This is a genomic window from Enterobacter cloacae complex sp. I2 (assembly GCF_014896205.1).
GTDB classification, from domain to species: domain Bacteria; phylum Pseudomonadota; class Gammaproteobacteria; order Enterobacterales; family Enterobacteriaceae; genus Enterobacter; species Enterobacter quasihormaechei.
The window spans coordinates 57,672-114,652 of sequence record NZ_JADBRA010000018.1 but is presented as its reverse complement, the minus strand read 5'-3'; the positions used below and the strand labels follow the sequence as shown (position 1 = coordinate 114,652).

The window sequence follows — 56,981 nt, the reverse complement described above, 5'->3', positions numbered from 1 at the left end:
TGCAGGAAGCGCGGGATCTGATTACGCTGGCTGAAGAAAAACAGCTGCTGCTTTCTGTCTTCCATAACCGCCGCTGGGACAGCGATTTTCTCGGCATTAAGCAGGTGATTGCGCAAGGCAGCATCGGCAAGGTAAAACACCTTGAGTCACATATCGATCGTTTCCGCCCGGAAGTTCGCGTGCGCTGGAGAGAGCAAAACGTTCCCGGCAGCGGCCTGTGGTTTGACTTAGGCCCGCACATGATTGACCAGACGCTACAGCTTTTTGGACTGCCACAGTCGGTGCAGGGCAACATCGCCACGCTGCGTGACGGCGCAGAGATTAACGACTGGGCGCACGTGGTGCTGAATTATCCTGAACACAAAGTGATCCTCCATTGCAGCATGCTGGTGGCGGGCGGCGTTTCACGCTTTACGGTCCACGGCGACAAAGCGAGCGTGGTGAAAGCGCGCATCGACCAGCAGGAAGCCCAGCTGCTGGCGGGCGTCATTCCAGGCAGCGAAAGCTGGGGTGAAGACAGCGACGATATGGTGCTGTTTAATGCTCAGGGTGAAGCCAGCGCTATCCCTGCGCCAAAAGGCGATCAGCGACAATACTATATCAACGTGCGCGATGCCCTGAACGGCAAGATTGATAATCCGGTCCATCCGGTGGAAGCGCTGGCGGTGATGGCGGTGCTGGAAGCGGCGGTAAAATCGTCGGAAACGGGTTCAACCCAGACGCTGGAGTTAACGACGCAGGAGCGCGCGCAGCTGCAATAAACAGCGAAAAAAATGCCCTGCGGACTGGCAGGGCATTATCGTTTACTGACGCTTTTTCGGCATCATGCGCAGCAGCGTGTTGTCCTTCCAGAAGTAGTGATGCATTAGCGCGGCAAAGGCGTGCAAACCAATGACGAAATAGCCCAGATTCGCCAGGGTCACGTGCCACTCTTTTAGGCTGTCCACCAGGTCAAAATTCCCCTCCGCCGCATGCGGCATCGTCAGGCCAAAGGCAAACCAGTCATTTCCCCGGTTATACATCATCACGATGCCGATCAGCGGCAGCGCAATGAACAGCAGGTAGATAACCAGATGCCCCAGATGAGACAGCCCGGTGATCATTGCTTTTGGCTTCGGTTGAATAGGCGGAGCCGGGAATTTAAGGCGAATAAGCAGGCGCGCCACCATCAGCACCAGGATGCTGATCCCGCAGGAAACGTGGATCATATTAATGAGCGGACGATCGCTTCGCGGGAACCATCCCCTGAACTCCATGGCGCAATAGGCCATAATAACTAACAGAAAAACCAGCCAGTGAATGCTGATTTGCAGACCCGTATATTTTGTGCGCATGTCGTTTCCCGATAAATAACAACCAACGCGCCAACATAACCACCTTTCCTGAAAATGTGAACCCCCTCGCACGGAGGGGGCTCTTAATTACGACTGCAAATAGACCACCTGCGTCTGCAAATACTCATTCAGACCGTGTTTACCGTCCGCCCCGCCGATACCGGATTTCCGCCAGCCCGCATGGAAGCCCTGCATCGCTTCAAAGTTTTCGCGGTTAATGTAGGTCTCACCGAACTTAAGCCCTTTAATGGCTTTCATGGCGACGTTCAGATCCTGCGTATAAACAGACGAGGTTAAACCGTAGTCACTGTCGTTGGCCATTTTCAGGGCCTCTTCCAGCGTGTCGAAAACCACCACGGGCAGCACCGGGCCAAAGGTCTCTTCGTGCATGATGGTCATGTCCTGACGCACGTCCAGCAGCAGCGTTGGGGGATAGAAATACCCTTTGCCTTCTGCTGCCTTACCGCCAAGGACAACTTTTGCCCCTTCCTGCACCGCGCGCGCCACCTTCTGCTCGACGCGCTCCAGCGCGGCGGCGTTGATCAGCGGCCCCATGGCAATGTCGGTTCGTTCCGCCGGATTACCGAACTGGACGGCTTTCATGGCCTCGCCCAGACGATTGACAAAGCGGTCGTAGATCCCTTTCTGGACGTAAACACGTTCAGCGCAGTTACAGACCTGTCCGGTGTTGATAACGCGTGAATCGACAATGGCCTTCACGGCCAGCTCGAGGTCGGCATCGTCCATCACGATAGCCGGTGCTTTACCGCCCAGCTCCAGCCCCACTTTGGTGATGTTTTTCGCAGCCGCTGCCATGATCTTCTCGCCCGCCCCGACGCTGCCGGTCATGCTTACCATCGCCACCTTCGGATTCCCGGCCAGCTCCTGTCCAACGGTTTCACCGCGGCCCAGCACCAGGTTAAAGACGCCTTTCGGCAGGCCAATCTCGTCGACGATTTTGGCGAACGCAATGGCGTTGTTTGGGGTAAATTCGCTCGGCTTGATAACGATGGTGTTGCCGGTGATCAGCGCGGGGGCTAGCTTACGGGCGATCAGGAAGAAGGGAAAGTTCCACGGCAGGATACCGGTGGTCACGCCGAGGGCGCGTTTAAACACCAGAATATTCTCGCCCGGACGGTCGCTCTGAATGATTTCCCCTTCATAACGACGCGCCCACTCGGCCATATAGTCGATATAGTCAGCGGTAAAGTTCACTTCCACTTCCGCCAGCTGCTGGATCTTGCCGCCTTCGGCCACAATCAGCGCGCTGATTTCGCTGACGCGCTCGCGGATCCCGGCGGAAATTTTGCGCAGCCAGCCTGCGCGTTCAATGGCAGGCAGCGCCTCCCAGCCAGCCTGCGCGCGCTCTGCCGCATCAATGGCTTTGCGGGCATCCTCGGCGCCGCCGTCGGGAATACGGGAAATGACCTCTTCCGTGGCCGGATTGATCACGTCAATCCATGCATCACCCTGCCAGGCAACAAACTGTCCATCGATATACATAGGATGTTGTACGGGTACTGTCATAACCTGCTCCTGTAATTACACTGTTTTCAACAAGTAAACTTATTGTTAAAAACTATAATTACCGGGGCAAATGCCTACTGTATGAGCCTGTTTTTGTGAGATATCTCATAAAAGAAACGGGTCAGCACGCTTCAGGAATTACAAATTGGCAACATGAGATGCCCGTTTGCGTAAAAGATGGCGCAAACGGGCAGATCGCTACAGCAGAGAACGGCTCACCAGCGCGTCGGTGAGAATGACGTCGTTTCGTAAGGTCTGCCACGCCGACTCCACCTCGGCGGGGATGTCGACGTGGGCAATAAAGTCACGCCCCGCCGGACCGTAGCCGTTAATGTCGTCCCTTAATCGTGGAAGTTCACCCAGCACCAGCGACAGGTAGCGCTCTACCGGCCATAACCCCTCAACCGGGCCGCTAAAGACCAGACCGTCGTCGCTGTTTTGCAGCACCGGGGTCAGGCCGGGGTGACTCACCCAGGCGGGCGATATGCTGTCGTCGCGGCATACGCGGGCAAACGTAGCCATTGTGCGACGCTGCATCGTCGGGTCCTGCACCACCAGCACCCGTGCGGCGTTCAGGCCGGATTGTTTCATTAACGCCCAGCTGAAGCGGGCGTTTTCCCCGCAGTTGGTGGACTGATCCTCAACGTGAAGTTTTTCAGCCGGAATATTCCAGAACTCGCGGGCGATGTCGGCCAGGATAGCCGCCTCGGCCCGCCCGGTGGTGGGTATCCTGTTGTAGCGGGGGTGTTTCGCAATCGCGGCGTAAAGGAAGGTCGTCGAGTGACCGATCCCGCCGCTGATGATCAGAGGAACACTCTGTTCAGCCGCGATTTTACAGGCAGCATCAATCGCGGGAATAACCGCGTTACCTGCCAGAATCACCAGATCAACGGGCTGGTTGTCCTGATAGTCATCCTGAGCAAGCCACGTCCCGACGGTATTCACGGCGTCGAGGGTTGTGCCAGGCAGACAGGGGAAAAGTGCCATTGTCATCGTTACCTCCTTACAGCATTCATCTTTAGAGTACTTCACGCAACGGGGGTGAAAAGGAGATCACTCTGAAAGCGGAGGTGCTCATTACGCGGCATATTTGTCATTTTGATGAAATAACCAGAAACATCCAAAAACAATTGGGTTGCACCCTGGGTTTGTGCTTTTGATTATCTGCCCTTCAATACATCCTGCCAAAACAGCGTGCTGAAAAAGCACCTGTTGCTGCTTAATCCATCGTGATCTGACCCGTTTTAGTTCTGGCTGACTTGCCAAACGTAACATCCAACCCTAAGTTTCTTAACAATTTCACAACCATTACACACCGACAGGTTGCACCTGAAGCGCGCCAGGTAACACCTCTATTATCATCCACGTGGCGGAGTTTTGAGTCATGACACAACATGAGAGCACGACAACGGTATTGCGGAAAAACAAAAAGGTATTAATTGCCAGTCTTACGGGAAGTTCTATTGAATGGTTTGATTATTTTCTCTATGGCACCGCTGCCGCCCTGGTGTTTAACAAGATTTTCTTTCCGATGGTCGACCCGGTAATCGGGCTGATCCTCTCGTATCTCTCCTTCTCGTTGACCTTCTTTATTCGCCCCATTGGCGGCGTTCTCTTTGCACATATCGGGGATCGTATCGGTCGCAAAAAAACGCTTGTCCTAACCCTTTCATTGATGGGAGGTGCAACCGTGATGATTGGCCTGCTGCCCACCTACGACATGATCGGGATGTGGGCGCCCGCGTTGCTGATCCTGATGCGTATTATTCAGGGGATGGGTATCGGCGGTGAATGGGGTGGCGCGCTGCTGCTGGCTTACGAGTATGCGCCAGAAAAACGCAAAGGCTTCTTCGGCAGTATTCCGCAGGCGGGCGTTACCATCGGCATGTTGATGGCAACATTTATCGTCTCGCTAATGACGCTGTTCAGCGAAGAGGATTTTCTCTCCTGGGGCTGGCGCATTCCGTTCCTGCTCAGTTCCGTGCTGGTATTATTGGGGCTGTGGATCCGGAAAGATATTGACGAAACGCCTGATTTCCAGAAAGTGAAAAACTCCGGTCAGGTTGCGAAAGCTCCGCTGCGCGACACCCTAAAACACCACTGGCGTGAAGTGCTAATTGCCGCCGGGCTTAAGGTTGTTGAGACAGCACCGTTCTATATTTTCTCCACGTTTGTGGTGAGCTACGCCACTACCACCCTTACCTATCAGAAATCCCAGGCGCTGGAGGCAGTCACTCTTGGCGCACTGGTCGCCACTATCATGATCCCGCTGATGGGGCTGCTCTCCGACAGGGTTGGCCGCCAGCGAATGTACTCCGTCAGTGTCTTCATGCTCGGCCTGTTTATCGTGCCCTGGTTTATGCTGCTGAATACCGGTACCACCTGGGGAATTGTGCTCGCGACCGTTATCGCTTTTGGCGTACTGTGGGCACCGGTGACGGCAGTTCTCGGGACGCTCTGCTCTGAAATTTTCAGTGCCAACGTTCGCTACACCGGTATCACGCTGGGTTATCAACTTGGGGCCGCGCTGGCAGGCGGAACGGCACCGCTAATAGCTACCGGACTGCTGGCGAAATACGACGGCGACTGGGTACCCGTGGCCTGGTATCTGGGCGTGACGGTCGCTATCTCCCTCGTTGCAATTTTTTGTGCCAGCCGCATCAACCGTGAACGCCACCTTCAGGCGCAGCCGGAACAGCGATAATATTATTGCGGCTCCGTTCGCGAGCCGCACTTTTTCTTCATTATTCCCTCTACATTTGATTAACATACAATAATCGTATTCACTTGAATTATGATTTGCGGCAACCGTAGAATCATTAGCCCGCTCACAATTCAACTTTTTGAAAGGTAAACCCCGTTATGCGCCTGCCCCAACGCGATCCTTATGCTCCTCGCGAGTGGCAGCCACACGAGAAACCCGCCCTGCTGGGTTCCCCTTCCACCCCGGAACATCCCACCCCAAAACGGATCGCCTATGGCGTGGTCGGCCTGTTGGTGTGTTTGACCGGGGCGCTGGGTAACGCGGTCGTCACCGCCAATCTGCAAAATCTGCAAGGCACCTTCGGCGCCTGGTCGACCGAAATCGCCTGGCTGCCCGCGGTGTATGTTATGACCAACGTCTCCATAAATCTGCTGCTGGTGAAGTTTCGCCAGCAGTACGGTTTACGCGCGTTTACGGAAGGCTTCCTGGTGCTGTATGTGCTGGTCACCTTTTTCCACCTGTTTGTGAACGATCTCAGTTCGGCGCTGATGGTGCGTGCGGCGCACGGGATGGTCGCCGCCGCGCTCAGCTCGCTCGGCATTTATTACCAGATACAGGCCTGGCCCGCGAAGCATCGACTGAAGGCGCTGACCATCGGCATTACCGGGTCGTCGCTGGCGATCCCGCTGGCGCGGCTGTTCTCCACCGAGCTGTTACAGCTTGACGAGTGGCGCGGACTGTACTTCTTCGAACTGGGGCTGGCCCTGATATCGCTGGCCTGCGTGATGGTGCTAAAGCTGCCCCCGGGCGATCGGCGCAAAGTTTTCGAGAAGAAAGATTTCATCACCTTCTTTTTGCTGGCACCCGGCATGGCGCTGCTGTGCGCGGTTCTGTCGTTAGGGCGTCTGGACTGGTGGTTTGAAGCGCCGTGGATCGGCTGGGCGCTGGCCCTCTCGCTGGTGCTGATTGTCTCTGCGATTGTGTTTGAGCATAACCGCAGCAACCCGCTGCTCAATACGCGTTGGCTCTCCAGCGGCAGCATCGTACGTCTGGGGCTGATTATGCTGCTGATCCGCATCGTGCTGGCGGAGCAGAACACCGGCGTCATCGGCTGGCTGCAATATGTAGGCCTACAGAATGAACAGATGACCCATCTGGCATGGGCTATTTTCGCCGGGATTGTCTGCGGTATCGTCACCAGTTGCCTGACGATAAAACCCACTAAACTGGCCTGGCCGATTATCACCTCGCTGGCGCTGATGATTATCGCCTCGCTGCTGGACAGCCAGTCCAACAACCTGACCCGACCGGATCAGCTGATGTTCAGCCAGTTCCTGCTGGGCTTCGGCAGCGCTTTCTTCCTCGCGCCTGCGATGCTGGCCGCCATTGGCGGGGTGATCGCCGACCCGCGCAACCTGGTCAGCTTTTCCGTAATGTTTGGCATGAGTCAGAACCTTGGAGGCCTGCTGGGTTCCGCGATCCTCGGCACCTTCCAGACCTGGCGCGAGAAGTACCATTCCAGCCTGCTGGCCGACCAGCTCACCACCCTGAACCCGCTGGTGAACGAACGTATTCAGCTTTACACCCAGATGTATAAAAGCCTGATTGGCGACAGTTCCCTGCTGGGCACTCAGGCCATTACCCAGCTCCAGACGGTGACGGCGCTTGAGGCAAATATTCTGGCTTACAACGATACTTATTTACTGACGGCGAGCATTGCCACTGCCACGCTGGTCTGGATTTTATGGCGCTTGCTGCGCCTGCGCATTACCGCCCGTATGGCCCTTAAGAACGCCACTGGCAATAAGTCATGATTATTTTTCAGGAGAGGTTATGAGTCAGCAGGATGCCGCCAAAGAGCAGGCCAACACCCGTAAAAACGTGCGCGTCGTGTCCATTTTCACCGCCGCGGCTATCGGTATTGTCGGGGTGCTGGTGATCCTTTATGCCTGGCAGTTGCCTCCGTTCACGCGTCACGCGCAGTTCACCGATAACGCCTACGTGCGCGGCCAGACAACGTTCATCAGTCCACAGGTAAACGGCTACATTACCGAGGTTCACGTTCAGGATTTCGTGCAGGTTAAAAAAGGCGATCTGCTGTTGCAGATTGACGACCGGATCTATCGCCAGCGCGTCCATCAGGCCGAGGCGCAGCTGGCAATGAAAATCGCTGCCCTGAACAACAACCTGCAACAACGCAAAAGTGCGGAAGCGGTGATTGCCAGAAACGAGGCGGCGCTGAAAAACGCCCGTGCCCAAAGCCTGAAAACCCAGGCGGATCTGAGGCGCGTGAAGGATCTGACCGCAGACGGCTCCCTGTCCATCCGCGAGCGCGATGCAGCGCTGGCGAGTGCCGCGCAGGGTAGCGCCGATATCGATCAGGCAAAAGCGACGCTTGAGATGTCGCGCCAGGATTTACAAACGGTCATCGTTAATCGCGGTTCGCTGGAAGCGGACGTTGAAAATGCCAAAGCCGCCCTTGAACTGGCGCAGATCGATCTGCAAAACACCCGAATTGTCGCCCCGCGCGACGGCCAGCTCGGGCAGGTTGCGGTGCGTCTGGGGGCGTACGTGACTGCCGGAACGCACTTGACCACGCTGGTTCCGCCGCAGCACTGGGTGATCGCCAACATCAAAGAGACGCAGCTGGCGAATATACGCGTCGGCCAGCCGGTGAAATTCACCGTCGATGCGTTGAACGATAAAGCCTATCAGGGGCGCGTAGAGAGCATTTCCCCGGCCACTGGCGTGGAGTTCAGCGCTATCACCCCGGATAACGCCACAGGCAACTTTGTCAAAATCGCCCAGCGCATCCCGGTGCGCATTGAGGTTCTCGGTGAGGCGGAGGACTACCGGCTGCTGCGCCCTGGCATGTCGGTGCAGGTCACCATCGACACGCGGGAGGCGAAACAATGACGCTTCGCCCGATCGCTGGCCTGCTGATGATGGCTATCCTGGCGGGTTGCCAGTCGGTAGACGTTGAGCCCGCCACATCGTCACTGCACATTCCGGCCCAGTGGCGCGCCACGTCGGGGCCGTCCAGCCCGGCAGAGCAGCTCTGGTGGCGCAATTTTCACGACAGCCATCTGAACCGCTATGTGGATCAGGCGCTGAAGAACAACAGCGACGTGCTGATTGCCCGCGAACGGATTAATGAGTATCAGGCCCGGGTGTACGCCGCCGACGGCAGCCTGTTTCCGTCGCTAGATGCGGGCGTGACGGGAACGCGCGGACGCTCGCAGTCCGCCGCCACCGGGCTTCCGGTATACGGTACGCTGTATAAAGGCAGCCTGACCGCCAGCTACGACGTGGATATCTGGGGTGTAAACCGCGGCACCACCCGTGCCGCTGAAGCATCGCTGGAGGCACAAAAAGCGGCTGCTGCGGCGGCAGATCTTACCGTCGCGTCGTCAGTGGCCTCCGGGTACGTCACCCTGCTGTCGCTGGATGAACAGCTTCGCGTGACCCGTTCCACGCTGAAGTCGCGTGAAGAGGCGTTTAACCTTGCTAAACGGCAGTTTGAGACGGGATACAGCTCTCGCCTTGAGCTGATGCAATCGGATTCTGAGCTGCGCGCCACCCGCGCGCAGGTTCCACTTCTTCAGCACCAGATTGCGCAACAGGAGAATGCGCTTAGCCTGCTGCTTGGCGGCAATCCGGGTGACGTTCCGCGCGGTGAAAGCTTCGACGCCCTGACGCCGCTGAAACTGCCTTCACAACTGCCGTCGACGTTACTTAACCGACGTCCGGATATCGTCCAGGCGGAACGTCAGCTCGTTGCGGCGGACGCGACGCTGGCGTCATCGCGCGCCAGCCTGCTGCCGTCGATCAACCTCACGGCCACGGGATCGGTGCAGGATCGCACGCTGTCGGGATTGCTGGATAACCCCCTACAGCTCTGGAGCGTGGGCGGCAGTATTCTTGCGCCGCTGCTGAACCGCCAGACGCTGAATGCACAGGTAGATATCTCTCAGTCCCAGCGCAATCAGGCGCTGTACAGCTACGAAAAAACCGTACGTAACGCGTTTGTCGAGGTGAATGACAGCCTTGATGCCATCACCCGCTATCAGGAACAGCTTACCGAGCTGCTGGCACAGCAGCAGGTCGCGCAGGAGACGCTGCGGATTGCGCAAAACCGCTACCGCAACGGGTACTCTTCCTATCTGGATGTGCTTGACGCGCAGCGCACCTTATTCTCGGTGCAGACAAACTTGGTACAGGTGAAAAATAACCTGCTGCTGGCGCAAATTGATTTGTATAAAGCGCTGGGCGGCGGTTGGGCCAGTGCGTGAAAACATGCCGGGTGGCGGCTACGCCTTACCCGGCCTACACGTCTGGTGATGGTGGAACGCGGCCACGCCTCACGAGGCATACATATGCTTCCGTAGGCCCGGTAAGCGCAGCGCCACCGGGCAAAGGTTTTAGCCGGAGATCTGCTCCATCGCCTGCAAGATACGCTTGTCCGAAATCGGGTACGGGGTGCCAAGCTGCTGAGCGAAAAAGCTCACGCGCAACTCCTCGATCATCCAGCGGATCTCCTGCACGTCGTCATCCTCCCGACGCGCCGGCGGCAGTTTGTTCAGCCACTGCTGCCATGCCTGCTGCACGTTTTCGACTTTCAGCATCTGCACCCGGTCGCGATGCGGATCGATCGCCATTTTCTCCAGACGTTTTTCAATCGCCTGCAAATAACGCAGCGTATCGCCCAGCCGCTTAAAGCCGTTGCCGGTCACAAAACCGCGATAGACCAGCCCGGCCATCTGCGCCTTCACGTCCGACAGCCCCAGCGCCATGGTCATATCCACCCGCCCTTTCAGGCGCTTGTTGATAGTGAACACGGCGGTGAGGATCTGCTCGACCTGTTTCGCAATCTCTACCACGGTATCGTTCAGCTCCGCGCGCACCTTTTCATGAAGCTGAGCAAAGCCCTCTTCCGTCCAGACCGGACCGCCCGCCTCGTGGATCAGCTTGTCCACGCCGCAGGAGATGCAGTCGTCAATCAGATCCAGCACTTTGCCGTACGGGTTAAAGTACAGCCCCAGCTTGGCTTTGTTCGGCAGCTTCTCGTGCAGATACTTAATCGGCGACGGAATGTTGAGCAGAAGCAGTCGACGCAGCCCGCGCCACATCATCTGCTGCTGTTCCTGCGGATTGTCAAAGAGCTTAATCGCCACGCTGTCGCGCTCATCCACCAGCGCAGGCCAGGCTTTCACCTTGTAGTTCCCGCGCTTCTGCTCGTAGCTTTCCGGAAGTTGACCAAAGCTCCAGATATGCAGCCCGCTCTGCTCGATACCGTCGTCCGCCACGGCAGACAGGGTCTCCTGCACTTTGCCCTTCAGGGCGTCCTTCAGTTCCGAAAGCGAGCGGCCTTCCAGCAGTTTTTTATTTTTATCGTCCACCACGCGGAAGGTGATTTTCAGGTGATCGGGCACCTGATCCCAGTTCCAGTCCTCGCGGTCAATGGTGGTCCCGGTCATGCGGCGGAACTCGCGCTCAAGCGCGTCCAGCAGCGGCAGCTCCAGCGGCGTGACGCGGCCTAAAAAGGCTTCGGCGTAGTTCGGTGCTGGCACAAAATTGCGCCGTACCGGCTTTGGCAGCGACTTGATCAGCGCAATCACCAGCTCGCGGCGCAGGCCGGGAATTTGCCACTCAAACCCGCTCTCTTCCACCTGGTTTAACAGCGGCAGCGGAATGTGCACCGTCACGCCATCGGCATCCGCGCCCGGCTCAAACTGATAGGTCAGCCGCAGCTTGAGGTTCCCCTGATGCCAGAAGTTCGGGTAGTCGAGCTTGCTGACCGACTCCGCGCCCTCTTTGATCAGCATGCTCTTTTCGAAGTTGAGCAGGTCCGGGGTCTCTTTGCTGGCTTTCTTCCACCAGCTGTCGAAATGGCGCGCCGAGATCACATCGTGGCTGATGCGCTGGTCGTAAAACTCAAACAGCGTCTCGTCGTCCACCAGAATGTCGCGGCGGCGGGACTTGTGCTCAAGCTCTTCCACCTCGGCGCGCAGCTTCAGGTTTTCGCGGAAGAACGCGTGGCGCGTCTGCCAGTCGCCCTCCACCAGCGCATGGCGGATAAACAGCTCGCGACTTAACGCCGGATCGATCTGGCTGTAGTTAACCTTCCGCGCAGCGACCACCGGCAGGCCATAGACGGTGACTTTTTCGGTTGCCATCACCGCGCCCTGCCCGCGCTCCCAGTGCGGCTCGCTGTACGAGCGTTTCAGCAGGTGCTGCGCCACCGGTTCAACCCATTCAGGGTCGATGCGCGCGGCAATGCGCCCCCACAGACGGCTGGTTTCCACCAGCTCGGCAACCATGGTCCACTTCGGCGGCTTTTTGAACAAGCCCGAGCCCGGGAAGATGGAGAATCGTGCGTTACGTGCCCCGGTATACTCCTGCTTATCGGCATCCTTCATCCCGATATGGGACAGCAGGCCGGTCAGCAGCGCGATATGAATTTCGCGGTACTCCGCCGGTTCACTGTTCACCGGGATGCCCAGCTCTTTTACCACCTGGCGCAGCTGGGTATAGATATCCTGCCACTCGCGCACGCGCAGGTAGTTGAGGAAATCCACCCGGCACTGACGACGGAACTGGTTCGAGGAGAGCGCTTTTTGCTGCTCGCCGAGGTAGTTCCACAGGTTCACAAAGGCGAGGAAATCAGACTCTTTATCGTGGAAGCGACGGTGTTTTTCATCCGACGCCTGCTGTTTGTCCATCGGGCGCTCGCGCGGATCCTGAATGGAGAGCGCCGAGGTGATGATCATCGCCTCGCGCACGCAGCCATGCTTTTGCGCTTCCAGCACCATGCGCGCCAGACGCGGATCAACCGGAAGCTGGCTAAGCTGACGGCCTAATGGCGTTAGCCTGTAGGCCGTCGCCTGCTCGTCGGTGGTGATGGCGCCCAGCTCTTCCAGCAGGCGCACCCCGTCCTGAATATTGCGCTTGTCCGGCGCTTCCACAAACGGGAAGGCGGCGATATCGCCCAGCCCCAGCGCGGTCATTTGCAGAATAACGGACGCCAGGTTGGTGCGCAGGATCTCGGGGTCGGTAAACGCCGGGCGCGACAGGAAATCGTCTTCCGAATAGAGACGAATACAGATCCCTTCCGACACGCGGCCACAGCGCCCCTTACGCTGATTCGCCGACGCCTGCGATACCGGCTCGATCGGCAGGCGCTGGACCTTGGTACGGTAGCTGTAGCGGCTGATGCGCGCCGTGCCAGGGTCGATCACGTATTTGATGCCCGGCACGGTGAGCGAAGTTTCGGCCACGTTGGTCGCCAGCACGATGCGGCGCCCGCCGTGCGGCTGGAACACGCGGTTCTGCTCGCTGTTCGACAGGCGCGCGTACAGCGGCAGGATCTCAGTATGGCGCAGGTCGCGCTTGCTGAGCGCATCGGCGGTGTCGCGAATTTCGCGCTCGCCGCTCATAAAGATCAGAATGTCGCCCGAACTCTCGTTGCCCAGCTCGTCGACGGCATCAAAGATGGCCTGAAGCTGGTCGCGCTCGGTATCGTCCGCCTCTTCAACAATCGGGCGATAGCGCACTTCCACCGGATAGGTGCGGCCCGACACTTCAATAATCGGCGCGTTGTTGAAATGTTTTGAGAAGCGCTCCGGGTCGATGGTCGCGGAGGTGATGATGATTTTCAGATCCGGACGGCGCGGCAGCAGCTCTTTCAGGTAGCCGAGCAGGAAGTCGATGTTCAGGCTGCGCTCGTGCGCTTCATCGATGATGATGGTGTCGTATTGCATCAGCAGACGATCCTGCTGGATTTCCGCCAGCAGAATACCGTCGGTCATCAACTTAACCATGGTGTTGTCGCTGACGCGATCGCTGAATCGCACCTTGTAGCCGATGCAGCCGCCCGGCTCCGTTTGCAGCTCTTCGGCAATACGGTTCGCCACGGTGCGCGCCGCCAGACGACGCGGCTGGGTATGGCCAATCAGCCCCTTCACCCCGCGGCCCAGCTCCATGCAGATTTTCGGCAACTGGGTGGTTTTACCTGAACCGGTTTCGCCCGCGACAATCACCACCTGGTGGTCGCGCACGGCCTCAAGAATGTCCTGTTTTTTCTGGCTGACGGGCAGGTTTTCCGGGTAGGTAATCTCCGGGCGTGCGGCTTCGCGCAGCACAACCTTCCCTGCCGCCTGTTCAATCTCTTTGGCCATCTCCTGGTAAATGGCCTGTTGTGCATCAGGATTTTTAACCTTCTTAACCCCGTGCAGGCGGCGCGCAAACCGCTGTTTGTCGCGCAGCATCAGCGAATTAAGCTGCTGCATCAGCATCGGGAAGGTCAATTTTTGTTGTTCTGTCATAGCGTTAACGGGCAGTGCACTGCCGGATAAAATCTCTTTTTAATGATTGCTATAGAGTACCACATCAGCGCTTTTCGCGCCTTATTCAAAAAATTCGAACATAGACTTCGATATATTGCGCTATCCCTGTGGCAGGATTGTGAATAAAGTGTCAACAAGCAACGGGGCAACCCCCTTCAATCAAATACAAAACAGGAATTTCCCATGAGCAAAGTATTAGTGTTGAAATCCAGTATTCTGGCAGGGTACTCACAGTCTGGTCAGTTATCCGACTATTTCGTTGAGCAGTGGCGCGAACAGCATACTGCGGATGAAATCACCGTTCGCGACCTGGCGGCAAACCCGATTCCTGTGCTGGACGGCGAGCTGGTTGGCGCGCTGCGTCCGAGCGATGCGCCTTTATCCCCACGTCAGCAGGAAGCCCTGGCGCTCTCCGACGAGCTGATTGCTGAATTGCAGGCGCACGACGTTATCGTGATCAACGCCCCAATGTACAACTTCAACATTCCTACCCAGCTGAAGAACTACTTCGACCTGGTGGCGCGCGCTGGCGTAACCTTCCGTTACACCGAGAACGGCCCGGAAGGTCTGGTAAAAGGTAAACGCGCTATCGTCCTGACCAGCCGCGGCGGTATTCACAAAGATACCCCAACCGACCTGGTGGCGCCGTACATGACCCTGTTCCTCGGCTTCATCGGCATTACCGACGTGAACTTTGTGTTCGCTGAAGGTATCGCTTACGGCCCGGAAGTGGCTACCAAAGCGCAGTCCGACGCGAAAGCCGCTATCGACAGCCTGGTCGCTGCCTAAGATCTCCCCCTCTCACCGCCCGGTGGGAGGGTTTTTCTTTTCCTGCATATTTCGTTATCATCCGCACCCACTCTCCAGCCGGGCGGCCTGATGTCTGTCATTATCGATACTTTTATTGCACCCCCCTGTCACGACGACATTGAGATCTTATGGCAGGACGAACATCTGCTGCTTATCAACAAACCTTCCGGCCTGCTTAGCCTCTCGGGAAAAAATCCGCAAAACCGCGATTCCGTTCACCACCGTCTGGTGCAAACCTTTCCTGGCTGCACGCTGGTGCATCGCCTTGATTTTGGCACCTCGGGCCTGATGGTCATTGCGCGTAACAAGGTGATTAACGCCGCTCTTTGTCACCAGTTCAGCCAGCGCGCCGTCAGCAAGGTTTACACCGCCCTGCTGTGCGGACATGTGGAAGAGGATGAAGGGACCGTGGATGCGCCGATTGCCAAAGATCCGGCGCTGTTTCCGCTGATGACGATCTGTTCACTCACCGGTAAACCCGCCCGCTCCCGCTACCGGGTGGTGGAACGTGTATACCAGGATACGAAAATGCCGTTGACGCGGGTGGAACTTATCCCGGAGACCGGGCGCACCCACCAGTTGCGCATTCACTGCCAGCAGTTAGGTCACCCTATTTTGGGGTGCGATCTGTATGGTGGACTGGAATGGCCGGGCGCTGAAGAAACGCCCCGGCTGATGCTGCATGCAAGCGTTCTGAGTTTTATGCATCCGCTGAGCGGCGAGACCATGAATGCCCGTCACGCCGCGCCATTTTGAAACAGGTTTACCACATTAAATCGTCAGGGATTTTGAAGTCTGCGTACGGATCGTCTTCGTCCTGCTCTTCCTGACTCAGCGCGCTGTTTAGCACAATGCTGTCTGCATCGCGCTGGGCAATTTTATCCGCTACCACCGCCGGAATAATCGCATATTCACAGTCGCCATTCGCGTTAATCACCAGACGGGCAATGGCCAGACGACCGTTAATCAGCTGGGTTTGTGTCTGCTTATCGACATCGATTTTTTTGATCAGGTTGCCGTCGGTAAAGTTAAAGGTGATGTTGCCCCTCGCCACGGTGATGCGGTTCATCTCAATCAGCTGCTTCACCTGCGCCTTAAACTCTTTCGCCAGCACCGCCTGTTTTTGCTGTTCGCTCAGCTGCTTGTCACGCTCAAGCTGCGCTTTCTTATTCTCTTCAACGGCTTCTCTCGCCTCGCGAGCCTGGACGCGGGATTTTTTTGCCGTGCGCTGGACCTTCGCCATCTTTTTGCTGCTGACTAAGCCCGCTTTCAGCATCTGCTCTTGTAGGGTGAGTTTTGTCATGATCGTTTAAACCGGTTGGAAATGTCGGGGGATTATACCTGAATTGCGCAGTTCATGAAGAACCCTCATGACGCAGTGAAATTAAGTCACTTCCCCTGCGCCAGTGGCTCAGGCATAAATTATGCATTGATAACGTCCCGGCAACATGAACTTAGGATGCATAACGAAAATGAGTCAGGCTTTCACATTTACCCTTAAGCGCAGTTGCTTTGATGAAAACTATAACCCGTCAGAAAACACGCGCACGACCACCAACTTCGCCAACCTCGCCCGTGGGGAGAAGCGTCAGGAAAACCTGCGCAATACGCTGGTGATGATCAACAATCGCTTTAACGCGCTGGCGAGCTGGGATAACCCCAAGGCGGACCGCTACGCCGTTGAGCTGGAGATTGTATCGGTCGATATGAATATTGGCGGGGAATTTACCTTCCCGGCCATCGAAATTCTGCAAACGACGATTGTGGATAAAAAGACCGACGAGCGCATTGAAGGCATCGTCGGGAATAACTTCTCATCCTATGTCCGTGACTATGATTTCAGCGTCCTGCTGCTGGAGCACAATAAAGATCAATCCCGTTTTACTCTCCCCGAGAATTTCGGTGAGCTGCACGGCAATATTTTTAAGTGTTTTGTGCATTCTGCGGAATATCGGGAGAACTTCAAAAAAGCGCCGGTGATCTGCCTGAGCGTCTCCAGCAAAGACACCTACCGCCGCACCGGTAACCACCATCCGGTGCTGGGCCTGGAGTACCAGCCGGACGGCGAGTCGCTGACGGAGCAGTATTTCGCCAAAATGGGCCTTAAGGTTCGCTACTTCATGCCTGAGAACAGCGTCGCGCCTTTTGCCTTCTTCTTCACCGGCGATTTACTGCGTGATTACACCAATCTGGAGCTGATCGGCACCATCAGCACGATGGAGACGTTCCAGAAGATTTATCGCCCGGAAATTTATAATGCTAATTCCGCCGCGGGGCAGTGCTATCAGCCCGACCTGAATCAGCAGGATCACTCATTAACCAAAATCGTTTATGACCGTGAAGAGCGCAGCCGTCTGGCCATTGAGCAGGGGAAATATACCGAAGAGCGGTTTATCAAACCCTATAAAACCCTTCTTGAGCAGTGGTCTCATCACTTCACGCTTTAATTTAATACGGATAAAAGGTTTCTACTTATGAAAACATTGCTCCCGACATCGACGGCTGGCAGCCTGCCGAAACCCACCTGGCTTGCGCAGCCGGAAACGCTCTGGTCACCGTGGAAATTACAGGACGACGAATTACTGGCAGGGAAACAGGATGCGCTGCGTTTGTCTCTGGACGAGCAACTCCGCGCGGGGATTGATATCGTCAGCGATGGCGAACAAACCCGCCAGCATTTCGTTACCACCTTTATTGAACACCTGAGCGGAGTGGATTTTGAGAACCGCCAGACGGTGCGCATCCGTAATCGCTATGATGCGAGCGTGCCGACCGTGGTGGATGCGGTAGCGCGCCAGAAACCGGTGTTCGTCGACGACGCGAAGTACCTGCGCCAGCTTACGGACAAGCCGATCAAGTGGGCGCTGCCCGGCCCCATGACCATGATCGACACGCTTTACGATGCCCACTATAAAAGCCGCGAAAAGCTGGCCTGGGAGTTCGCTAAAATCCTCAATCAGGAAGCGCGCGAGCTGGAAGCGGCAGGCGTTGACATCATTCAGTTCGATGAACCGGCCTTTAACGTCTTTTTCGACGAGGTGAACGACTGGGGTATCGCCGCGCTGGAGCGCGCCATTGAAGGGCTGAAATGCGAAACCGCAGTGCATATCTGCTACGGTTACGGCATCAAAGCCAATACGGACTGGAAAAAGACGCTCGGTTCCGAGTGGCGCCAGTATGAAGAGGCGTTTCCTAAATTGCAGACCTCGAAGATCGATATCATCTCGCTGGAGTGCCACAACTCGCGCGTGCCGATGGATCTGCTGGAGCTGATTCGCGGTAAAAAAGTGATGGTCGGGGCGATTGACGTCGCCACCCAAACCATCGAAACGCCGGAAGAGGTCGCCGATACGCTGCGCAAGGCGTTGCAGTTTGTGGATGCAGACAAGCTTTATCCGTCGACCAACTGCGGCATGGCTCCCCTTTCCCGCCAGGTTGCCAACGGTAAGCTCAAGGCGCTAAGCGCCGGAGCAGAGATCCTCCGCCGCGAGCTTGCCCGTTAATCCTCAGGTTTGCCAGTACAGCGGCGTACCGAACCGTTCAATATAGTAATCAATCACCGCCCTGACGTTCAGGGGCGGATGACGCGCGTTCGGGTAAATCGCCGCAATCGTCAGCGGCTCCGTATTGATTGAACACTCCCTCTCCGGCAGCAATGCCACCAGCTCACCGCTTTTCAGCCGTTCGCTCACCATCCAGTCGGGGAAAAGCACAATGCCCATGCCGCCCAGCGCCGAAATCAGGAGCGTTTCCGCGTTATTGGAGGTCATCAACGGTACGACGGGATAGTGAACCCACGCCTCGCCCGGCGACCGGATCAGCCAGCGGTTAGGCCCGGACGATCCGCGGTACACCAGACAGCGGTGACGGCTAAGATCGTCCGGCCCCTCAGGCGCGCCATGTTTGCGCAGATAGTCCGGCGAGGCCGCCAGATGGTAGAACTGCTGCCCAAACACCCGCGCGTGAAACGAGGAGTCCGTCAGCGCGCCGATGCGAAAGATAACGTCCGCGGCGTCGCGGTGGGGATCGATAAAATCGTCGGTGAGGGTAAGTTCAACGGAGAGACGGGGATAACGCGCCAGAAGCCCAGGCAGGCCCGGCGCGATGTGCCGTTGTCCGAAAAAGACCGGGCCATTGATGCGCAGCGTGCCCGACGGCTCGCGGGCGCGTTCATCCAGCTCGCGTCGCGCATCTTCCAGGTTACCGGCCATCGCCCGCGCATAGCGAACAAAAAGATGTCCGCTCTCTGTGGGCATAATCGCCCGCGTGTTGCGGTAGAACAGCTGTTGCCCGAGGGCGTCCTCAAGCTGGTGGATCACGCGTGAAACCTGCGACGCGGAGATCCCTTCCCGCCGCGCGACCACGGAAAAATTTTGCGTTTCGTATACGTCGATGAAGATCAGCAGCGCGCGAATGCTGATATGTCCGGCATCCATCATTAATGCATTTCCTGCACAGGTGTTTCCTGCATTATGGCATTTTTCTCAATGATGTTCAGACGTAATCTTCTCCGCCTGGAAAAAGGAGAAAAAGCGTTATGCACATTATTTTAATTTTACTGGTGATTGCCGGCGGCATGGGGCTGTCCGTGGAAGCCGGGCTGCTGGGGCCGCTGGGCGCGGAGGTAGGCGATCTGTGGGCTGCGTTCAGCATATTCAGCGTGGGGACGGGGCTGACGTTTCTGCTGATGCTGTTTTTCAGCCCGCGCAACAGCCCCTCATTTTTTGCGCAACCGTCATGGCACCTGCTGGGCGGCGTGCTCGGTCCGGTTTACGTCATCATTCTCACCATTGCCACCCCGGCGATCGGCATCGCGATGACGATGATTGGCATTCTGGCCGGTCAGGTATTTAAAAGCCTGATTATTGACCACTATGGCCTGCTGGGTACGCCGCACCGCAGGATCGATACAAAACGCATTATTGCGCTGGGGTTTATCATTGCGGCGCTCATTCTCGTGGCTCAGGGGTAACGTTATGACAGTAATTATGATTATTCTGGCCGTGATTGGCGGCGCGACGCTGAGCATTCAGGCTGCCATTAACGGGCAATTAGGCAGCAGCGTGGGGGTTTTCAAAAGCGCGTTTCTGACGTTTTCCATCGGCGCGCTGGTGACCGCCCTGCTCATCTTCTTCTTTGAGCCGAAACAGGCGGTCAGTCTGATGGATGTGCCCAAATGGCAGCTTCTGGGCGCCCTGTGCGGCGTGCCTTATATCGTGATTATGGTGCTCGCGGTGCAGCGCATCGGCACCGCCGTTGCCACGGTAGCGGTGATCCTGGGCCAGCTGGCCATGAGCATGCTGATTGATAACTTTGGCTGGCTGAACAATGAAGCCATTCCGTTTTCAATGAGCCGTCTGGGGGCCGTGGTCTGCCTGATTATTGCGCTCTTCTTCATCTACTCAAGCAGTAAACCTCAGCCCGAAGAGGGTTAACCGCCCTCTTTGCGGGTAAAGAACAGCGTCACCGTGGCGACGGTGACGCCAAATTTCTTCATCTCGGTTTTATTGAACAGACGGGTGCCGTCCTGCAAATACATCCAGTCATCGAAGTGCAACAGCCAGGTTTTGCCGTCCGCCTTCACGTTCATGCTGTAGCGCCAGTTAAGGGCGTTGCCCGCCGCCTGGCCTGACGCCACACCCTCAATATCGCCCGCCGTGCCCTCGTAGCGATTCTCACCAACGCGGCGGATGTGCCACACGCGCTGCTGCTTCTCGCCGTCGTCGTAGACAAAATGCTCATTCAGGGTCAGCGTGTCGCCGATAACATCACCGGCGATCTCGACGTGGAAACGGCGGATCTGCTTACCGCTGCGATCCTGAACCATCCCCCACGCCTCGGTTTTCCCCTGGAAATAGGTGAAAATATCAAGCGTCGGCTGCTGCTGACGATACTCTGTCACCTCGGTGCTGCATCCGGCCACCAGCATCGTCAGGGCAAGCGCCATTAACAGGAAACGTTTCATTTTGGTCCTCCGATTAACTGCTGACGCAGTTCAGGATACTCGGTGCGGGGATCGAGCCAGATCGCCAGAAAGCGCGAGCTAAACGCTGCCGACTGGCGTGGCCCGAGTGGCGTAAAGTTTTTCTGCGACGCTGTAGGGCGATACCAGAATTGCCCCTGTCCGTCCTTCAGCACAAACGCAAGCTGCGCGCCGGGCGTGACGTCGGGCCAGAGCGTGGACAGCATGCGTAGCCAGGCTTCACTCTGCGGCTCCTGCTGCAAAATGCCCTGCGCCTGCCACTGGTCGCGGGTCGCCTCGACCAGGTCGTCGGCAGCAATGTCGCGGGCGTAGGTAATAATCAGCGCGTTATCGCTGTCTATCCCCGCGTAGCGCCCGTCGGGCGTGAGAAGCTGAGAGGTATAGACGGTAAGCGGCCCCCAGGTGAGCGTGGCGTCGCCCACCTTGCGCCAGCTCAGCCAGTCTGCCGCCTGCACGCTACAGGTGAATAGGGTCAGCGCGAGCATGAATAACAGATTTCTCATTGTTGTCTCCCCATCAGCAGGTGGAAAAACAGCATCAGCACCAGCCAGCCCGGGATCATCCAGCTGACGACGATAAAGGTCGGTTCCAGAAACGTTATGGCCCCCAGACGCTCGCCGATCAGGTAGGCCACCGGCCCGCCCACGGTCGCCAGCGCCGTCAGCAGCCAGCCCGGCAGCGTTGTCGTGCGGGTTAGCTGCGTCCAGACGCAGGCAAACATCAGCCACAGCGCGACCATCCATAGCGGCATTAACGACGCACCGGTAAAGGCAATCAGCCCGGTCAGCGCCCAGAGGGCGTCAAGCAGCGCGCCCGACGCAGCCAGCACAATGGCGTATAGCCGGTGCGATGGCGGTAACAGCAGCCAGGCAAGCACCGCCAGCGCGATCCAGATGACCAGACCCTGCTCGCGAAACAGCACCACCAGCGTCCAGTAGAGATCGAACCCGATGGCCAGCAGAAACACCTGCCCGTAGCGCTTCATACGCGTTCCGCAGTGAGCTGCACCACGCTGATGGTGCGGGCGTTAAACCCGGCTTCACAATAGCCGAAGTAGTACAGCCACATCCGGCGGAAACGTTCATCAAACCCGAGCTTTTCTATCTCCTGCCAGGCGTGAATGAAGCGCTGCCGCCAGTGGGCGAGCGTGCGGGCGTAATCCGGCCCCATGTCAAAGAGGTTACGCACCACAAAATCCGTGTGGCGCGTCATCAGGTCATTCATGGCGGTGATGCTGGGCAAAAAGCCGCCGGGGAAGATGTAGCGCTGTATAAAATCGACGCTTTTGCTGTAGTCGCGGTAGCGCTGATCCTGAATGGTGATGGCCTGAATCGCCATCCGCCCGCCTGGACGCAGACGCGCCTGACAGGTGCGGAAAAACGTTGGCAGGTAGCGTTGGCCGACGGCTTCGATCATCTCAACCGACACCAGCTTATCGTACACCCCGGTCAGATCGCGGTAGTCGCAGAGCAGCACCTCAACGCGATCCTGCAAGCCTGCCCGCGCGATCCGCGCGGTGGCCCAGTGGTACTGCTCCTGCGACAGCGTGGTGGTGGTCACCCGACAGCCGTGGTGACGGGCGGCGTACTCCGCCATCGCTCCCCAGCCGGTGCCAATTTCCAGCAGATGATCGTTTGCGGTGAGCGCCAGCTGGTCGCACAGCCTCGCCATTTTTGCCTGCTGAGCCGCCGCCAGATCCTGCTCTTCCCCGGTAAACAGCGCGCTGGAGTACAGGAGTTGCTCATCAAGGAAATGGGCGTAAAAGGTGTTGCCGAGATCGTAATGGGCGGCAATATTTTCACGCGCCTGAGCGCGAGAGTTGCGCCGCGCCCAGTGCCGTAGCCGCTCCACCGGCTTCGCGAGCAGGCGAAACCCTTTTTCCAGCTGCCCGAGGATCTGGCTGTTGCGCGCAATCAGCTCCAGCAGCGGCGTCAGGTGGGCCGTCTCCCAGTCGCCATCCATCCACGCTTCCGCCGCGGCAAGGCTGCCTCCCGTTAAAATGCGCCAGTAGACGCCCGGAGATCGCACCTGCACTTCGGCGTGAAGCGCGGCGGACGCGTCGCCGAAATGGAACGTCTGGGGCCCTTCACGGAGCGTCAGCGAGCCTCCGCGCAGGCCGTTCAGCAGGCGAAAAAGCAACCAGCGCGCGACGCGAGCGTTGCGCGGGATATCGGGTTCAAGCGCAAAGACGGGATCGGTCATGATCGTTCACTCCTGCTGAGGGGATGGTTATGCAGCGGCACGCGCTTGAGCCACAGCCTGAGCGCCTGCCAGTAAATGGCAGAAACGGTTTTAAGGGTCATCAACGGGATCCGCACCAGCATCGCCCGCAGCGCCCCACGCGTCAGCGGCGCCCGGCGTAGCGTCAGCGTGGCATCAAACACCTTCGTTTCCTGATGATTTTCAATATGCATGCGCAGCGTGCTGTCCGGGCTGTTGAAGCGCCAGTGGTAAACCATGTCCATCGGATTGAAGGGCGAAACATGAAATGCTTTCTCCGTCGGCGGAGCGTCCTGCCCCGCCACGGCGTAGTAATGCCGTTCATTCCACGGCGTGTTACGCACTTCGGCGAGAACCCAGCGCAGAGTGTCTTCGCCGTCATAGCAGTAGTAAAAATTGACCGGGTTAAAATGAAAGCCGAAATATCGCAGCTGCGTCAGGAGCATGATCCGCCCCGCCGGACGCTGGCCGGTCAGCTTTTCCAGACGCTCAAGGACGCGCTCTTTGAGCGGCGTGCCCAGCGGGTAATCCGCATCATAAAATGCCGCAGGCGCAAAGCGGTTTCGCCGCACGCCGACGGAGGGCAGTCTGTCCAGCTCATCGAGATCGAGCCACGCCATAAACACGCTATAGGTAAAATGGTGTGCTTTCGGCGTAAGACGGCGATGGCGCAATGCGCCGTGGTAAAGGCAACTGTTCATCTCAGTTGCCCTCCCCGGCCGCGAGAGCATTCACCACGTCCAGCGCGCTGCGCACACCATCTTCGTGAAAGCCGTTGTACCAGTACGCGCCGCAGAACCAGCTCCGCTGGCGACCGTTTATCTCGCCGCGCCGGGCCTGGGCATGCCAGCTCTTCGGGTTAAAAAGCGGATGCTCATAGACAAAGCGGCGCAGCACAAAGCGCTCATCCACCGGCGTTTCAGGGTTGAGGGTGACGCAAAACAGCGGACTGCCGGCGGGCAGCCCCTGTAAAATATTCATGTTGTAGGTAACGCAGGCGCTGGCATCATCCTGCTCGCTGAGGCGATAGTTCCAGCTGGCCCAGGCGCGCTTGCGCACCGGCAGCCAGCGCGGATCGCTGTGAAGTACCACCTCGTTACGCTGCCAGCCGATATCCCCCAGCACCTCGCGTTCAGCCTGCGTCGGGCTGGCGAGCATCGCCAGCGCCTGTGCCGAGTGGCAGGCAAATATCACCTGATCGAAGGTATGCGTAACGCCTTCCCGCTCAATGTCGACGCCGCGATCGTGGCGAACAACCTTCTGAACCGGCGCGTTGAGTTGCAGCGTCAGGCGATCGCCAAGCTTGTCCATCAGCGCGCGGATGTACTCCCGGGAGCCGCCCGGCACCACGTACCACTGCGGACGATGGGTGATGTCCAGCAAACCGTGGTTGTCGAAAAAGCGTAAAAAGAGCGGCAGCGGGAACCGTTTCATCTCCTGTAGCGACGATGACCAGATCGCCGCCCCCATCGGCAGGATGTAGTGACGGGCAAAAAAAGGCGTGAAGCGGTGCTGGCGCAGGAACGTCTCCAGCGTGGCGGACTCGCTAACGTCGCCCTCAAGCGTCTGTTTCGCCAGCCGGTTAAAGCGCACGATCTCCTTCAGCAGCGTCCAGAAGCCGGGGTTCAGCAGGTTACGACGCTGGGCGAACAGCGACGTCAGGGTATGCCCGTTGTACTCCAGCCCGCTCTGCGGGTTGTGCACCGAAAAGCTCATCTGCGTTTTTTGCCCGCTGATGCCCAGCTCGCTGAGCAGCCCCATAAAGCGCGGATAGGTGCGGTCGTTATAGACGATAAAACCGGTGTCGATGGCATACGTTCCCTGCGGGGTGTCAACATCTACCGTTGCGGTATGGCCGCCCGGCGTAGCCTGCGCTTCAAACAGCGTGACCTGATGATGTCCGGCGAGCCGCCAGCCACAGGTTAATCCGGCGATGCCGCTGCCGATAATTGCAATCTTCATGGCCGCACCATCCTGCGCAGCAGTGCGCGCTGAAGTACGTTGGGCAGGCCGGAAAGCAGGCGCAGCGCCAGGCTGAACCCGGCGGGAAACGCGATAGTATCTTTCCCTTTTGCCAGACCGCGACGAATAGCGCTGACGGCCTGCTCCACGCTAACCCGGCCCGGCATCGGAAAATCGTTTTTGCGGGTCAGCGGCGTGTCGACAAAACCGGGTGAAACGACCGTGACAGCAATCCCTTTCGGCTCCCAGTCGAGGCGTAGCGTGTCGGCAAACCAGGTTAACGCCGCCTTGGAGGCGCCATACGCTTCGGCCCGGGGGAAGTGAAGCCAGTGCGCCATCGAGCTGACCAGCACCACGCGGTTGCCGGATACCAGCTGCGGCTGCAACGCGGCAAGGCAGTTTACCGGGCCCATGAAGTTTGTGGTCATCACCCGCTCTACCAGCGCGGCATCCACCTCGCCGCGATCGAGATACTCGCAGGTTCCGGCGCAGAGGATCACCGTATCGGCAGCACAGTCCGCCAGCGCCTGGCGACAGGCGTCCCTGTCCGTCATATCGAACAGGCGCACCGTAATATTGGGGCTGTGCTGATGCAGGTCCGCCAGGCGTTGCGCATCGCGCCCGCAGGCAATCACCCGGTAGCCGTCGTCAGCGAAAGATGTCGCCAGCCCTGCCCCTATCCCCGAGCTTGCGCCGGTAATCAGAACCGTTTTCATGATTTCACTCTCCGCTTAACGCCGCGTACGGCCCAGCCGAGCACCGGAAGGTGTTCATAAATCATCTCTCCGGCATCGTAGTAATCGCGCTGGCGAACAATGCGATCGTCGCACATGTCTACCACGGAGCAGCCCGGCAGTTGCCGCATTGTCCCCCGGGCGATACGCGGGTGCGACCAGTGCATAATCCAGGTGACAACAAAGCGCTCGCCCTGCTGCAACGGTGCATCGACGGTAAAGCGACAGTGCTGAACGTTAGCCAGCAGATGGGTGAAATAGCGCTGAAGCGCGAACAGCCCGCTGTGTTCGCCAAAGGGATCGATAAGCGTGGCATCGGCGCGATAAATCTCCGCCAGCGCCGAGGGTGGCTGGGTATCCAGCGTGGTGTAGTAATCAACGAACCGACTGATGACGGACGGCAACGTGCTCATGGGTCACATCCTGGCTGTAAACAACGTAGCGAAATCGCATAATTAAAACTTACACAATTAACGTTATTTGTCCAAGTTCAGGAGAATATATTTTTTATTGTCGCTTATTATCAACAGGTTAAATGCAGCCCGCGCAGCGCCATTTTTTGATAAAAGTTAGACACCCTCACCGAAGCCCGCTTTTTTAGGGATAACCTTAAGGCAAAAGTGCCATTTATCCTCCAGACTTATCCTTTTAATTCATAAGGATGTCACGCGATGAAAAATTTACTGATGGCGCTCTTTTCCAGCCCGGAATCTTTGTTGCAGGTCATGAGTCACCAGGAAATTATCGAAGCCGTAGAGGATGGCGACCGCATCATTATCGACCAGGATGGAAACGCCTCGGTTAACTACAAAAGCAACGAGGTACGGCAGGACTTTCTGCGCCATGTCAACGCGCTAAAGAGGGCCTGAGATGGGAACGGCAATATTTATGGTATTGATGGTATGCGGGTACTGGTACACCAGCCGCGACCTGTCAACGCGATTCAAAATTAAGCGTTCATTTGGCTGGGACGTCTATTTTCTCGTGGCGCTGTATGGCTGTATTTTCGTCCTTCAGGGGGTAATCGCCACCGGCCTGCTGTGGCTGCTGTTGTTCGCCCTCTCCGCCGCTGATAACACTTTCCATTTCACGTCTGCGAAATATGCCGACTGGCAAATTGATTTTATGAACTGGAGCTTCCTGGGTATTCAGGCCCCGGTAGTGGTAATGCTGGCCTTTGCGATCCTGTTCTGTCTCTACCGCTCGAACTGGGCCGGCAGCGCGCGGCTCGACGGCGAAGGCCGGAAAAAATTGTACAAGCGGCTGGCGCAGTCGAGCGGTATCGAACAGCTGCTCTATCAGTGCATGGAAGAAGGCGAGCTGGCGCACGTCACGCTGAAATCGCGGCGGATTTATATTGGCATGATCCATACCGCCACGCTGGAGTATGAAAAAACCGCCAATATTGTGCTTATTCCGATGCTGAGCGGCTATCGTGACGGGAAAAACATGCAGCTGTGCATTGAACACAACTACAGCAAATGGTACGCCGAGCATGAGGTTACGCTCGACTCAGAGCCAAAAAGCGCCATGGATTTCCGTAAGGTGATCATGCTGGACCAGATTGAGAGTATTTCGCTATTCGATCCCGCAAGCGCGAGCGCGCTGGCGATGCGTGAATAAAAAAATGGCGCCTTATTTCTAAGGCGCCAGGATTATGAGGATGAAACCTAAACTTACGGCGTTACGATATTGAACCAGAAGTCAAACGTATCCATGTAGCTCAGCATCTCTTCCAGCTTCGCCCCGTCTCCGCTCACCTTCACGTCACCCTTGTCCACTGCCTGCTTCAGCGTCTCTTTCTTCAGGATGATGTCGTTCAGCGTGGTACGGTCAAGCGCGATGGTCGCGTCGGCATCCTTCGCCTGCGCGTTGGCGGTATGGTTCAGCACGCCGTTTTCCAGCTCCAGCTTGTATTTGCCGCCATCCTTACCGAGATCGACGTTAAACACCGCTTTGGCGTTACCGGCACGCACCCCGTTGATGTGCACGCCCAGGTAATCGAAGAACATTTCTGGCGTCATCGCACGCACGGTATCCGGGCTGGCGGTGTTCGGCGTCGGCAGCTTTTTCACGCCATTTCGCAGCTCCTGCGCGCCGGTCAGATAGAAGTTACGCCAGGTGCCCGCTTCCGCCTGATAACCTAACTGCTCCAGCGCATCGGCCTCCAGGTTACGTGCCGCCTGGTTGTTAGGATCGGCAAAGACCACTTTGCTCACCACCTGGGCAACCCAGCGGTAATTGCCCTGCTGATAATCCGCTTTGGCTTTCTGCATAATGGCATCAGCGCCGCCCATGTACTGCACGAACTTCTTCGCTGCCTGTTCAGGCGGCAGCTCGTCGAGGGTTGCCGGGTTGCCGTCGAACCAGCCGAGATAAAACACGTAGGTGGCTTTGACGTCGTGGCTAACGGAGCCGTAGTAACCACGGCTCGCCCACTGCTTCTCCAGCGATTCCGGCAGCTTAAATTCTGCGGCAATTTCATCGCGGGTCAGGCCCTTGTTGGCCATACGCAGGGTCTGGTCGTTGATGTAGCGGTACATATCGCGCTGGCCTTTCATCAGCTTGACGATATTCTCGTTACCCCAGGTCGGCCAGTGGTGCTGTGCAATAATCACTTCCGCGTCCGCGCCCCAGCGCTCAATGGCGGCGTTGATGTACTTAGACCAGGCCAGCGGATCGCGAATTTTCGCGCCGCGCAGGGAGTAGGTGTTGTGCAGCGTGTGGGTCACGTCCTCTGCGGCCTCGATCATTTTCTTCTCTTTGACGTACCACAGCATCTCCGACGGGGCTTCTGAACCCGGCGCCATCATAAAGTCGTAGGTCAAACCGTCGATCACTTCTTCCTGACCGGTATGGGTGATGTAGTTGGTCGGCGGGATGAGGGTGACGGTACCCGCAGAGGTGGTGGTGCCAAGGCCCGCACCCACCTGGCCTTTTGCGTCAGGCTTCAGCAGGTTGCCGTACATATAGCTGGCACGGCGGCTCATCGCGTTCCCAGCCATAATGTTTTCGGAAACCGCCTCTTTCATAAAGCCATCCGGCGCGTAGATTTTTACTTTGCCAGACTTCACGTCGGCTTCGTCAACCACGCCGCGCAGGCCGCCGTAGTGGTCAACGTGGCTATGGGTGATCACCACCGCCACCACCGGCTTCTTGCCGCGGTTTGCATAGTAGAGATCCAGCGCTTCTTTCGCCGGTTCAGCGCTTAGTAGCGGGTCGATAACGGTAATGCCCTTCTCGCCCTCAATGATGGTCATGTTGGAGAGATCGAGATTACGGATCTGATACACGCCGTCGGTGACCTTAAACAGTCCGCCAATGTTGATCAGCTGTGACTGGCGCCACAGGCTCGGGTTCACCGTATCCGGGGCTTTTTCACCCTCTTTCACGAAGTCATACTTCGCCGGGTTCCAGATAACGTTTCCTTGCTCGCCTTTGATCATGTTCTGCGGCAACGGAGCGATAAAGCCCTTATGGGCGTTCTCAAAGTCGGTTTTATCGGCAAAGGGCAGTTTATTATACAGGGCGTTATTAGCCTGCTGGGTTGTGGGTGTGGCATCCTGCGGCTGCACTTCAGCCCATGCAGAAAGCGAAAGCGATGTTAACACACCGGCCAGCGCCAGTTGCTTAGCGATTATCGTTAATTTCATTAAATGGCCTCATAGATTAATTGCGCCGCCCGGATATTTACTGCTGGCGGATAATTTAATGCGAACTCATTGAGGACCATTCTAAACAGAATACTTTCCCATCATAGTCCCATATGGGACTGGTATGGGGTTGTCTCGTCATCAGGACGCGACTCCTGCTATACTCGATGCGACGACAGACGTTGCGGGACGAGGCCTAGCGTGAATTTTCAGGACATCCATACCTATTATCAGCAGCTCAATATTGGGCGCTTTTTTCCACAAATCCTGTCTTCAGGAGAAGCGCTAACCGTTGCCGCAAATAAAAAGTTAGCCGTCGAGCCCGGCTATATTTATTTCTGTACCGAAGGTTCTCTGACGATATTAATGCCTGAAGATGGGTTGAATATTGGCAATACCATTGAATATATGCCCATCGGTCTAATGGAACGCTATTGCCCGCTAGCGAAATTTGAATATCGCAGCAGTGCGAAGGTTAAACTGGTAAAAATTCCCTACGCCGATTTCGACCAGCTATTTTTGCACGGCGGGCCAGAACGCGTGCAGGCGCTGACCACTATTCTGACCTTCATGTCGATTTTTACTATCGATCTGCACAACGAGCGCGGACAGGTCACGAGCTACCAGACCATCAAACACATGCTGTACCGCTATCTCTATCGGCAGGAAACCCACACGGGCGAAAATGAAGGCCTGGCGCTGTTTATCATCAAACGCACCAACCTGTCGCGAACGCATGTTTTTCGCGTGCTGGCAGATCTGAAAGCCGGGGGGTATATCACCGTGAAGCGCGGAAAGCTGGTGTCGATTGACCGGCCGTTGCCGGAAGCGTATTAAGCTCGGCCTCACGGATTTAAAAGACGCGCACAACCGGCGATTAATTATCCCGACCAGCCGATTTTGGCCGCAAATTCTCATCGAAAACCAGCCGCTTGCGTCCGGGCTCTTCTTCGCGTAATGGCTCCACCTGATGCAGCGTCTGCTTACAGCGGTCCACCAGCACCTGATACTCCCGCGTGCCCTGCATTTTCCACTCGATTTCCTGCGCGCTCAGCTGACGAATCGCTTTTGCCGGACTGCCAAGGATCAAATGATTCGCCGGCATCTCCGCTTTCGCCTTCACAAACGCCGCCGCCCCGACGATGCTGTTTTCGCCGATCGTCGCCCCGTCCATCACCACCGCATTCATCCCCACCAGCGCATTACGGCGGATGACGCAGCCATGAAGGATTGCGCTGTGGCCGATATGCCCGTCCTCTTCCACCACGGTGTCCTGCTCCGGAAAACCGTGCATCACGCAGTTATCCTGAATGTTCGCGCCGTCTTTCACTACGATTCGGCCAAAATCACCGCGCAGGCTGGCGTTGGGACCCACGTAAACGCCTTTTCCGAGGATGACGTCACCAATCAGCACCGCCGTCGGGTGAACATAGCTCTCTTCAGGCACGACCGGCGTCAGACCATCAATTTGATAAACAGGCATACCCTCTCCTTATGTGATATTCAGACCACCAAAGCGCCGATGATAAAGGGTGCCGGGTGCGGGCAGCTCGCCCACGGAGGTCTCACCCTTCTCGCTGACAAACGCCAGGGCGCCCGCCGCCACGCGCTGGTAGATGTTAATGCACAGCTGCCGCGCGCTCTGTCCCGCCCAGTGCGCAGGGAGTAACTCCTCCGGCAACAGCGGATCTTTCAGCACCACGCGACGATAAAAATGAATGAGTAACAGCTGGATCTGGAAGCAGCGCTCCGGGGTTAACTCCTCCGGCGACGCCTCCTTCAGAAGCGGCAGCAGCGGACGAAACGAATGGATAAACGTTTCGTACATCGTGTTTTGTTCAGTCAGCTGCCAGCACTCTTCCACGCGGGCTCGTAACGCCGCGCGTGATAAGGCCAGCGGTGAATGGGCCTCAAAGAAGATGACGTTTTCCGCCACGCCCGCGTCATGCAGCAGAGACTGCACATCCGCCAGGTTCTGCGACGGCGAGGCCATCAGGCTTGGCGCCAGCGTGCCAAACCCTTGCCAGATAAGCTGTTTTTTTACATCCGCGAGCGTGGTTTTATCCAGCCCCTCGGAGAGCAGCAGCAGCCATTTACCGTCCCAGGCCGGCAATTCCGCACGGTAGATTTTATTTTCCGCGCGACGGGTCAAACGCAGCCCCTTGTCGCTGAGACGGTAAAAGCTGCGGCGCCCAATACGGGACACGTCCAGCCAGCCCTCTTTGTTGAGGCGAAACAGCGCGGTGCGCACAAAGCGCTCGCCAAATCCCATTCCTTCCAGCAGGGCCGCCAGGCTGCCGAGCCAGATCTCTCCGCCGCGATGGGAAAGCGCGTCGCCATACAGCGAGGAGATAAGTGACGTTCCGCTCACCGGAACCGAGCTGACCGCGTGCTGGATAAAAGCGTCAAGTTTATTCATGTGATTCATTCTGTTGTTATTTTTTTCCTGGATGAATCATAGCACAGGAATTTGGGTTTCCCCCCTCACCCCAGCCCTCTCCCTCAAGGGAGAGGGGGCCGTCATGTTATGAGGTTCCTTCACCCGTTAGCCGCGACCTTACGCAGATCAAACACCCGGCAGGCTTTGCCTTCGGAGCGCGGAATGCTGCCGCAGTTCACGATCGTCACGTCCGTTGAGATCCCCACCATCGATTTAATACGGTGCCGCAGCTGGTGGCAGACCTGACAGCGCTGTTCATGCGTCAGCGTTAAGCTGCTCTGTTTTAGTTCAACCTTCACCGAAAGTGAATCAAGATGTCCGCGGCGGTTGACCTCCAGCTGATAGTGCGGCGAAAGGTGTTCGAACTTAACGATCTCCTCTTCCAGCTGTGACGGGAAGACGTTCACGCCGCGAATGATCAGCATGTCGTCGCTGCGCCCGCTGATGCGATCCATCCGGCGCATGGTGCGCGCGGTGCCCGGCAGCAGGCGCGTCAGGTCGCGGGTGCGGTAGCGGATCACCGGCAGCGCCTCTTTGGTCAGGGTGGTGAACAGCAGTTCGCCCTGCTCCCCGTCGGCCAGCGGCGTGCCGTCATTGGGGTTAACGATTTCCGGGAAGAAATGATCTTCCCAGATGGTCGGGCCGTCCGCGGTTTCCAGACACTCCATCGCCACGCCCGGTCCCATCACTTCCGAAAGACCATAGATATCCAGCGCAGTAATGCCCAGCCGTTTTTCGATTTCACAGCGCATCGCCTGCGTCCACGGCTCGGCGCCGAAAACGCCCACGCGCAGGGAACAGGCGCTGGCGTCACCGCCCATCTGACGCTCCAGCTCTTCGATAAGGTTCAGACAGTAAGAGGGCGTCACCATGATCATATCCGGCTGAAAATCGCGGATCAGCTGCGCCTGCTTCTCCGTCTGGCCGCCGGACATCGGGATCACCGTCGCCCCCAGACGCTCGGCACCGTAGTGCGCGCCCAGCCCGCCGGTGAACAGCCCGTAGCCGTAGGCCACGTGAATTTTATCCTTTGCGCTGCCCCCGGCGGCGCGCAGGGAGCGGGCGACGATATTGGCCCAGTTGTCGATATCATTTTGGGTATATCCTACCACGGTCGGCTTCCCGGTGGTGCCCGACGAGGCGTGGATACGCACCACCTGCTCCATCGGCACCGCAAAGGTATCGAACGGGTAGTTGTCGCGCAGATCCTGCTTGGTGGTGCACGGGAATTTTTGCAGGTCCGCCAGCTCGCTAAAATCGTCAGGGTGAACGCCCGCGGCATCAAACTTGCGTTTGTACATCGGAACGTTGTGGTAGGCGTGGTTCAGCGTCCACTTCAGGCGCGCGGTCTGCAACGCCTGTAATTCATCAACGGACGCGGTTTCGATCGGATCAAGCTTTGTTGTATTTATCATCGCAGGGTACTCACATTATTGTTCGCTCAAACACGCTCAAGGATCATGGCAATGCCCTGACCCACACCGATGCACATCGTACACAGCGCGTAGCGCCCGCCGCGTCGGTGCAATTCATTGCTTGCCGCCAGCGCCAGTCTGGCACCGCTCATGCCCAGCGGATGACCTAGCGCGATCGCCCCGCCGTTCGGGTTAACGTGCCCGGCGTCATCCGGCAAACCCAGCTGGCGCAGCACGCCCAGCGCCTGGGCGGCGAAGGCTTCGTTCAGCTCAATGACGTCCATATCGGTGATGCTCAGCCCGGCACGTTCCAGCACCTTGCGGGTGGCGGGCACCGGGCCTAGCCCCATCAGACGCGGCTCGACGCCCGCGGTCGCCATTGCCACAATGCGGGTGCGCGGCGTTAACCCCTGGGCAAGCGCCATCGGCTCGCTGGCGATAATCAGCGCCGCCGCGCCGTCGTTCACGCCGGAGGCGTTCCCCGCCGTCACCACCCCGTTCTTACGGAACGGGGTTTTCAGCGCGGCAAGCTGTTCAAGAGTGGTTTCGGCGCGGGGATGTTCATCCACGCTCACTTCCGTCACCGCCCCTTTTTTCCCCGCCACCTGTACCGGAATAATCTCCTGCGCCAGAACGCCGTTCTGCTGCGCCCGCGCGGTGCGCTGCTGGCTGCGCAGGGCAAACGCGTCCTGATCGGCACGGCTGATATTTAACAATTCCGCTACATTCTCTGCCGTTTCGGGCATGCTGTCAGTTCCGTATTGCTGATGCATGAGCGGATTCACAAATCGCCAGCCGATGGTGGTATCGAAGATCTCCGCCTGACGCTGAAACGCAGCAGTGGCTTTGCCCATCACGAACGGTGCGCGGGACATGGACTCCACGCCGCCCGCGATCAGCAGATCGCCGTCGCCCGCCTTAATGGCGCGTGCGGCAAAGCCAATCGCGTCCAGCCCCGACCCGCACAGGCGGTTAATGGTGGTGGCGGACACCGTCTGCGGCAGCCCGGCCAGCAGCGCCGACATTCTTGCCACGTTGCGGTTATCCTCCCCGGCCTGATTTGCGCAGCCGAAGATCACGTCATCAATGCGCTCCAGATCGAGCTGCGGATAACGCGCCAGCAGCGCGCGCAGCGGCACGGCCCCTAAGTCATCGGCGCGCACGCTGGACAACCCTCCGCCGTAACGGCCGACCGGGGTACGCACCCCCTCACAAATAAATGCGTCACGCATCAGGCTTCTCCTGTCACACTGCCGCCGGTGCGGTGGGATTTCCCGCGAAAAAGCGCGACGGTTTTCTGGTGTTGGTTCTGAATTTCAATGTCGTATACGCCGGTCAGCTTGCCCTGATGCTTCACCCGCGCGGTGGCGGTCAGCTTGTCTCCGGCAAAGCCCGGTCGCAGAAAGTCGATGGCGCAGCCTGAGGCTACCGCCGCCAGACCCTGACTGTTGCAGGCGTAGGCAAAGGCAGTATCGGCCAGCGAGAACAGCTGTCCGCCGTGGCAGGTTTTATGCCCGTTAAGCATTTGCGGGGTGATGGTCATGGTCACCACCGCATAGCCCTCGTCCATGTCGATAATGTCCATCCCCATCGCCTGCGCGCAGGCGTCTTGTTCGTACATCGCGCGGGCGTTATGCCAGGCGTTATGACTCATAGCTACTCTCCAGAAGCGCACGCTGGCGCAGCAGGGAACAGGGGCGATAGCGTTCCTCGCCGTAGTGACGTTGCAGGTTCTCCAGCAGGGTTAACAGACGCTGCCAGCCAAGGCGCTCGCCCCAGGCGATGGGGCCGCAGGGATAGTTGACCCCTAAGCGCATGGCGGTATCGATGTCTTGCTCGCTGGCGACCCCTTTTTGCAGGGCGTCCAGCGCTTCGTTGGCAATCATCGCCACCGTGCGCCAGACCAGCAGGCCGGGGTAATCCGCAATCTGTAACACCCGCTTCTCCTGATGCTGCAACCAGTAAATGGCCTTCTGCGTGGCGGAGCGCGGGTTGCCGGGCGCGGCGGCAATCACGGCCACATCCCGCTCGATACGGTCGACTACCACCACCGGGCAGCCGTGGCGCAGCGCCAGCGCCTGCGCGGTTTCACCCTGCGTTTCAATCAGCAGCAGTTCGTCAATTTCCGTGACACCGTCACTTCTACGCTGTACGCGCATCGGGCTGAAGCTGTCGCTGACCGGGTCGAGCCAGCTGACGGCGGGTTTTTCCTCCTGCCAGCGGTAAACGCCCTGCCCGCTTTTTTTGCCCAGACGCCCCGCCAGCACCAGCTCTTGCTGCATCAGCGACGGCAGAAAACGGCGCTCCTGCCAGAAGGCGTTAAACACGGAGCAGGTCACGGCAAAGTTGACGTCCTGACCGATCAGGTCCGTCAGCTCAAGCGGCCCCATCGGGAAGCCGACGCCGTCTCGCAGGGCGGCGTCGATCGCCTCGGGCGTTGCCACCTGCTCTTCCAGCGCGCGCCAGGCTTCCGAGTAAAACGGACGCGCCACGCGGTTGACGATAAACCCCGGCGTGGACTGACAGCGTACCGGCTGCTTTCCCCAGCTCAGCGCCAGCTCGCACAGCGCATCGGCCACTTCGGACGAGGTGGCCAGCCCGCTGACCACCTCCACCAGCTTCATCACCGGCGCGGGGTTAAAGAAGTGCAGCCCGGCGACGCGTTCAGGGTGGCTAATCTCCGCCGCAATCGCGGTAACGGAAATGGACGAGGTGTTGCTGGCGAGCAGCGTCTGCGGCGGACAGACCTCTGCCAGCTGGCTAAACAGGGCTTTTTTCACCTCAAGCCGTTCGGAGGCCGCCTCGATCACCAGATCGGCTTTCGCCAGGGCATTGATAGTCGTCACCGGCGTCAGGCGGGACAGGATCTGCTCCGCGGCGTCGGCAGAAAGTTTTCCGCGCGAAACGCGAGAGGTCAGGCGCTGGTGAATGCCGTCAACGGCGCGGGAAATCGCCGCTGCGTCAATGTCGTACACCAGCACCGGATGACCGTGGCTGGCCGCTACTTCGGCAATGCCGGCACCCATGGTGCCGCTGCCGATCACGGCGATCGTATGAAGGTTGGTCGCCATCTTATTTCCCCGTAAAGTTCGGCGTACGTTTTGCCAGAAACGCGCTGACGCCTTCCCGGTAGTCGTCGCTGCGTCCGGCCAGACGTTGGTAGTCGCGCTCCAGATCGAGCTGGGCATCAAGGGTGTTGGTTTCGGCGGCGTTAATCGCCTGCTTGATCAGGCCCAGGCCAAAGGTAGGCTGAGAGGCAAAATGCAGCGCCATCTGCCGGGCGGTGTCAGAGAGCTGTTCATCGTCCACCACCTGCCAGATCATCCCCCACGCCTGCGCCTGTTCGGCGCTGAGCTTAACGCCCAGCAGCGCCAGCCCCATGGCGCGGGCACGTCCGGCCACGCGCGGTAGCAGCCAGGTGCCGCCGCAGTCCGGCACCAGTCCGAGCTTGCTGAAGGCCATCACAAAATTGGCAGAACGGGCGGCAATTACCATGTCGCAGCCGAGGGCCAGCGTGGCACCCGCTCCTGCCGCCACGCCGTTAACCGCGCAGATCACCGGCTTCGGCAGCTTCGCCAGGCGGCGCACCAGCGGGTTGTAAAAGGTCTCAACGGACATGCCCAGATCCGGCGCGGGACCGTTGGGATCCACATTACGATCGTTAAGGTCCTGCCCGGCGCAGAAACCGCGCCCTGCCCCGGTGATCAGCAGACAGCGGATGGCGTCATCGCGCTCGGCCTGCTTCAGGCATTCGGAAAGCTGCTGGTGCATGACATCGTTAAAGCTGTTCAGGCGATCCGGGCGGTTCAGCGTAATGGTCATTACGCCCTGCTCAACATGGCTCAGAATACATTCCACAATTAGCGTCCTTTGAAGTCTGGGGTGCGTTTTTGTAAGAAGGCGTCGATACCTTCCCGGCGATCGTCGGTGGCTGCGAGCAGCGTAAACAGCTGACGCTCCTGCGCCAGCCCGGCCTGGAGCGGGACTTCCTGCGACTGGCGTAGCGCCTGCTTCGCCGCCTGTAGCGCCAGCGGCGAGTGGCTCGCCATCCGTGCCGCCAGCTTCAGGGCGTACTCCAGCGTCAGCGAGGCCGGGAAGACGTCGCTGACCAGCCCGGCTCTGTGCGCCTGAACCGCCGTGAGGCTTTCACCCGTCAGCACCATTTTGCAGGCCAGGGATTTGCCCACGCTGCGGATCAGCCGCTGGGTGCCGCCTGCGCCCGGCATGATCCCGAGGGTGATTTCCGGGAGGCCAAAACGGGCGTTATCGCCGGCAATCACCACGTCGCAGAGCAGCGCCAGCTCGCAGCCGGCGCCCAATGCGTAGCCGTTCACGGCGGCGATCAGCGGTTTATTGAAGGCGTCTATCCGTGCCCACAGCCGGGGGCGAATATCATTCAGGGTGGCGGACAGATCTTTCTCCGCCATTTCGTTCAGATCGGCCCCGGCGGCAAAGCAGCGTTCATTGCCAGAAATCACGCAGACGGCGATTTCAGCATCCGCTGCGGCGGCCTCAAGCTGCTCGGCAAGCTGCATCAGCAGCGTATTGTTGAGCGCGTTGCGCGCCGCCGGACGGTTTAGCGTTAGCTGCAACACGCGGCCATGACGGGTGACAATCAGTTCGCTCATGCCATCCCCTTCGCGTCAAAATCGACGATGACGTCGGCGGTTAACGGCAGCGCCTGACAGCTCAACACATAGCCCGCAGCCAGCTCGTCCGACTCCAGGCTGTAGTTGGTCGCCATATCGACTTTTCCGCGCAGTACTTTGCATTTGCAGGTGGCGCATACGCCGCCCTTGCAGGCATACGGCAGATCCGCACCCTGACGCAGGGCGGCGTCCAGGATGCTCTCATCGTCCGCCGTCAGGGTAATTTCCCGGTCGCGTCCGTCCTGACGGACGGTGACCTTCTGCCCCTCGGCCTGCACGCTGTGCGTCCGTTTCACGGTAGTGCCCGGCGTGTTAAACCGCTCAAGATGGATCGATTTTTCCGGCATGCCGAGCGCTTTCAGCGCCGCCTCGGCCTCGTCCATCATCGCCGACGGGCCGCAGATAAAGGCTTCGTCGTACTGGCGGAAATTGATCAGCGTTTTTGCCAGCGCCTGAAGCTTTTCGCCGTCAATGCGGCCATGAAGCAGATCGCTGTCGAGCGTCTCCTGGCTGAAGATGGAGACCAGCTGCAAGCGCTGCGGATATTTGTCCTTCAGGTCTGCCAGCGCCCGACGGAACATCATGCTCTGGCTGCTGCGGTTGCCGTAAATCAGGGTGAAGTGGCTGTGCGGTTCCGTGGACAGCGTAGCGGATAAAATGGCCAGCATCGGGGTGATCCCGGACCCGGCGGCGATTGCCAGATAGTGGCCTTCACGTTCAGCCTGCGGCTGGTAGCCGAACTGCCCCTGGGGCACCATCACCTCTAAAGCCATGCCCTGCTTAATCTCGTCCCGGGCGTAGCGGGAGAAGCGCCCGCCGTCGATGGCTTTGACCGCTACGCTGATCTCCCCCGGTGCGGTGCTCCGGCAGATGGAGTAGCAGCGGCGCAGTTCGTCACCGCCAAGCCTGGCTTTCAGGGTCAGATGCTGACCGGGGCGGAAGCGGTACGCCTCCTGCAACGCCTGCGGCACCGCGAAGGTAATGGTCACCGCGTCGCGGGTTTCAGGTTCTACTTTTGCCACTGTTAATGAATGAAACGTTGTCATGGCGGCCTCAAATACATTTGAAATAGTCGAAGGGCTCACGGCAGGTATTGCAGCGGTAGAGCGCTTTGCAGGCCGTCGAACCAAATTCACTGATAAGCGCGGTATCGGTGCTCGCACAGCGCGGGCAGCTCACCTCTGCGGGAGCGTGGGCATGGCAGCTATGGCCGACAGGCGGGCTGATACCATATTCACGCAGGCGCCTGCGCGCATCGTCGGTCATCCAGTCGGTGGTCCAGGCGGGCTCCAGTTGCAGCACAATATGTACCGGGGAAAAGCCGTTCCCGGTCAGGGTTTCGCGGATGGCCCCCAGCAGATGTTCCGTTGCCGGGCAGCCGGAATAGGTCGGCGTGAAGCCAATAACCCAGCCTTCCCCCTGCGCCTTCACGCTGCGCACCATGCCTAAATCGGTGATGGTGAGCACCGGCACTTCCGGGTCGGGGATCTGGCTTAGCAGCGCCCAAATCTGCGGGATTTGGGCAGGCGCAATGTCGACGAGGCGTTGCATAGCGTTCTCCTTCACCACTGCTGGCCGGGGTAGACGCGCTGGAGATACTGCATTTCTGCCAGCATCGGCCCCAGATGTTCGGTATGAAGCCCCTGCTTGCCGCCCGTGCGATACGCCACGTCTTCGGGCACGCGGAGGGTGGCTTCCGCCAGCCCGGCAAACACTTCGCGCTCCCACGGCTCGCGCAGGGTGCGGGGATCGACCGCCACGCCGGCGTCAATCAGCGCCAGCTCGACGTCGTCGGCATCGAACAGCTCGGCCGTGAAGCGCCACAGGCTATCCACCGCCTGCTGCATTTTCTGGCCGGAGGTTTCTGTTCCGTCGCCCAGACGCACCAGCCAGCCGCGGCTATAGCGCAGGTGATAGCGCGCCTCCTTAATTGCTTTTGCGGCGATGGCGGCAAGCTGACCGTCGCTGCTGTGGATCAGTCGCTCGTACAGCGCCACGTTCCACGCATCCATAAGGTACTGACGGGCAATGGTGTCGGCGAAGCTGCCGTTTGGCTGCTCCACCAGCAGCAGATTGCTGAACTGACGCTCATCGCGGCCATAGGCCAGGGTGTCTTCATCCCCCGTACCGTCCAGCTCAGCGGCGTAAGTCAGGAAGTTGCGCGCCTGGCCGAGCAGGTCGAGGCCGATGTTGGCGAGGGCCAGGTCAATCTCCAGCTCCGGCGCGTGGCCGCACCAGGCGCCCAGACGCTGGGAGAGCACCAGACCGTTGTCGCCCAGCCGCAGGGCATATGCAGATACGTTGTTCATCCCCAACCTCACATGTGCTCAATGCCATCAGGGATGGTGTAAAACGTCGGATGGCGGTAGACCTTGCTTTCCGCCGGATCGAAAAATTCACCACTCTCTTCCGGCTGGGAGGCGACGATTTCGCTCGCCTTCACCACCCAGATGGAACAGCCTTCGCTGCGGCGGGTATAAGCGTCACGCGCGTTTTCCAGCGCCATGCGGTCGTCGGCAGCGTGCAGACTGCCCACGTGACGGTGCGACAGCCCCTGCTTAGACCGGACAAACACTTCGTATAACGGCCAGTAAACATTGCTCATGGTTGATTCCTCTTATGCGGCCTGGCGGGCCCGTTGTTTTTCGGCATGCGCCAGCGCGGCTTCACGCACCCACGCGCCGTCGTCCCAGGCTTTACGTTTGGCGGCCAGACGTTCGTGGTTACAGATCCCGCGCCCGTTGATGACCTCGTCAAATTCCTGCCAGTCGATATCGCCGAAGCGGTAGTGGCCGCTCGCGTCATCAAACCGCAGGTCAGGGTCCGGCACGGTCATGCCGAGCATTTCCACCTGAGGCACCGTGTTATCAACAAAGCGCTGGCGCAGCTCATCGTTGCCGAAGCGCTTGATCTTCCAGGCCAGGCTGCGGGCACTGTTTGGTGAGTTGTCGTCGTTGGGTCCAAACATCATCAGCGCTGGCCACCAGAAGCGGTTAATGGCGTCCTGCAACATCTGCCGCTGGGATTCGCTGCCCTGCGCCAGCGCCATGCAGGCCTCAAAACCCTGACGCTGATGGAAGCTCTCTTCTTTACAGATTTTCACCATCGCCCGGGCATACGGGCCGTAAGACGTGCGGCACAGCGCCACCTGGTTCACGATGGCCGCACCGTCCACCAGCCAGCCGATAACGCCGATATCGGCCCAGCTCAGGGTCGGATAGTTGAAGATGGAGGAGTATTTCATCTTGCCGTCGAGCATCTTTTGATAGATGTCCTCCCGGGCGCAGCCCAGCGTTTCCGCCGCGCTGTAGAGGTACAGGCCGTGTCCGGCTTCGTCCTGCACCTTCGCCAGTAAAATGGCTTTCCGGCGCAGCGTCGGCGCGCGGGCGATCCAGTTCCCTTCCGGCAGCATGCCGACAATTTCAGAGTGGGCGTGCTGTCCAATCTGGCGGATCAGCGTCTTGCGGTAAGCTTCCGGCATCCAGTCCTGCGGCTCGATGGCCGTCTCCTGCGCGATGCGTTGCTCAAAGCGTTGTTCTTGCGTCACATAACCACCTTTATGATTCGTTAGATCACCATATGTAGCAAAATGGTGAATCACTTGGTTCCTTAAAAGTTACACAAAGGTTAAATATAACCCCAAGAAGCGTTTGCTTATTTTGTGACGACGCTCGCAAGGGTTTTCGTGAACAGCAGGAATCGCGCGGGTTTTTCATGACGAAGATGAGCAATGCAGATCACAACGTTAACAATTCATTAAAACTCAGCTTGATTTTTATGATTCATGATCAAACTATCTATAGTGAAATCACGAAACATCTGGAGAGAAGAAATGCAGCAGTTAGCCAGCTTCTTGTCCGGCACCTGGCAGTCAGGCCGGGGCCGCGAGCGCACCATAACCCACGCCATCAGCGGGGAAACGCTATTTGAAGTCACCAGCGAAGGGCTGGATATGGCGGCCGCACGCCGTTACGCCATTGAACACGGCGGGGAGGCGCTTCGCGCAATGAGCTTTATCGAGCGTGCCGCCATGCTGAAGGCGGTGGCCAAACACCTGCTGAGCCAGAAGGATCGGTTTTACGCCCTTTCAGCCCAGACCGGCGCAACGAAGGCTGACAGCTGGGTGGACATTGAAGGCGGTATCGGCACCCTCTTCACCTACGCCAGCCTCGGCAGCCGCGAACTGCCGGACGATACCCTGTGGCCAGAAGATGAGCTGATCCCGCTGTCGAAAGAAGGTGGCTTTGCGGCGCGCCACGTGTTGACGTCCAGGTCCGGCGTGGCGGTACATATCAACGCGTTCAACTTCCCGTGCTGGGGGATGCTGGAAAAACTTGCCCCGACCTGGCTTGCCGGGATGCCCGCCATCATCAAACCCGCCACCGCCACCGCGCAGGTCACGCAGGCGATGGTGAAAGCGATTGTCGAGAGCGGTCTGGTGCCGGACGGCGCCATCAGCCTGATCTGCGGCGGCGCGGGCGATCTGCTGAGCCAGCTCGACAGCCAGGACGTTGTGACGTTTACCGGATCGGCCAGCACCGGACAGAGCCTTCGCGTGCACCCGAATATCGTCGCCAATTCCATTCCGTTTACCATGGAAGCGGATTCCCTGAACTGCTGCGTGCTTGGTGAAGACGTAACGCCGGAGCAGCCGGAGTTTGCGCTGTTTATCCGTGAAGTGGTGCGCGAGATGACCGCCAAGGCCGGGCAAAAATGTACCGCCATCCGCCGCATCATCGTGCCGGAAGCGCAGGTTGAGGCCGTCAGCCAGGCGCTGATTGCGCGGCTGGAGAACGTGGTCGTCGGCGATCCGGCGCAGGAAGGAGTGAAGATGGGTGCCCTGGTCAACCATGAGCAACGCGCCGACGTGCAGGAAAAAGTCGATCATCTGCTTGCCGCGGGCTGCCAAATCCGTCTGGGTGGTAAGGCCGATTTGCAGGCGGCTGGGGCATTCTTCCCGCCGACCCTGCTGTTCTGCCCGCAGCCGGACGAGACGCCGGCCGTTCACTCCACCGAAGCCTTTGGCCCCGTCGCCACCCTGATGCCGTATCGCAATACCGAACACGCCATGCAGCTGGCGCGAGCGGGCGGCGGCAGCCTGGCGGGAACGCTGGTCACGGCAGATTCAAACGTGGCGCGGCAGTTTATTGCCGGGGCAGCACGCGCCCACGGACGTATTCAGATCCTCAACGAGGAATCTTCCAAAGAGTCTACCGGACACGGTTCCCCGCTGCCGCAGCTGGTGCACGGCGGCCCGGGACGTGCGGGCGGCGGCGAAGAGCTGGGCGGCCTGCGCGCCGTGAAGCACTATCTTCAGCGCACGGCCATTCAGGGCAGCCCGTCCATGCTCGCCGCCATCGGCAAACAGTGGGTGCGTGGCGCCGGGGTGCAGGAAGATCGCGTTCATCCGTTCCGTAAATACTTCGAAGAGTTACAGCCGGGCGACAGCCTGCTGACCCCGCGCCGTACCCTGACGGAAGCGGATATCGTGAATTTTGCCTGCCTGAGCGGAGATCACTTCTATGCCCATATGGACAAAATTGGCGCGGCGGAGTCGATTTTTGGCGAGCGCGTGGTGCACGGCTATTTTCTGATTTCCGCCGCGGCGGGGCTGTTTGTTGATGCCGGGGTTGGGCCGGTTATTGCCAACTACGGTATGGAAAACCTGCGCTTTATCGAGCCGGTTAAACCGGGCGACACCATTCAGGTGCGCCTGACCTGCAAACGTAAAACGCTGAAGAAACAGCGTGCTGCCGATGAAAGGCCCACCGGCGTGGTGGAATGGGCGGTTGAGATTTTCAACCAGCATCAGCAGGCCGTGGCGCTCTACTCCATCCTTACGCTGGTGGCGCGCCAGCAGGGTGATTTCTGACGTACCTCTTTCCTGCCGGGTGTCGCTCCGCTTACCCGGCCTACAACCGCTTGACCGGGGTGTGATTCTCCCCGGTCTTTTTTTAACCTGGCAAGACTGACAAACAACCTGGCAGATGCAGGCAAACGCTTTTCGTGCGCGCCTGTCAGGATAAGGCTGACACAACACAATAAACACAACAAGATGAGGTCTGCGATGGGAAGCTATTCTTCTTTTTCTGCCCGTAGAACGGCGCTGGCCATGGCCGTTGCGCTCTGTTGCGCCTGGCAATCCCCTGTTTACGCGCACGGCAGCGAGGCGCATATGGTTCCGATGGACAAAACGCTCCAGGCGTTCGGGGCTGACGTGCAGTGGGACGATTATGCCCAGATGTTTACCATCGTTAAAGACGGTGCTTTTGTGAAGGTCAAACCCGGCGCAAACACCGCCATGGTTAACGGCAAGCCGTTGACGCTACAGGTGCCCGTGGTGATGAAGGACAACAAGGCGTATATCCCGGAGACCTTTATCAACGATGTCTTTCAGTCCGGTCTTGATCGGACCTTTCAGGTCGAAAAAAGCCCCCATCCGTTAAACGCGCTGACGGCTGATGAAATCAAGCAGGCCGTGGAGATTGTGAAAGCGTCTGCGGATTTTAAGCCCAATACCCGCTTTACCCAGATCGCGCTGGCGGAGCCAGATAAAGCCAAAGTCTGGGACTTTGTGCTGAACGGCACGGCGGTGGATGCGCCCCGCCAGGCCAATATCATCATGCTTGACGGCAAACGCATCGTCGAAAGCCGGGTGGATTTGAAGGACAAAAAGATCCTCCACTGGGCGCCGATCAAAGACGCGCACGGCATGGTGCTGCTGGATGACTTCAACACCGTGCAGCAGATCGTCAGTGAGAGCCCGGAGTTTGCCGCGGTGCTGAAAAAGCGCGGCATTAACGATCCAAAAAAAGTGATCACCACGCCGCTTACCGTCGGCTTTTTTGACGGCAAGGATGGGCTGAAACAGGAAGATCGCCTGCTGAAAGTGATCAGCTATCTCGACGTGGGCGACGGTAATTACTGGGCGCACCCGATTGAAAACCTGGTCGCGGTGGTGGATCTTGAGCAGAAGAAAATCCAGAAGATTGAGGAAGGCCCGGTCGTGCCGGTGCCGCTCACCCCGCGCCCGTATGATGGCCGCGACCGCGTTGAGGCGGAGAAAAAACCGCTGGATATTATCGAGCCGGAAGGCAAGAACTACACCATCACCGGGGATAGGGTGCACTGGCAGAACTGGGATTTTCATCTGAGCCTGGACTCACGCGTCGGCCCGATGATCTCCACCGTGACCTATAACGACAACGGCAAAAAGCGCCAGGTGATGTACCAGGGTTCGCTCGGCGGAATGATCGTGCCGTACGGCGACCCGGATATCGGCTGGTACTTTAAAGCCTACCTGGACTCCGGTGACTACGGCATGGGTACCCTGACCTCCCCGCTGGTGCGCGGTAAAGACGCGCCGTCCAACGCCGTGATGCTCAACGAAACTATCCCGGACTACACCGGTGCGCCAATGGAGATCCCCCGGGCGATCGCTATTTTTGAGCGTTACGCCGGGCCAGAATATAAGCACCAGGAGTTAGGTAAACCCAACGTCAGCACCGAACGCCGCGAGCTGGTCGTGCGCTGGGTCAGCACCGTGGGTAACTACGATTACATCTTCGACTGGGTGTTCCATGAAAACGGCACCATCGGCATTGATGCGGGTGCCACGGGCATTGAAGCGGTAAAAGGCGTACAGACAAAAACGATGCATGACGCCACCGCGAAAGATGACACGAAATACGGGACGCTGATCGACCATAACATTGTCGGTACCACGCACCAGCACATCTATAATTTCCGTCTGGATATGGACGTGGATGGTATTAACAACAAGCTGGTGGCCATGGATCCGGAAGTCAAACCAAACGCCGCTGGCGGCCCGCGCACCAGTACCATGCAGGTTAATCAGTATGATATTGATACCGAACAGCAGGCCGCCCAGAAGTTCGACCCGGGCACCATCCGCCTGCTGAGCAACACCCGCAAAGAGAACCGCATGGGCAACCCGGTTTCGTATCAGATTATCCCTTACGCGGGGGGCACACACCCGGTGGCGACGGGCGCGAAGTTTGCTCCGGACGAGTGGATTTACCACCGCCTGAGCTTTATGGATAAACAGCTGTGGGTGACCCGTTACCATCCTGACGAAATGTACCCGGAGGGGAAATACCCGAACCGTTCCACCCACGATACGGGCCTCGGGCAGTACAGCAAAGATAACGAGTCGCTCAACGACCAGGATAACGTCATCTGGATGACTACCGGCACCACCCACGTCGCCCGCGCTGAAGAGTGGCCGATTATGCCGACAGAATGGGTGCACACGCTGCTCAAGCCGTGGAACTTTTTTGACGAGACGCCAACGCTTGGCAAGAAAAAAGCCGAGCAAAAATAAGCAACCGCCGGGCGCAATGCCCGGCTTTTCATCCGCTTACTTGCTGAATCCCCCTCCCGAATTATAGTTAATGTTACTTCGCTTAATCCTTTTGCAACTCTTGAAACATTTTGCAGCAACCGAAGTTTCCACAAACGACGCGAAACACTACCGAGAGGTTTTAGGATGAAAATCAATCAGATAGTCAGAGGGCTGGTGCTGGCAGGATGTGTTGCATCCGCAAGTTCAGCCTGGGCAGCCGAAGCACCCAAGGACGCAACCGCAGCAACGCAACAGGCCAACAACGCACTCTTCAACCAGCTCCCTTTCTCCGATAACACCGATTTTACGGACGCCCACAAAGGATTTATTGCCCCTCTTCCTCAGGAAATGATCAAAGGTGAACAAGGCAACACCGTCTGGGATCCGAAGCAGTACGCCTTTATCAAAGAAGGCGATAAAGCGCCCGATTCGGTTAACCCGAGCTTATGGCGTCAGTCCCAGCTGATTAACATCAGCGGCCTGTTTGAAGTCACTGAGGACGTCTACCAGATCCGTAACCTCGACCTGTCAAACATGACCATAATCGAAGGTAAAGAAGGCATTACCGTCGTTGACCCGCTGGTTTCAGCGGAAACGGCCAAAGTCGGGATGGATCTTTACTATAAAAATCGCGGCAAGAAACCTGTCGTCGCCGTGATTTACACCCACAGCCACGTTGACCACTACGGCGGCGTGCGCGGCGTGGTGGACGAAGCCGACGTGAAGGCCGGCAAGGTCAAAGTCTACGCGCCAGCCGGATTTATGGAGGCCGCCGTCGCGGAAAATATCATGGCGGGTAACGTCATGAGCCGCCGCGCCAGCTATATGTACGGCAACCTGCTGAAGCCGGATGCGAAAGGCCAGGTCGGCGCGGGTCTCGGCACCACCACCTCCGCCGGGACGGTAACCCTGATTGCCCCGACCAATATCATCGAGAAAGATGGACAGAAAGAGGTCATCGATGGCCTGACCTACGATTTTATGCTCGCGCCGGGCTCCGAAGCACCTTCCGAGATGCTCTGGTATATCGAAGAGAAAAAGCTGATCGAGTCTGCGGAAGACGTCACCCATACGCTGCATAACACCTACTCCCTGCGCGGCGCGAAAATTCGTGAACCGCTGCCATGGTCGAAATACATCAACCAGGCCATTGTACGCTGGGGTGATAAGGCCGACGTCATTATGGCGCAGCACCACTGGCCGACCTGGGGCAACGAAAATGTGGTTAACCTGCTGAAAAGCCAGCGCGACCTCTACCGCTACATCAATGACCAGACCCTGCGCATGGCGAACGAAGGGCTGACGCGGGACGAAATCGCCGCCAACTTTAAGCTGCCGAACTCTCTGGCCAATACCTGGGCCAACCGGGGTTATTACGGTTCCGTCAGCCATGACGTCAAAGCCACCTACGTGCTCTATTTAGGCTGGTTTGACGGCAACCCGGCGACCCTGGACGAACTGCCGCCTGAAGAAGCCGCGAAGAAATTTGTGGAGTATATGGGAGGCGCGGATGCCATCCTGAGCAAAGCCAAAACCGACTTTGACCAGGGGAACTACCGCTGGGTGGCTCAGGTTGTCAGCAAAGTGGTCTTTGCCGATCCAAACAATCAGGCTGCGCGAAACCTGGAAGCGGACGCACTGGAGCAGCTCGGTTATCAGGCTGAATCAGGCCCGTGGCGTAACTTCTACCTGACCGGCGCGCAGGAACTGCGCAACGGCGTGGTGAAAGGCCCTACTCCGAACACCGCCAGCCCGGATACCGTGCGCGCAATGACGCCAGAAATGTTCTTTGACTATCTGGCGGTGCACATCAACGGCGAAAAAGCGGCGGACGCTAAATCGGTATTTAACATCGACCTCGGCAGCGACGGCGGCAAATACAAGCTGGAGCTGGAAAACGGCGTGCTGAACCACACGGCGAACGCCGAAGCGAAAGACGCTGACGCGACCGTGACCCTCAACCGCGATACGCTGAATAAAATCATCCTGAAAGAAGTGACGCTAAAACAGGCGCAGGATAACGGCGATATCAAAGTGACCGGCGATGCCGCCAAGCTCGATGCCATGCTCGGTTATATGGATAAATTTGAATTCTGGTTTAACATTGTGACCCCGTAACGGCATGCACACGCGGGCGGTCCTTCCGCCCGCTCAAGGAAAATTCTCTTTAATGGAAAAAAGACATCCAACGACACCCGAACCTGCGACATGGCCTACCCGTAAATCAATGGTTGTCCACGGGCTGGCCGTGAATCTGCCCTGGCTCGCCTTTGTCAATGCGAGCTTTGCGCTGATGGTTCTGCTGCGCAATTCCCTGTTCGGCCATTTTGACGCCCTCTTGCACATCAGCCCGCCTCTCAGACAGATGATTGATGCTTCCATGCTGGGGGTAATCATTCTTTCCGTGGCGCTGGTCATCATGGCCTGGCGCCACATCCGCGGCGTCAGCGCCGTGCTGTTTATGTGCAGCCTGCTGTGGTCGATAAGCTGTTACTGGTTTATCACTGTGATCCAGCTTCCTCATCCCTGGCCGGTATTCGTTACCCTGCTGATGGCCGGTATGACCGCGCTCTATTTTCATCCGGTGGGGCTGGTGTGCTTTATCGCGCCGCTGTGGATCACTCTGCCCGTTGCCAGCATGCTGCTGAATCACGAGATTAACCTTCGCTTTGTCGGGCTGTGGGTGGTCTTCACCTTCATTCTCGTTTGCGGACGCTACATCCTGTTGAGCTGGTTTGAAGAGGCCTGGCGTCGCAACCAGCAGAATCAACGCTTGATTTCACGGCTGGATGCGCTGGCCCACCAGGATCCGCTGACGAGAACGGCCAACCGCCGGGCGATGGAGCTGGTGCTGGAAAACGCGGTGGAGCAAGGCAAACGCTTTACGGTGCTGATGCTGGATGTCGACTACTTCAAGCTCTATAACGACACCTATGGTCACCAGGCAGGAGACGATTGCCTCGCGCGGGTCGCAGAGGTGCTGAACGCCTCGGTGCGCACCCCGGAGGATGTGGTCTCCCGCTACGGTGGCGAGGAGTTTGTGGTGATCCTCTTTGACTGCGCGGAAAACGTTGCTGAAAAAGTCGCTGCGCGGATCCAGGAAGGCCTGCGCGCGGCAGCCATTCCGCACGGTGCGTCGAAGGTCAGTGAATATGTGACGGTCAGCATGGGGATTGCCGCCCATAGCGCAGGACTTGCCGGTCCGGAAATCATCGCCCGCGCCGATGCGGCGCTGTACCGGGCGAAAGAGGCCGGGCGGGACCGGTGGTCGCTGTAAGTTACGCCGGGTGCCGGACTGCTTCATACCGCCGAACGGCAGGTTGGCGTCGATCAGCGTGTGGCTGTTCACCCACACGGTTCCGGCCTGTAGCCTGTCGGTGTACTCCAGCGCTTTGCTGATGTTCTGCGTCCAGACGCTGGCCGTTAAGCCATATTCAGTGTCGTTCGCCAGCTGAAGCGCCTCTTCCCCGTCGGCGACACGGACCAGGTTGACCACCGGCCCGAACACCTCTTCACGCGTCAGGCGCAGATGATTATCCGGGTTGACCACCAGCGTTGGCGAAACGTAAAAGCCTTTGCCGTCTGGTCCCTGGTTCCCGGCGATCAGTTCCGCATTGTGTGCCTTTGCTTCATCCAAAAACGCCTGGACCTTATCGCAGTGGGCGCGCGACACCAGCGGATTGATAAACGCCTCGGGCGACATGCCCGGCCCGATGGTCAGGGATTTCACGGCCTGTTCAAACCCGCTGACCAGCGTGTCAAACAGCGGGGCCTCAATATAAATGCGCGAGCTGGCCGCGCAGACCTGCCCCTGATTCAGGAAGCTGCCGGTCATCAGCCCTTCAATCACCCACGCCGGATCGGCATCTTTCAGCACGATGGCCGGGTTTTTGCCTCCCAGCTCCAGCGTCACGCCCGTTAGCGTATCCGCCGCCGCGCGGGCTATCTGCTTGCCCGTCGCCGTCGAACCGGTAAAGCTCACTTTGGCAACGCGCGGGTGCGAGGTCAGCGCCGCGCCGCAGACAGCACCACTTCCGGTTACGACGTTGAACACGCCATCCGGGACACCCGCCTCGCTCGCCAGTTCCGCCACCCGCAACAGGGTGAGCGGCGTGGTTTCGGAGGGTTTGATCACGATGGAACAGCCTGCCGCCAGTGCGGGCATCACTTTCCACATGCCAATCATCAGCGGGAAGTTCCACGGTACAATCCCCGCCACGACCCCAACCGGCTCTTTGCGCGTCCACGCCTGATAGCGCGCGCCCTGCGGCAGAGGAATAGAGAGATCGAGAGTTTTGCCGGCAATTTTGGTGGTCAGCCCCGCCGTGTAGCGCATCCAGTTCAGGGTACAACCCACCTCAAAGGCGCGGGAAATATTGATGGATTTCCCCTGCTCCAGGGTTTCGAGCTGCGCCAGCTCTTCGCCGTGCTGTTCCACCAGATCCGCAAACCGCAGCAGGATGCGTTCCCGCTCTGCCGGCAGACGCCCGGCCCAGCTTCGGGCGACAAAGGCGCGCCAGCCGGACATCACCGCACGATCAACATCGTCGACGCTGGCATCGGCGGTGGAGGCAATCACCTCTCCGGTCGCCGGATTGTAGACGTTCAGACGCTTTTCGCTGTCGGATGCCGCCTGACGCCCTTCAATCCACAGGCCGTGCTGACGGTCTAAAAACTGCTGCACGCCCGGCAGGACGGCGACGTGTGATTCGGACATAGGGTACTCCTTCGTTATGCTTCGCAGGGTGTGTAAGCAGTCTAAGAGGGGTTTCGCATTCCTGCTTTTGTCTGTGTGACATTCGCTTTGCCAGCTGTGACAGGCTCCGCAAATCGTGATAATTCCCGCTTATAACGCTGTCACCGGTAAGCGTTCTTTCCTATAGTCAGCCTCGTAGCCCAGACAAAATGCAACATAAATGCAACAATGCGAAAACGGTGACGGTGCAGCGAGAAAAGCAATGGCATGTGCAAGCGAACAGGACAATTTTCAGCAGTGGCTGGCGCAAATTAACCAGGTTTGCGGGCGCTTTGCGGCGCGTCCGTTAGAGGGAGCGTTTCTCGGCGAACTGGAAACCAGCTACACCCAAAGTCTGAAGTTGAGCACGGTGACCACCGCTGGCGTTAACCTGTTTCGCACCCGTCAGGAAATCAAAAGCGGCAATGACGCCTGGTTCTACACCGTATTTCAGCTGGAAGGCAGCGCGGGAATCGAACAGGACGACCGACGCTCGGTGCTGAAAGCCGGGGATATCACGCTGATTGACGCCTCCCGCCCGTGCTCCATTTACTGGCAGGAGCGTTCCCGCCAGATTTCGCTGCTGCTACCGCGACAAATCATTGAGCAATACGCACGTTTTCAGGAAGTACGCTGTGCGCTCCCCCTCTCCCGCAGCCTGCCTACGGTGCAGCTGAGCTACCGTCTGTTGCAGGAGAGTATGGGGAATGCCGATCTGAGCGTCAGAGAAAGTGAAGCGGCGCTGGAGGCAATGGTGTGTCTGCTGCGTCCGGCGTTCCAGCAGCGTGACGAGGCGCTGCCGCGCAAGGAGCGTCAGTTCCGGCACGTGCTCTCCCTGATTGATGACCACATTCAGTCTGAGGCGTTAAGACCGGAATGGATAGCCTCAGAGAGCGGCATGTCCGTGCGCAGCTTGTACCGCATGTTTGCCGAGAAAGGGCTGGTGGTGGCGCAGTACATAAAGAACCGTCGCCTCGATTTGTGCGCGCAGGCGCTACGTGGCATCAGCGACGATGAAAAGCTGGCGGGAATTGGCTACAGCTGGGGCTTCACCGACCATAGCCATTTTTCCACCGCGTTCAAGCAGCGTTTCGGGGTTTCGCCGGGCGAGTACCGTAAGCGTTACCGCTAGCTATTTTTTCAGCCACTTGCCGTTAATCCCCTTTACGTACTCGCCCGGCTGGGCGCGCGCCACCAGCTTTTGTCCCGCCATTTTCGCCACCTCGTCGACGGGCAAATTATTATCGTCAGCCAGCTGCTGATAGCTTTCCGTACGCGCGGCGTTGATACGGTTCACCAGCGCCAGCGTTTCAGCGTCGTGCTGAACGGGCGCCAGATAGCCGCTCAGGGTTTCCCCTACGCGTCCCTGGGCGCGCGCATCGTTGAGCGTCAGCGTGGCGGCGTGAACGTTCATCCCCAGCGCCAGTAACATCAGAACTAATCGTTTCATGGCATCCTCAGAACAGATCGCTGCGGGACTTCAGCAGGGCTTCAACGTCTTTATCCACTTTAATATGGATTTCATGCTCGATTTTCACGTTCATGTTGATGGTGATCGGCTCCTTGGGCGCCGCCACTTCAATGCGCGGCGTGCAGCCTGACAGCAGCGCGACGACGGCCACGGTGAGTACACCAGCCCTCTTTTTCATCGTTGTTCCTCACTTTCCTTGCCTGTCGCACTGCGGAGAAGGGGTATCGCCGCATGTTGCTCAAACCATGTTTGCAAATTGTCCCCGAAGCGCAGACTGCGCCAGAGGGTAAAAATATTCTCTTCATGGGTGTAATTCAGGTTCACGAAGCTGCTTTTGCCCTCGACGTGGCTGATGCCTTTGATGGCGGCCTGCATGGTCAACACCCCCAGATTATCCACATTGAGCTTCGTCCACGACTGCGAAATTTCCATATAGCGGAGCCAGTTGATCGCCGCCCCGGCAACCACGTTGTCTTTCACAATGGCATCCGCCGTGTCCTGGTCGATGCGCAGCGTCATCGGCCCCGGGTTGGTCAGCCAGCCATCTTTAATGATCCATTTTTCATTGTCCAGCCAGAACGGCAGCGCGCCGCTCACCGGGCCGGACATGGCAAACTGCTTCGGATTTACCGCGCTTATCAGTTCGCTGGAGGAAATATTATCCACGCGCAGCAAAGCCGGATCGTGCTGCGGCATTCTCAGCTGCTGCATGGTAATTTTCCCGCCGAGCGCTTCGACCTTCACGTTGGTGAGCAGGAGCGGGTTTGCTTCGGTCCATGGGTAATCGCCCTGGAGATCCGCAGTGATATTTCGGGCCGTGACCAGGTTTTTCACCTCGCTGATACGTAACGTTACCGGCCCCCGCGTGCCCAGCGACCAGGTGCCCTGGCTCAGGCGGAACGGCAGGACAAAGTCAACGCCGTTAATCTCGTTATCCGGCATCCACGCGCTGCCCGCTTTCAGCACCCCGTGCCCACCTGCCTCAAAGCCCTGATCGGGCGCCGCCGAGAAGGCCACCTGAGCGTACATTTCGCCGCCGCGTAAGGTCATTTTCCACTCTGGCGGGATCAGCGGCTGGAACACCGTAAGGGACTGTTTTGGCCACCAGGCCTGACCGCGAAGGCGTTCGCCATCCCAGCGGCCATTTACCCGTACCGGGCCGATGTCGTCCGCGTGAAGGTCTCCTTTAAACTGGAACACCGTCGGGTCTGTCCCCTCAACGCTGAAGGTCAATACGGACGGTGGCAGCACGCTTCCGCCCGAGAAGCTCGTTTGCCCGGCATTGAGCGCGAGCGCGCCGCTGAAGCCAGGGTTAGCCGGGTCGCGCGACCAGCGCACCGGGCGATCCAGCACCAGGCGCGGTTTGCTGACCAGCATCGTGCCGTACTGCAATTTGTCGAAACCCGTGGAAAGATCCGTCAGCTCAATAACGTTGTCGCGCCACTCCCCGGTTCCCCGAACATCCCAGCGCGCGTTCATCGGCGTGAAGTTCCCTTTCCCCCAGTAGCGCCACTGCCACAGACCGTTATCGGGTAAAAAGTCGTTAGCCTGCCCGTCCAGATGCAGTTCAAAATCGCCCATTTCGTTTTCATGCGCCCGCAGAATGGCTTGCAGGCGTCCATCCACGCCCTTTTGGGTCAGCTTCACGCCCGCCAGCGGCCAGCGGATCTCATCGATATCCAGCGAGTCAATGATGCGCCCGCGCGAGCGCAATAATGCGCCGGGCTCAAACGTAAGCTGCGGATCGTAAAGGCTGCCGGTCAGTTTCGCCGGGAGTCTGGCATACAGGATCAGATCGTTTTGCTTGGCTTCCCCGCTCAGGTGCAGCGGCATCGCGCTGTTTTCCATGCTGAGGGAGCCGGGACCGATATTCAGCACCGCGTTGCCCTTACCCGCATCCCCCTGGGTCAGCACGTTGAGGCGCCCCGTGAAGGTAGCTTTCTCCAGCCCCTGCTGCCAGTTATCCACCTTCAGACCGACGCGTCCGCTCATCGGCATACCGGAGGCTGACAAGTTCCAGCGTCCGTCGCTGATCGTTAGCTGCTGGGCGGTGATCTGCCACGGTAAATCGAGCAGCGGATCGGGGTTCTCCCGCGCCATCACCACCAGCTGGCCCTGATTACCTTCCCAGTCCAGATCGGCATCGACCAGCGAGGATAACTGTGGCACGTTAAAGGTGGCGACCGTATGCCCCTTCACCGGCAAGCCGTCCGGCACCAGCGGCAGGGTAAATTCACCCACCAGCTTCACGGGCTGAGGCTGGTCCGGCAGCTGTACATCGAACTGGCTTACAGAAAGCGTCTGGCCGCGCAGCTGCCCCTTAATGCTCACCTGCTCTCCCTTATAGGTGATGTCCTGGCGGGCTGGGGTCAGGGAGGCATGCAGCTCACCTTCCCACTGCTGCCAGGGGGAAAGGGTAAAGCGGTGGATGGTCAGCCAGGTGTTGGGCAGGATGGCCTGCCACTGTGCCAGCGTTTTCGGCGCCACCGTCGAAGGCGCTGATTGCGGTATTTTGCTCAGGCAGACAGAGCTGAGTTCAAGCGCGCCGATATCCAGATCCCAGCGGCTTGGGTGTGACAGGGTCACGTTTTCGACGCGGGCAATTTCGCACTCTTCTACCAGATAGCGAAGATCGGGGATAATCAGGGCGTGGCGCGTTAGCCGCGGGCTTTTTTCAAACGCGATGCGCGTTCCAACGGGAAGCCAGATCCCGGCGAGTGTGGGCACCCACTGGGCGAGCGTCATCAGCAGCGTCAGCGGCACGAGTAACAGCAGCAGTAATAGCGCGATTGCGGCTTTGTATTTACCCTTCATGGGCAGTTAATATCCTGATTTTGCGAAATAAATAAGCCGTTCTTGCCGCTCATTGTCGCATGTTTAGCCAGTCAGTTGAAGGTTATGCCATTTTTAAGAGTAGATGCTCTACAATAATTCATAGAACTTATTGATTTCAATGAATTTTGAAAAATTGTAAGATAATTTTAAACATGCTAACGTGGTTCCAAAATCACTGGAGAAAGTCTTATGAAACTCGCGGTATATAGCACAAAGCAGTACGACAAAAAGTATCTGCAACATGTTAACGAGACGTACGGTTTCGATCTTGAATTTTTCGACTTTCTGCTGACTGAAAAGACGGCTAAAACCGCCCACGGCTGTGAAGGCGTATGTATCTTCGTTAACGATGATGGTAGCCGACCGGTGCTGGAAGAGTTGAAGAAACAGGGCGTGAAATACATAGCCCTGCGCTGCGCGGGCTTTAACAACGTCGATCTTGATGCCGCCAAAGAGCTGGGCCTGAAGGTCGTGCGCGTCCCGGCCTATTCTCCGGAAGCGGTGGCAGAGCACGCCGTTGGCATGATGATGTCGCTCAACCGTCGTATTCACCGCGCCTATCAGCGTACCCGTGATGCTAACTTCTCTCTGGAAGGGCTGACCGGCTTTACCATGTACGGTAAAACCGCTGGCGTGATCGGTACCGGAAAAATCGGCGTGGCCGCCCTTCGCATCCTGAAAGGTTTCGGCATGCGCTTGCTGGCGTTCGATCCGTACCCAAGCGCCGCTGCGCTGGAGCTGGGGGTGGAGTATGTCGATCTGAAAACGCTTTTCTCCCAGTCTGACGTCATCTCCCTGCACTGCCCGCTGACGCCTGAAAACTATCACCTGCTTAACCAGTCGGCGTTCGACCAGATGAAAGACGGCGTGATGATCATTAACACCAGCCGCGGCGGGCTGATCGATTCTCAGGCCGCTATCGAAGCGTTGAAAACGCAAAAAATCGGCGCGTTGGGTATGGACGTGTATGAGAACGAACGCGATCTGTTCTTTGAGGATAAATCTAACGACGTGATCCAGGACGACGTATTCCGTCGCCTGTCGGCCTGCCACAACGTGTTGTTTACCGGACACCAGGCGTTTCTGACCGCCGAAGCGCTGATCAGCATTTCGGAAACCACGCTGGGCAATTTACAGCAGCTTGATAAGGGCGAACCGTGCCCTAACGCGATCGTTTAAGCCCGTCAGGCCGGGCGGCGGTGACCTCTGCCCGGCCAATAATAAGCCCATCGGAAAAATAACAGTGCCCCGGCATATATAGGGGCTATTTCGTTTAAAATTTATAATGACCCTATAAAATAAACCTATAACTGTTTTCAGGAACCCTTCTACACTTTAAGCGGATATATCGGTAATAAGATTAATATAAGTCAATTTTATTACGTTCTTAAATGCTGGGCTATTTACTTAGCCTTCACACATTTTTGCCATTAGCAGAGGAGTCTGAAATATGGCATTCGTAACAACGAAAGATGGTGTCAGTATTTATTACAAAGACTGGGGTCCGAAAGAGGCGCAGCCTATTGTTTTCCATCACGGCTGGCCGCTGAGCGCCGATGACTGGGATAACCAGATGCTCTTTTTCCTTGCTGAAGGCTTCCGCGTCATCGCCATCGACCGTCGTGGTCATGGTCGTTCCGATCAGGTGAGTGAAGGCCACGATATGGATCATTATGCCTCCGACGCATCGGCCGTGGTTGAAAGCCTCGATCTGCGTAATGCCGTGCACGTCGGCCACTCCACCGGCGGAGGCCAGGTCGCCAGATACGTTGCGAAGTACGGTCAGCCTCAGGGGCGAG

General features: G+C 58.1%; 52 protein-coding genes and 1 pseudogene (2 of these 53 cut by a window edge). 21 read left to right on the top strand and 32 right to left on the bottom strand.

Annotated elements, in window-relative coordinates; genetic code table 11:
- Positions 1–761 carry the 3' portion of an oxidoreductase gene (locus IM300_RS16555; protein ID WP_193037460.1) on the top strand. It extends 307 nt beyond the left edge of the window, so the window shows 761 of its 1,068 coding nt (coding positions 308–1,068); its start codon lies beyond the left edge, outside the window; its stop codon occupies positions 759–761.
- Between the two features lie 42 nt (positions 762–803).
- On the opposite strand, the gene cybB is transcribed toward IM300_RS16555, so the two are convergent.
- From cybB to IM300_RS16540, 3 genes are all read right to left on the bottom strand, one after another.
- Positions 804–1,334 (bottom strand): cytochrome b561, encoded by a 531-nt coding sequence (cybB, locus tag IM300_RS16550; RefSeq protein WP_063451386.1) that lies wholly within the window; start codon positions 1,332–1,334, stop codon positions 804–806.
- Positions 1,335–1,421: 87 nt separating this feature from the next.
- Positions 1,422–2,861, bottom strand: coding sequence for an aldehyde dehydrogenase (gene aldA, locus IM300_RS16545; RefSeq protein ID WP_063866765.1), 1,440 nt, complete (start codon positions 2,859–2,861; stop codon positions 1,422–1,424).
- A 198-nt stretch (positions 2,862–3,059) separates the two neighbouring features.
- Positions 3,060–3,854, bottom strand: coding sequence for a YdcF family protein (locus tag IM300_RS16540; RefSeq protein ID WP_193037459.1), 795 nt, complete (start codon positions 3,852–3,854; stop codon positions 3,060–3,062).
- Positions 3,855–4,245: 391 nt separating this feature from the next.
- Here IM300_RS16540 and IM300_RS16535 point away from each other — a divergent pair, with 391 nt between their 5' ends.
- From IM300_RS16535 to IM300_RS16520, 4 genes are all read left to right on the top strand, one after another.
- Entirely contained in the window at positions 4,246–5,565 is a 1,320-nt protein-coding gene (locus IM300_RS16535) for an MFS transporter (RefSeq protein ID WP_193037457.1), read from the top strand.
- Positions 5,566–5,723: 158 nt separating this feature from the next.
- The gene (locus tag IM300_RS16530) at positions 5,724–7,379 is read left to right on the top strand and encodes an MFS transporter (protein WP_063451390.1); all 1,656 of its coding nucleotides are present in this window, start codon (positions 5,724–5,726) and stop codon (positions 7,377–7,379) included.
- 19 nt (positions 7,380–7,398) lie between these two features.
- Positions 7,399–8,481 (top strand): HlyD family secretion protein, encoded by a 1,083-nt coding sequence (locus tag IM300_RS16525; protein WP_107535312.1) that lies wholly within the window; start codon positions 7,399–7,401, stop codon positions 8,479–8,481.
- Positions 8,478–9,857: an efflux transporter outer membrane subunit gene (locus IM300_RS16520; protein WP_193037455.1), complete on the top strand. Its 1,380-nt coding sequence runs from the start codon at positions 8,478–8,480 to the stop codon at positions 9,855–9,857. The genes IM300_RS16525 and IM300_RS16520 overlap by 4 nt, the downstream gene beginning before the upstream one ends.
- A gap of 129 nt (positions 9,858–9,986) precedes the next feature.
- Here the strand turns inward: IM300_RS16520 and hrpA are convergent, their stop codons facing one another.
- Complete coding sequence (gene hrpA / locus IM300_RS16515) at positions 9,987–13,889, bottom strand: ATP-dependent RNA helicase HrpA (protein WP_193037453.1); 3,903 nt, start codon at positions 13,887–13,889, stop codon at positions 9,987–9,989.
- Positions 13,890–14,093: 204 nt separating this feature from the next.
- On the opposite strand from hrpA, the gene azoR reads away from it, so the two are divergent.
- Both azoR and IM300_RS16505 read left to right on the top strand, forming a co-directional pair.
- Positions 14,094–14,699, top strand: a complete 606-nt coding sequence (gene azoR, locus IM300_RS16510; RefSeq protein WP_063451395.1) for an FMN-dependent NADH-azoreductase — start codon at positions 14,094–14,096, stop codon at positions 14,697–14,699.
- A gap of 90 nt (positions 14,700–14,789) precedes the next feature.
- A complete protein-coding gene (locus tag IM300_RS16505; protein ID WP_107535308.1) occupies positions 14,790–15,476 on the top strand; it encodes an RluA family pseudouridine synthase in 687 nt (228 codons plus the stop codon).
- Between the two features lie 7 nt (positions 15,477–15,483).
- Here the strand turns inward: IM300_RS16505 and IM300_RS16500 are convergent, their stop codons facing one another.
- Positions 15,484–16,023: a DUF2058 domain-containing protein gene (locus IM300_RS16500; RefSeq protein ID WP_063451397.1), complete on the bottom strand. Its 540-nt coding sequence runs from the start codon at positions 16,021–16,023 to the stop codon at positions 15,484–15,486.
- A 169-nt stretch (positions 16,024–16,192) separates the two neighbouring features.
- Between IM300_RS16500 and IM300_RS16495 the strand changes: the two genes are divergently transcribed.
- On the top strand, positions 16,193–17,167 hold the full coding sequence (locus IM300_RS16495) for a DUF1852 domain-containing protein (protein ID WP_102750686.1): 975 nt from the start codon (positions 16,193–16,195) through the stop codon (positions 17,165–17,167).
- 27 nt (positions 17,168–17,194) lie between these two features.
- A complete protein-coding gene (locus tag IM300_RS16490; RefSeq protein WP_063866773.1) occupies positions 17,195–18,223 on the top strand; it encodes a methionine synthase in 1,029 nt (342 codons plus the stop codon).
- Positions 18,224–18,226: 3 nt separating this feature from the next.
- Here the strand turns inward: IM300_RS16490 and IM300_RS16485 are convergent, their stop codons facing one another.
- Positions 18,227–19,159 (bottom strand): LysR family transcriptional regulator, encoded by a 933-nt coding sequence (locus IM300_RS16485; RefSeq protein ID WP_193032478.1) that lies wholly within the window; start codon positions 19,157–19,159, stop codon positions 18,227–18,229.
- A 98-nt stretch (positions 19,160–19,257) separates the two neighbouring features.
- On the opposite strand from IM300_RS16485, the gene IM300_RS16480 reads away from it, so the two are divergent.
- Together IM300_RS16480 and IM300_RS16475 are read left to right on the top strand one after the other, a co-directional pair.
- The gene (locus IM300_RS16480) at positions 19,258–19,692 is read left to right on the top strand and encodes a DMT family transporter (protein ID WP_003857304.1); all 435 of its coding nucleotides are present in this window, start codon (positions 19,258–19,260) and stop codon (positions 19,690–19,692) included.
- Between the two features lie 4 nt (positions 19,693–19,696).
- Positions 19,697–20,155 (top strand): DMT family transporter, encoded by a 459-nt coding sequence (locus tag IM300_RS16475; RefSeq protein ID WP_193037450.1) that lies wholly within the window; start codon positions 19,697–19,699, stop codon positions 20,153–20,155.
- On the opposite strand, the gene IM300_RS16470 is transcribed toward IM300_RS16475, so the two are convergent.
- The 8 genes from IM300_RS16470 to IM300_RS16435 are packed head-to-tail and all read right to left on the bottom strand — an operon-like array spanning position 20,152 to position 26,032.
- Positions 20,152–20,685: a DUF3833 domain-containing protein gene (locus tag IM300_RS16470; RefSeq protein ID WP_193037449.1), complete on the bottom strand. Its 534-nt coding sequence runs from the start codon at positions 20,683–20,685 to the stop codon at positions 20,152–20,154. The two genes, IM300_RS16475 and IM300_RS16470, sit on opposite strands and share 4 nt — an antisense overlap.
- On the bottom strand, positions 20,682–21,206 hold the full coding sequence (locus IM300_RS16465; RefSeq protein ID WP_193037447.1) for a hypothetical protein: 525 nt from the start codon (positions 21,204–21,206) through the stop codon (positions 20,682–20,684). Before IM300_RS16465 ends, IM300_RS16470 begins: the two co-directional genes overlap by 4 nt.
- Positions 21,203–21,688 (bottom strand): DUF2878 domain-containing protein, encoded by a 486-nt coding sequence (locus IM300_RS16460; protein ID WP_063866778.1) that lies wholly within the window; start codon positions 21,686–21,688, stop codon positions 21,203–21,205. Before IM300_RS16460 ends, IM300_RS16465 begins: the two co-directional genes overlap by 4 nt.
- Positions 21,685–22,905 carry a cyclopropane-fatty-acyl-phospholipid synthase family protein gene (locus tag IM300_RS16455; RefSeq protein ID WP_193037445.1) on the bottom strand — a complete coding sequence of 407 codons (1,221 nt, stop codon included), beginning with the start codon at positions 22,903–22,905 and terminating at the stop codon, positions 21,685–21,687. The genes IM300_RS16460 and IM300_RS16455 overlap by 4 nt, the downstream gene beginning before the upstream one ends.
- A complete protein-coding gene (locus IM300_RS16450; RefSeq protein WP_193037443.1) occupies positions 22,902–23,624 on the bottom strand; it encodes a DUF1365 domain-containing protein in 723 nt (240 codons plus the stop codon). The genes IM300_RS16455 and IM300_RS16450 overlap by 4 nt, the downstream gene beginning before the upstream one ends.
- A 1-nt stretch (position 23,625) precedes the next feature.
- Positions 23,626–24,885: an NAD(P)/FAD-dependent oxidoreductase gene (locus IM300_RS16445; RefSeq protein ID WP_193037441.1), complete on the bottom strand. Its 1,260-nt coding sequence runs from the start codon at positions 24,883–24,885 to the stop codon at positions 23,626–23,628.
- Entirely contained in the window at positions 24,882–25,601 is a 720-nt protein-coding gene (locus tag IM300_RS16440) for an SDR family NAD(P)-dependent oxidoreductase (RefSeq protein ID WP_064910585.1), read from the bottom strand. The genes IM300_RS16445 and IM300_RS16440 overlap by 4 nt, the downstream gene beginning before the upstream one ends.
- Positions 25,598–26,032 carry a nuclear transport factor 2 family protein gene (locus IM300_RS16435; protein ID WP_193037439.1) on the bottom strand — a complete coding sequence of 145 codons (435 nt, stop codon included), beginning with the start codon at positions 26,030–26,032 and terminating at the stop codon, positions 25,598–25,600. Before IM300_RS16435 ends, IM300_RS16440 begins: the two co-directional genes overlap by 4 nt.
- A gap of 258 nt (positions 26,033–26,290) precedes the next feature.
- Between IM300_RS16435 and IM300_RS16430 the strand changes: the two genes are divergently transcribed.
- Positions 26,291–26,488, top strand: coding sequence for a hypothetical protein (locus tag IM300_RS16430; RefSeq protein ID WP_022648035.1), 198 nt, complete (start codon positions 26,291–26,293; stop codon positions 26,486–26,488).
- 1 nt (position 26,489) lies between these two features.
- The gene (locus tag IM300_RS16425; RefSeq protein ID WP_063866783.1) at positions 26,490–27,242 is read left to right on the top strand and encodes a hypothetical protein; all 753 of its coding nucleotides are present in this window, start codon (positions 26,490–26,492) and stop codon (positions 27,240–27,242) included.
- A 53-nt stretch (positions 27,243–27,295) separates the two neighbouring features.
- Here IM300_RS16425 and IM300_RS16420 read toward each other — a convergent pair whose 3' ends face one another.
- Positions 27,296–29,272, bottom strand: coding sequence for an alkyl/aryl-sulfatase (locus tag IM300_RS16420; RefSeq protein ID WP_193037437.1), 1,977 nt, complete (start codon positions 29,270–29,272; stop codon positions 27,296–27,298).
- A 201-nt stretch (positions 29,273–29,473) separates the two neighbouring features.
- Here IM300_RS16420 and IM300_RS16415 point away from each other — a divergent pair, with 201 nt between their 5' ends.
- Positions 29,474–30,109: a helix-turn-helix domain-containing protein gene (locus IM300_RS16415; protein WP_131637613.1), complete on the top strand. Its 636-nt coding sequence runs from the start codon at positions 29,474–29,476 to the stop codon at positions 30,107–30,109.
- Positions 30,110–30,149: 40 nt separating this feature from the next.
- Here IM300_RS16415 and paaY read toward each other — a convergent pair whose 3' ends face one another.
- The 13 genes from paaY to paaA all read right to left on the bottom strand — a co-directional run bounded on the left by paaY (position 30,150) and on the right by paaA (position 41,323).
- Positions 30,150–30,755 (bottom strand): phenylacetic acid degradation protein PaaY, encoded by a 606-nt coding sequence (gene paaY, locus IM300_RS16410; RefSeq protein ID WP_112792271.1) that lies wholly within the window; start codon positions 30,753–30,755, stop codon positions 30,150–30,152.
- Positions 30,756–30,764: 9 nt separating this feature from the next.
- Positions 30,765–31,700: a phenylacetic acid degradation operon negative regulatory protein PaaX gene (gene paaX / locus IM300_RS16405; RefSeq protein WP_193037435.1), complete on the bottom strand. Its 936-nt coding sequence runs from the start codon at positions 31,698–31,700 to the stop codon at positions 30,765–30,767.
- 110 nt (positions 31,701–31,810) lie between these two features.
- Positions 31,811–33,127, bottom strand: coding sequence for a phenylacetate--CoA ligase PaaK (gene paaK / locus IM300_RS16400; protein ID WP_193037433.1), 1,317 nt, complete (start codon positions 33,125–33,127; stop codon positions 31,811–31,813).
- A 26-nt stretch (positions 33,128–33,153) separates the two neighbouring features.
- A complete protein-coding gene (gene pcaF, locus IM300_RS16395) occupies positions 33,154–34,359 on the bottom strand; it encodes a 3-oxoadipyl-CoA thiolase (RefSeq protein ID WP_193037431.1) in 1,206 nt (401 codons plus the stop codon).
- Positions 34,359–34,781, bottom strand: a complete 423-nt coding sequence (gene paaI / locus IM300_RS16390; protein ID WP_063866790.1) for a hydroxyphenylacetyl-CoA thioesterase PaaI — start codon at positions 34,779–34,781, stop codon at positions 34,359–34,361. Before paaI ends, pcaF begins: the two co-directional genes overlap by 1 nt.
- On the bottom strand, positions 34,771–36,198 hold the full coding sequence (paaH, locus tag IM300_RS16385; protein WP_193037429.1) for a 3-hydroxyacyl-CoA dehydrogenase PaaH: 1,428 nt from the start codon (positions 36,196–36,198) through the stop codon (positions 34,771–34,773). Before paaH ends, paaI begins: the two co-directional genes overlap by 11 nt.
- Position 36,199: 1 nt before the next feature.
- Entirely contained in the window at positions 36,200–36,988 is a 789-nt protein-coding gene (paaG, locus tag IM300_RS16380; RefSeq protein ID WP_193037474.1) for a 2-(1,2-epoxy-1,2-dihydrophenyl)acetyl-CoA isomerase PaaG, read from the bottom strand.
- Positions 36,988–37,755 carry a 2,3-dehydroadipyl-CoA hydratase PaaF gene (paaF, locus tag IM300_RS16375; RefSeq protein WP_193037427.1) on the bottom strand — a complete coding sequence of 256 codons (768 nt, stop codon included), beginning with the start codon at positions 37,753–37,755 and terminating at the stop codon, positions 36,988–36,990. Before paaF ends, paaG begins: the two co-directional genes overlap by 1 nt.
- Positions 37,752–38,822 (bottom strand): 1,2-phenylacetyl-CoA epoxidase subunit PaaE, encoded by a 1,071-nt coding sequence (paaE, locus tag IM300_RS16370; protein WP_193037425.1) that lies wholly within the window; start codon positions 38,820–38,822, stop codon positions 37,752–37,754. The genes paaF and paaE overlap by 4 nt, the downstream gene beginning before the upstream one ends.
- Before the next feature lie 7 nt (positions 38,823–38,829).
- Complete coding sequence (paaD, locus tag IM300_RS16365; RefSeq protein WP_107535289.1) at positions 38,830–39,327, bottom strand: 1,2-phenylacetyl-CoA epoxidase subunit PaaD; 498 nt, start codon at positions 39,325–39,327, stop codon at positions 38,830–38,832.
- 11 nt (positions 39,328–39,338) lie between these two features.
- Positions 39,339–40,085 (bottom strand): 1,2-phenylacetyl-CoA epoxidase subunit PaaC, encoded by a 747-nt coding sequence (gene paaC, locus IM300_RS16360; RefSeq protein ID WP_193037423.1) that lies wholly within the window; start codon positions 40,083–40,085, stop codon positions 39,339–39,341.
- A gap of 8 nt (positions 40,086–40,093) precedes the next feature.
- Positions 40,094–40,381 (bottom strand): 1,2-phenylacetyl-CoA epoxidase subunit PaaB, encoded by a 288-nt coding sequence (gene paaB, locus IM300_RS16355; protein WP_003857353.1) that lies wholly within the window; start codon positions 40,379–40,381, stop codon positions 40,094–40,096.
- Positions 40,382–40,393: 12 nt separating this feature from the next.
- On the bottom strand, positions 40,394–41,323 hold the full coding sequence (paaA, locus tag IM300_RS16350) for a 1,2-phenylacetyl-CoA epoxidase subunit PaaA (protein ID WP_112792264.1): 930 nt from the start codon (positions 41,321–41,323) through the stop codon (positions 40,394–40,396).
- A gap of 285 nt (positions 41,324–41,608) precedes the next feature.
- Here paaA and paaZ point away from each other — a divergent pair, with 285 nt between their 5' ends.
- The 4 genes from paaZ (at position 41,609) to IM300_RS16330 (ending at position 49,418) form a co-directional block, all read left to right on the top strand.
- Positions 41,609–43,648: a phenylacetic acid degradation bifunctional protein PaaZ gene (gene paaZ / locus IM300_RS16345; protein WP_193037421.1), complete on the top strand. Its 2,040-nt coding sequence runs from the start codon at positions 41,609–41,611 to the stop codon at positions 43,646–43,648.
- Between the two features lie 195 nt (positions 43,649–43,843).
- Positions 43,844–46,120, top strand: a complete 2,277-nt coding sequence (gene tynA, locus IM300_RS16340; RefSeq protein ID WP_193037419.1) for a primary-amine oxidase — start codon at positions 43,844–43,846, stop codon at positions 46,118–46,120.
- 165 nt (positions 46,121–46,285) lie between these two features.
- Entirely contained in the window at positions 46,286–48,259 is a 1,974-nt protein-coding gene (locus IM300_RS16335) for an alkyl/aryl-sulfatase (protein ID WP_193037417.1), read from the top strand.
- Between the two features lie 52 nt (positions 48,260–48,311).
- Complete coding sequence (locus IM300_RS16330) at positions 48,312–49,418, top strand: GGDEF domain-containing protein (RefSeq protein ID WP_193037415.1); 1,107 nt, start codon at positions 48,312–48,314, stop codon at positions 49,416–49,418.
- Here IM300_RS16330 and IM300_RS16325 read toward each other — a convergent pair.
- Positions 49,419–50,858, bottom strand: a pseudogene (locus tag IM300_RS16325) (aldehyde dehydrogenase family protein); the annotation flags it as partial.
- Positions 50,859–51,099: 241 nt separating this feature from the next.
- Between IM300_RS16325 and feaR the strand changes: the two are divergent.
- Complete coding sequence (gene feaR / locus IM300_RS16320; RefSeq protein WP_063866803.1) at positions 51,100–52,008, top strand: transcriptional regulator FeaR; 909 nt, start codon at positions 51,100–51,102, stop codon at positions 52,006–52,008.
- On the opposite strand, the gene IM300_RS16315 is transcribed toward feaR, so the two are convergent.
- From IM300_RS16315 to IM300_RS16305, 3 genes are read right to left on the bottom strand one after another with little or no spacing between them, the layout of a single operon-like run.
- On the bottom strand, positions 52,009–52,326 hold the full coding sequence (locus IM300_RS16315) for a YdbL family protein (protein WP_063451434.1): 318 nt from the start codon (positions 52,324–52,326) through the stop codon (positions 52,009–52,011).
- Positions 52,327–52,333: 7 nt separating this feature from the next.
- Positions 52,334–52,525, bottom strand: a complete 192-nt coding sequence (locus tag IM300_RS16310) for a YnbE family lipoprotein (protein ID WP_003857369.1) — start codon at positions 52,523–52,525, stop codon at positions 52,334–52,336.
- A complete protein-coding gene (locus tag IM300_RS16305; protein WP_193037413.1) occupies positions 52,522–55,161 on the bottom strand; it encodes a YdbH family protein in 2,640 nt (879 codons plus the stop codon). The genes IM300_RS16310 and IM300_RS16305 overlap by 4 nt, the downstream gene beginning before the upstream one ends.
- A gap of 210 nt (positions 55,162–55,371) precedes the next feature.
- Here IM300_RS16305 and IM300_RS16300 point away from each other — a divergent pair, with 210 nt between their 5' ends.
- Together IM300_RS16300 and IM300_RS16295 are read left to right on the top strand one after the other, a co-directional pair.
- Positions 55,372–56,361 (top strand): 2-hydroxyacid dehydrogenase, encoded by a 990-nt coding sequence (locus IM300_RS16300; RefSeq protein ID WP_063866805.1) that lies wholly within the window; start codon positions 55,372–55,374, stop codon positions 56,359–56,361.
- A gap of 271 nt (positions 56,362–56,632) precedes the next feature.
- Positions 56,633–56,981, top strand: partial view of an alpha/beta fold hydrolase gene (locus tag IM300_RS16295; protein WP_193037411.1) — the start only. It continues 488 nt past the right edge of the window; 349 of the gene's 837 nt are visible here — the first part of the coding sequence; the start codon lies at positions 56,633–56,635; its stop codon lies off the right edge, out of view.

What these genes read in the sequence shown, in the direction of transcription:
- paaI (WP_063866790.1), bottom strand. Translation starts at nt 34,781, where the DNA reads ATGAGTCATAACGCCTGGCATAACGCCCGCGCGATGTACGAACAAGAC.
- paaB (WP_003857353.1), bottom strand. Translation starts at nt 40,381, where the DNA reads ATGAGCAATGTTTACTGGCCGTTATACGAAGTGTTTGTCCGGTCTAAG.
- IM300_RS16460 (WP_063866778.1), bottom strand. Translation starts at nt 21,688, where the DNA reads ATGAAGCGCTACGGGCAGGTGTTTCTGCTGGCCATCGGGTTCGATCTC.
- paaK (WP_193037433.1), bottom strand. Translation starts at nt 33,127, where the DNA reads ATGATAAATACAACAAAGCTTGATCCGATCGAAACCGCGTCCGTTGAT.
- IM300_RS16535 (WP_193037457.1), top strand. Translation starts at nt 4,246, where the DNA reads ATGACACAACATGAGAGCACGACAACGGTATTGCGGAAAAACAAAAAG.
- IM300_RS16335 (WP_193037417.1), top strand. Translation starts at nt 46,286, where the DNA reads ATGAAAATCAATCAGATAGTCAGAGGGCTGGTGCTGGCAGGATGTGTT.
- IM300_RS16485 (WP_193032478.1), bottom strand. Translation starts at nt 19,159, where the DNA reads ATGATGGATGCCGGACATATCAGCATTCGCGCGCTGCTGATCTTCATC.
- IM300_RS16490 (WP_063866773.1), top strand. Translation starts at nt 17,195, where the DNA reads ATGAAAACATTGCTCCCGACATCGACGGCTGGCAGCCTGCCGAAACCC.
- feaR (WP_063866803.1), top strand. Translation starts at nt 51,100, where the DNA reads ATGGCATGTGCAAGCGAACAGGACAATTTTCAGCAGTGGCTGGCGCAA.
- IM300_RS16330 (WP_193037415.1), top strand. Translation starts at nt 48,312, where the DNA reads ATGGAAAAAAGACATCCAACGACACCCGAACCTGCGACATGGCCTACC.
- IM300_RS16505 (WP_107535308.1), top strand. Translation starts at nt 14,790, where the DNA reads ATGTCTGTCATTATCGATACTTTTATTGCACCCCCCTGTCACGACGAC.
- IM300_RS16310 (WP_003857369.1), bottom strand. Translation starts at nt 52,525, where the DNA reads ATGAAAAAGAGGGCTGGTGTACTCACCGTGGCCGTCGTCGCGCTGCTG.
- azoR (WP_063451395.1), top strand. Translation starts at nt 14,094, where the DNA reads ATGAGCAAAGTATTAGTGTTGAAATCCAGTATTCTGGCAGGGTACTCA.
- IM300_RS16440 (WP_064910585.1), bottom strand. Translation starts at nt 25,601, where the DNA reads ATGAAAACGGTTCTGATTACCGGCGCAAGCTCGGGGATAGGGGCAGGG.
- paaE (WP_193037425.1), bottom strand. Translation starts at nt 38,822, where the DNA reads ATGACAACGTTTCATTCATTAACAGTGGCAAAAGTAGAACCTGAAACC.
- paaC (WP_193037423.1), bottom strand. Translation starts at nt 40,085, where the DNA reads ATGAACAACGTATCTGCATATGCCCTGCGGCTGGGCGACAACGGTCTG.
- IM300_RS16425 (WP_063866783.1), top strand. Translation starts at nt 26,490, where the DNA reads ATGGGAACGGCAATATTTATGGTATTGATGGTATGCGGGTACTGGTAC.
- cybB (WP_063451386.1), bottom strand. Translation starts at nt 1,334, where the DNA reads ATGCGCACAAAATATACGGGTCTGCAAATCAGCATTCACTGGCTGGTT.
- IM300_RS16300 (WP_063866805.1), top strand. Translation starts at nt 55,372, where the DNA reads ATGAAACTCGCGGTATATAGCACAAAGCAGTACGACAAAAAGTATCTG.
- paaZ (WP_193037421.1), top strand. Translation starts at nt 41,609, where the DNA reads ATGCAGCAGTTAGCCAGCTTCTTGTCCGGCACCTGGCAGTCAGGCCGG.
- IM300_RS16470 (WP_193037449.1), bottom strand. Translation starts at nt 20,685, where the DNA reads ATGAAACGTTTCCTGTTAATGGCGCTTGCCCTGACGATGCTGGTGGCC.
- IM300_RS16455 (WP_193037445.1), bottom strand. Translation starts at nt 22,905, where the DNA reads ATGACCGATCCCGTCTTTGCGCTTGAACCCGATATCCCGCGCAACGCT.
- IM300_RS16520 (WP_193037455.1), top strand. Translation starts at nt 8,478, where the DNA reads ATGACGCTTCGCCCGATCGCTGGCCTGCTGATGATGGCTATCCTGGCG.
- IM300_RS16540 (WP_193037459.1), bottom strand. Translation starts at nt 3,854, where the DNA reads ATGACAATGGCACTTTTCCCCTGTCTGCCTGGCACAACCCTCGACGCC.
- IM300_RS16500 (WP_063451397.1), bottom strand. Translation starts at nt 16,023, where the DNA reads ATGACAAAACTCACCCTACAAGAGCAGATGCTGAAAGCGGGCTTAGTC.
- paaX (WP_193037435.1), bottom strand. Translation starts at nt 31,700, where the DNA reads ATGAATCACATGAATAAACTTGACGCTTTTATCCAGCACGCGGTCAGC.
- paaD (WP_107535289.1), bottom strand. Translation starts at nt 39,327, where the DNA reads ATGCAACGCCTCGTCGACATTGCGCCTGCCCAAATCCCGCAGATTTGG.
- IM300_RS16475 (WP_193037450.1), top strand. Translation starts at nt 19,697, where the DNA reads ATGACAGTAATTATGATTATTCTGGCCGTGATTGGCGGCGCGACGCTG.
- paaH (WP_193037429.1), bottom strand. Translation starts at nt 36,198, where the DNA reads ATGGCGACCAACCTTCATACGATCGCCGTGATCGGCAGCGGCACCATG.
- IM300_RS16530 (WP_063451390.1), top strand. Translation starts at nt 5,724, where the DNA reads ATGCGCCTGCCCCAACGCGATCCTTATGCTCCTCGCGAGTGGCAGCCA.
- IM300_RS16430 (WP_022648035.1), top strand. Translation starts at nt 26,291, where the DNA reads ATGAAAAATTTACTGATGGCGCTCTTTTCCAGCCCGGAATCTTTGTTG.
- IM300_RS16305 (WP_193037413.1), bottom strand. Translation starts at nt 55,161, where the DNA reads ATGAAGGGTAAATACAAAGCCGCAATCGCGCTATTACTGCTGCTGTTA.
- aldA (WP_063866765.1), bottom strand. Translation starts at nt 2,861, where the DNA reads ATGACAGTACCCGTACAACATCCTATGTATATCGATGGACAGTTTGTT.
- paaF (WP_193037427.1), bottom strand. Translation starts at nt 37,755, where the DNA reads ATGAGCGAACTGATTGTCACCCGTCATGGCCGCGTGTTGCAGCTAACG.
- IM300_RS16480 (WP_003857304.1), top strand. Translation starts at nt 19,258, where the DNA reads ATGCACATTATTTTAATTTTACTGGTGATTGCCGGCGGCATGGGGCTG.
- IM300_RS16435 (WP_193037439.1), bottom strand. Translation starts at nt 26,032, where the DNA reads ATGAGCACGTTGCCGTCCGTCATCAGTCGGTTCGTTGATTACTACACC.
- IM300_RS16465 (WP_193037447.1), bottom strand. Translation starts at nt 21,206, where the DNA reads ATGAGAAATCTGTTATTCATGCTCGCGCTGACCCTATTCACCTGTAGC.
- IM300_RS16445 (WP_193037441.1), bottom strand. Translation starts at nt 24,885, where the DNA reads ATGAAGATTGCAATTATCGGCAGCGGCATCGCCGGATTAACCTGTGGC.
- paaY (WP_112792271.1), bottom strand. Translation starts at nt 30,755, where the DNA reads ATGCCTGTTTATCAAATTGATGGTCTGACGCCGGTCGTGCCTGAAGAG.
- tynA (WP_193037419.1), top strand. Translation starts at nt 43,844, where the DNA reads ATGGGAAGCTATTCTTCTTTTTCTGCCCGTAGAACGGCGCTGGCCATG.
- IM300_RS16450 (WP_193037443.1), bottom strand. Translation starts at nt 23,624, where the DNA reads ATGAACAGTTGCCTTTACCACGGCGCATTGCGCCATCGCCGTCTTACG.
- pcaF (WP_193037431.1), bottom strand. Translation starts at nt 34,359, where the DNA reads ATGCGTGACGCATTTATTTGTGAGGGGGTGCGTACCCCGGTCGGCCGT.
- IM300_RS16495 (WP_102750686.1), top strand. Translation starts at nt 16,193, where the DNA reads ATGAGTCAGGCTTTCACATTTACCCTTAAGCGCAGTTGCTTTGATGAA.
- IM300_RS16420 (WP_193037437.1), bottom strand. Translation starts at nt 29,272, where the DNA reads ATGAAATTAACGATAATCGCTAAGCAACTGGCGCTGGCCGGTGTGTTA.
- IM300_RS16315 (WP_063451434.1), bottom strand. Translation starts at nt 52,326, where the DNA reads ATGAAACGATTAGTTCTGATGTTACTGGCGCTGGGGATGAACGTTCAC.
- IM300_RS16525 (WP_107535312.1), top strand. Translation starts at nt 7,399, where the DNA reads ATGAGTCAGCAGGATGCCGCCAAAGAGCAGGCCAACACCCGTAAAAAC.
- hrpA (WP_193037453.1), bottom strand. Translation starts at nt 13,889, where the DNA reads ATGACAGAACAACAAAAATTGACCTTCCCGATGCTGATGCAGCAGCTT.